This window comes from Chryseobacterium sp. BIGb0232, assembly GCF_024810195.1.
In the GTDB taxonomy this organism is placed as follows: Bacteria; Bacteroidota; Bacteroidia; order Flavobacteriales; family Weeksellaceae; genus Chryseobacterium; species Chryseobacterium pennae.
Genome location: NZ_JANUEH010000002.1, coordinates 288,357 through 346,027, shown reverse-complemented (window position 1 = coordinate 346,027; position 57,671 = coordinate 288,357). Strand labels below are relative to the sequence as shown.

Annotated in this window: 52 protein-coding genes and 1 pseudogene (2 of these 53 cut by a window edge); 28 read left to right on the top strand and 25 right to left on the bottom strand. The window is 35.4% G+C overall.

Features of this window, described 5'->3' with window-relative positions:
- From M2372_RS07715 to M2372_RS07680, 8 genes are all read left to right on the top strand, one after another.
- Positions 1-1,114, top strand: the 3' portion of a protein-coding gene (locus tag M2372_RS07715; RefSeq protein ID WP_123319786.1) for an HmuY family protein. 20 nt of this gene lie to the left of the window's left edge; the window shows 1,114 of its 1,134 coding nt (coding positions 21-1,134); its start codon lies beyond the left edge, outside the window; it ends in the stop codon at positions 1,112-1,114.
- A 21-nt stretch (positions 1,115-1,135) separates the two neighbouring features.
- Positions 1,136-2,014, top strand: coding sequence for a hemin ABC transporter substrate-binding protein (locus M2372_RS07710; protein WP_123319785.1), 879 nt, complete (start codon positions 1,136-1,138; stop codon positions 2,012-2,014).
- Positions 1,998-3,038 (top strand): iron ABC transporter permease, encoded by a 1,041-nt coding sequence (locus M2372_RS07705; protein ID WP_123319784.1) that lies wholly within the window; start codon positions 1,998-2,000, stop codon positions 3,036-3,038. Before M2372_RS07710 ends, M2372_RS07705 begins: the two co-directional genes overlap by 17 nt.
- Complete coding sequence (locus M2372_RS07700; RefSeq protein ID WP_115971023.1) at positions 3,038-3,811, top strand: heme ABC transporter ATP-binding protein; 774 nt, start codon at positions 3,038-3,040, stop codon at positions 3,809-3,811. The genes M2372_RS07705 and M2372_RS07700 overlap by 1 nt, the downstream gene beginning before the upstream one ends.
- A gap of 2 nt (positions 3,812-3,813) precedes the next feature.
- Positions 3,814-4,464 (top strand): class I SAM-dependent methyltransferase, encoded by a 651-nt coding sequence (locus M2372_RS07695; RefSeq protein WP_123319783.1) that lies wholly within the window; start codon positions 3,814-3,816, stop codon positions 4,462-4,464.
- 4 nt (positions 4,465-4,468) lie between these two features.
- Complete coding sequence (locus M2372_RS07690) at positions 4,469-5,497, top strand: hemin-degrading factor (protein ID WP_123319782.1); 1,029 nt, start codon at positions 4,469-4,471, stop codon at positions 5,495-5,497.
- 149 nt (positions 5,498-5,646) lie between these two features.
- Positions 5,647-6,519: a ChaN family lipoprotein gene (locus M2372_RS07685; protein ID WP_115971026.1), complete on the top strand. Its 873-nt coding sequence runs from the start codon at positions 5,647-5,649 to the stop codon at positions 6,517-6,519.
- Between the two features lie 316 nt (positions 6,520-6,835).
- Positions 6,836-7,465, top strand: a complete 630-nt coding sequence (locus M2372_RS07680; RefSeq protein WP_123319781.1) for a peptide deformylase — start codon at positions 6,836-6,838, stop codon at positions 7,463-7,465.
- 51 nt (positions 7,466-7,516) lie between these two features.
- Here M2372_RS07680 and M2372_RS07675 read toward each other — a convergent pair whose 3' ends face one another.
- From M2372_RS07675 to M2372_RS07655, 5 genes are all read right to left on the bottom strand, one after another.
- Positions 7,517-8,407 (bottom strand): chitinase, encoded by an 891-nt coding sequence (locus M2372_RS07675; RefSeq protein WP_123319780.1) that lies wholly within the window; start codon positions 8,405-8,407, stop codon positions 7,517-7,519.
- A gap of 3 nt (positions 8,408-8,410) precedes the next feature.
- Complete coding sequence (locus tag M2372_RS07670; RefSeq protein WP_123319779.1) at positions 8,411-8,863, bottom strand: hypothetical protein; 453 nt, start codon at positions 8,861-8,863, stop codon at positions 8,411-8,413.
- Between the two features lie 154 nt (positions 8,864-9,017).
- A complete protein-coding gene (locus M2372_RS07665) occupies positions 9,018-9,443 on the bottom strand; it encodes an organic hydroperoxide resistance protein (RefSeq protein WP_123319778.1) in 426 nt (141 codons plus the stop codon).
- Positions 9,444-9,878, bottom strand: coding sequence for a MarR family winged helix-turn-helix transcriptional regulator (locus M2372_RS07660; RefSeq protein WP_123319777.1), 435 nt, complete (start codon positions 9,876-9,878; stop codon positions 9,444-9,446). It lies immediately after the preceding gene.
- A gap of 30 nt (positions 9,879-9,908) precedes the next feature.
- Complete coding sequence (locus M2372_RS07655) at positions 9,909-10,541, bottom strand: NAD(P)H-dependent oxidoreductase (RefSeq protein WP_123319776.1); 633 nt, start codon at positions 10,539-10,541, stop codon at positions 9,909-9,911.
- A 243-nt stretch (positions 10,542-10,784) separates the two neighbouring features.
- Between M2372_RS07655 and M2372_RS07650 the strand changes: the two genes are divergently transcribed.
- A complete protein-coding gene (locus M2372_RS07650) occupies positions 10,785-11,540 on the top strand; it encodes an SDR family oxidoreductase (RefSeq protein WP_123319775.1) in 756 nt (251 codons plus the stop codon).
- An 18-nt stretch (positions 11,541-11,558) separates the two neighbouring features.
- On the opposite strand, the gene M2372_RS07645 is transcribed toward M2372_RS07650, so the two are convergent.
- The 14 genes from M2372_RS07645 to M2372_RS07580 all read right to left on the bottom strand — a co-directional run bounded on the left by M2372_RS07645 (position 11,559) and on the right by M2372_RS07580 (position 23,289).
- Positions 11,559-11,870, bottom strand: a complete 312-nt coding sequence (locus tag M2372_RS07645; RefSeq protein WP_123319774.1) for a hypothetical protein — start codon at positions 11,868-11,870, stop codon at positions 11,559-11,561.
- Positions 11,871-11,940: 70 nt separating this feature from the next.
- On the bottom strand, positions 11,941-12,900 hold the full coding sequence (locus M2372_RS07640) for a protein-glutamine glutaminase (RefSeq protein ID WP_148060772.1): 960 nt from the start codon (positions 12,898-12,900) through the stop codon (positions 11,941-11,943).
- Between the two features lie 204 nt (positions 12,901-13,104).
- Positions 13,105-13,833 (bottom strand): lipoyl(octanoyl) transferase LipB, encoded by a 729-nt coding sequence (gene lipB, locus M2372_RS07635; RefSeq protein WP_115971036.1) that lies wholly within the window; start codon positions 13,831-13,833, stop codon positions 13,105-13,107.
- Positions 13,834-13,864: 31 nt separating this feature from the next.
- Entirely contained in the window at positions 13,865-14,599 is a 735-nt protein-coding gene (gene trpA / locus M2372_RS07630; RefSeq protein ID WP_123319772.1) for a tryptophan synthase subunit alpha, read from the bottom strand.
- A gap of 48 nt (positions 14,600-14,647) precedes the next feature.
- A complete protein-coding gene (trpB, locus tag M2372_RS07625; RefSeq protein WP_123319771.1) occupies positions 14,648-15,826 on the bottom strand; it encodes a tryptophan synthase subunit beta in 1,179 nt (392 codons plus the stop codon).
- A 4-nt stretch (positions 15,827-15,830) separates the two neighbouring features.
- On the bottom strand, positions 15,831-16,376 hold the full coding sequence (locus tag M2372_RS07620) for a GNAT family N-acetyltransferase (protein ID WP_123319770.1): 546 nt from the start codon (positions 16,374-16,376) through the stop codon (positions 15,831-15,833).
- 93 nt (positions 16,377-16,469) lie between these two features.
- Positions 16,470-16,922 (bottom strand): IS200/IS605 family transposase, encoded by a 453-nt coding sequence (gene tnpA, locus M2372_RS07615; protein WP_123319769.1) that lies wholly within the window; start codon positions 16,920-16,922, stop codon positions 16,470-16,472.
- 51 nt (positions 16,923-16,973) lie between these two features.
- Positions 16,974-17,684 (bottom strand): phosphoribosylanthranilate isomerase, encoded by a 711-nt coding sequence (locus M2372_RS07610; RefSeq protein ID WP_123319768.1) that lies wholly within the window; start codon positions 17,682-17,684, stop codon positions 16,974-16,976.
- A 53-nt stretch (positions 17,685-17,737) separates the two neighbouring features.
- A complete protein-coding gene (trpC, locus tag M2372_RS07605) occupies positions 17,738-18,511 on the bottom strand; it encodes an indole-3-glycerol phosphate synthase TrpC (RefSeq protein WP_123319767.1) in 774 nt (257 codons plus the stop codon).
- 60 nt (positions 18,512-18,571) lie between these two features.
- The gene (gene trpD / locus M2372_RS07600) at positions 18,572-19,558 is read right to left on the bottom strand and encodes an anthranilate phosphoribosyltransferase (protein WP_123320119.1); all 987 of its coding nucleotides are present in this window, start codon (positions 19,556-19,558) and stop codon (positions 18,572-18,574) included.
- A gap of 68 nt (positions 19,559-19,626) precedes the next feature.
- Positions 19,627-20,229, bottom strand: a complete 603-nt coding sequence (locus M2372_RS07595) for an aminodeoxychorismate/anthranilate synthase component II (RefSeq protein WP_123319766.1) — start codon at positions 20,227-20,229, stop codon at positions 19,627-19,629.
- Positions 20,230-20,265: 36 nt separating this feature from the next.
- Positions 20,266-21,693 (bottom strand): anthranilate synthase component I family protein, encoded by a 1,428-nt coding sequence (locus M2372_RS07590; protein WP_123319765.1) that lies wholly within the window; start codon positions 21,691-21,693, stop codon positions 20,266-20,268.
- 257 nt (positions 21,694-21,950) lie between these two features.
- The gene (locus M2372_RS07585) at positions 21,951-22,583 is read right to left on the bottom strand and encodes a hypothetical protein (protein ID WP_123319764.1); all 633 of its coding nucleotides are present in this window, start codon (positions 22,581-22,583) and stop codon (positions 21,951-21,953) included.
- Between the two features lie 250 nt (positions 22,584-22,833).
- Positions 22,834-23,289, bottom strand: a complete 456-nt coding sequence (locus M2372_RS07580) for a cupin domain-containing protein (RefSeq protein ID WP_123319763.1) — start codon at positions 23,287-23,289, stop codon at positions 22,834-22,836.
- Between the two features lie 205 nt (positions 23,290-23,494).
- Between M2372_RS07580 and M2372_RS07575 the strand changes: the two genes are divergently transcribed.
- The 7 genes from M2372_RS07575 to M2372_RS07545 all read left to right on the top strand — a co-directional run bounded on the left by M2372_RS07575 (position 23,495) and on the right by M2372_RS07545 (position 35,262).
- Positions 23,495-23,707 (top strand): hypothetical protein, encoded by a 213-nt coding sequence (locus M2372_RS07575; RefSeq protein WP_115971047.1) that lies wholly within the window; start codon positions 23,495-23,497, stop codon positions 23,705-23,707.
- Positions 23,707-24,078: a c-type cytochrome gene (locus tag M2372_RS07570; protein WP_115971048.1), complete on the top strand. Its 372-nt coding sequence runs from the start codon at positions 23,707-23,709 to the stop codon at positions 24,076-24,078. Before M2372_RS07575 ends, M2372_RS07570 begins: the two co-directional genes overlap by 1 nt.
- Before the next feature lie 3 nt (positions 24,079-24,081).
- Positions 24,082-25,011, top strand: a complete 930-nt coding sequence (gene rlmF, locus M2372_RS07565; RefSeq protein WP_123319762.1) for a 23S rRNA (adenine(1618)-N(6))-methyltransferase RlmF — start codon at positions 24,082-24,084, stop codon at positions 25,009-25,011.
- A 165-nt stretch (positions 25,012-25,176) separates the two neighbouring features.
- Positions 25,177-26,874, top strand: coding sequence for a lysine--tRNA ligase (gene lysS, locus M2372_RS07560; protein WP_123319761.1), 1,698 nt, complete (start codon positions 25,177-25,179; stop codon positions 26,872-26,874).
- Positions 26,875-27,265: 391 nt separating this feature from the next.
- On the top strand, positions 27,266-28,603 hold the full coding sequence (locus M2372_RS07555) for a T9SS type A sorting domain-containing protein (protein WP_123319760.1): 1,338 nt from the start codon (positions 27,266-27,268) through the stop codon (positions 28,601-28,603).
- Positions 28,604-29,293: 690 nt separating this feature from the next.
- Positions 29,294-33,826, top strand: coding sequence for a glutamate synthase large subunit (gltB, locus tag M2372_RS07550; protein ID WP_123319759.1), 4,533 nt, complete (start codon positions 29,294-29,296; stop codon positions 33,824-33,826).
- Positions 33,826-35,262, top strand: coding sequence for a glutamate synthase subunit beta (locus tag M2372_RS07545; RefSeq protein WP_123319758.1), 1,437 nt, complete (start codon positions 33,826-33,828; stop codon positions 35,260-35,262). Before gltB ends, M2372_RS07545 begins: the two co-directional genes overlap by 1 nt.
- Positions 35,263-35,516: 254 nt before the next feature.
- Here the strand turns inward: M2372_RS07545 and M2372_RS25610 are convergent.
- A pseudogene (locus M2372_RS25610) lies at positions 35,517-35,729 on the bottom strand (integrase core domain-containing protein); the annotation flags it as partial.
- 287 nt (positions 35,730-36,016) lie between these two features.
- Here M2372_RS25610 and M2372_RS07540 point away from each other — a divergent pair.
- The 3 genes from M2372_RS07540 (at position 36,017) to M2372_RS25605 (ending at position 37,957) form a co-directional block, all read left to right on the top strand.
- Positions 36,017-36,181: a transposase gene (locus M2372_RS07540; protein WP_228455724.1), complete on the top strand. Its 165-nt coding sequence runs from the start codon at positions 36,017-36,019 to the stop codon at positions 36,179-36,181.
- Between the two features lie 188 nt (positions 36,182-36,369).
- The gene (locus M2372_RS07535; protein WP_123319757.1) at positions 36,370-37,554 is read left to right on the top strand and encodes an NAD(P)-dependent alcohol dehydrogenase; all 1,185 of its coding nucleotides are present in this window, start codon (positions 36,370-36,372) and stop codon (positions 37,552-37,554) included.
- 199 nt (positions 37,555-37,753) lie between these two features.
- On the top strand, positions 37,754-37,957 hold the full coding sequence (locus M2372_RS25605; RefSeq protein WP_228455723.1) for a transposase: 204 nt from the start codon (positions 37,754-37,756) through the stop codon (positions 37,955-37,957).
- A 167-nt stretch (positions 37,958-38,124) separates the two neighbouring features.
- Here M2372_RS25605 and M2372_RS07525 read toward each other — a convergent pair whose 3' ends face one another.
- Positions 38,125-39,129 (bottom strand): cytochrome d ubiquinol oxidase subunit II, encoded by a 1,005-nt coding sequence (locus tag M2372_RS07525; protein WP_123319756.1) that lies wholly within the window; start codon positions 39,127-39,129, stop codon positions 38,125-38,127.
- Positions 39,126-40,469, bottom strand: a complete 1,344-nt coding sequence (locus M2372_RS07520) for a cytochrome ubiquinol oxidase subunit I (protein ID WP_123319755.1) — start codon at positions 40,467-40,469, stop codon at positions 39,126-39,128. The genes M2372_RS07525 and M2372_RS07520 overlap by 4 nt, the downstream gene beginning before the upstream one ends.
- Before the next feature lie 411 nt (positions 40,470-40,880).
- On the opposite strand from M2372_RS07520, the gene M2372_RS07515 reads away from it, so the two are divergent.
- Genes M2372_RS07515 through M2372_RS07505 form a run of 3 tightly spaced genes read left to right on the top strand, consistent with a single transcriptional unit; the run spans position 40,881 to position 44,738 of the window.
- Complete coding sequence (locus tag M2372_RS07515) at positions 40,881-41,798, top strand: aldo/keto reductase (RefSeq protein WP_123319754.1); 918 nt, start codon at positions 40,881-40,883, stop codon at positions 41,796-41,798.
- 20 nt (positions 41,799-41,818) lie between these two features.
- The gene (locus M2372_RS07510; RefSeq protein ID WP_123319753.1) at positions 41,819-43,396 is read left to right on the top strand and encodes an NAD-dependent epimerase/dehydratase family protein; all 1,578 of its coding nucleotides are present in this window, start codon (positions 41,819-41,821) and stop codon (positions 43,394-43,396) included.
- Positions 43,389-44,738, top strand: coding sequence for a D-arabinono-1,4-lactone oxidase (locus M2372_RS07505; RefSeq protein ID WP_123319752.1), 1,350 nt, complete (start codon positions 43,389-43,391; stop codon positions 44,736-44,738). The genes M2372_RS07510 and M2372_RS07505 overlap by 8 nt, the downstream gene beginning before the upstream one ends.
- Before the next feature lie 212 nt (positions 44,739-44,950).
- On the opposite strand, the gene M2372_RS07500 is transcribed toward M2372_RS07505, so the two are convergent.
- Positions 44,951-45,253: a hypothetical protein gene (locus M2372_RS07500; RefSeq protein WP_123319751.1), complete on the bottom strand. Its 303-nt coding sequence runs from the start codon at positions 45,251-45,253 to the stop codon at positions 44,951-44,953.
- A gap of 780 nt (positions 45,254-46,033) precedes the next feature.
- Here M2372_RS07500 and gyrB point away from each other — a divergent pair.
- From gyrB to M2372_RS07470, 6 genes are all read left to right on the top strand, one after another.
- The gene (gene gyrB / locus M2372_RS07495; RefSeq protein WP_115971058.1) at positions 46,034-47,968 is read left to right on the top strand and encodes a DNA topoisomerase (ATP-hydrolyzing) subunit B; all 1,935 of its coding nucleotides are present in this window, start codon (positions 46,034-46,036) and stop codon (positions 47,966-47,968) included.
- 81 nt (positions 47,969-48,049) lie between these two features.
- Entirely contained in the window at positions 48,050-48,472 is a 423-nt protein-coding gene (locus M2372_RS07490; protein WP_115971059.1) for a DUF5684 domain-containing protein, read from the top strand.
- Positions 48,473-48,959: 487 nt separating this feature from the next.
- Positions 48,960-50,852: a DUF3857 domain-containing protein gene (locus tag M2372_RS07485; protein ID WP_123319750.1), complete on the top strand. Its 1,893-nt coding sequence runs from the start codon at positions 48,960-48,962 to the stop codon at positions 50,850-50,852.
- Positions 50,853-50,854: 2 nt separating this feature from the next.
- Positions 50,855-52,786, top strand: coding sequence for a transglutaminase-like domain-containing protein (locus M2372_RS07480; RefSeq protein ID WP_123319749.1), 1,932 nt, complete (start codon positions 50,855-50,857; stop codon positions 52,784-52,786).
- Between the two features lie 103 nt (positions 52,787-52,889).
- Positions 52,890-53,717 (top strand): DUF3298 and DUF4163 domain-containing protein, encoded by an 828-nt coding sequence (locus M2372_RS07475; protein WP_123319748.1) that lies wholly within the window; start codon positions 52,890-52,892, stop codon positions 53,715-53,717.
- A gap of 44 nt (positions 53,718-53,761) precedes the next feature.
- Positions 53,762-54,613 carry a diacylglycerol kinase family protein gene (locus M2372_RS07470; RefSeq protein ID WP_115971063.1) on the top strand — a complete coding sequence of 284 codons (852 nt, stop codon included), beginning with the start codon at positions 53,762-53,764 and terminating at the stop codon, positions 54,611-54,613.
- Positions 54,614-54,732: 119 nt separating this feature from the next.
- On the opposite strand, the gene M2372_RS07465 is transcribed toward M2372_RS07470, so the two are convergent.
- On the bottom strand, positions 54,733-56,013 hold the full coding sequence (locus M2372_RS07465) for a dicarboxylate/amino acid:cation symporter (protein ID WP_115971064.1): 1,281 nt from the start codon (positions 56,011-56,013) through the stop codon (positions 54,733-54,735).
- A gap of 186 nt (positions 56,014-56,199) precedes the next feature.
- Positions 56,200-57,671: the 3' portion of a gamma-glutamyltransferase gene (gene ggt / locus M2372_RS07460; RefSeq protein WP_123319747.1), read on the bottom strand. Its footprint extends 217 nt past the window's final position; only the last 1,472 of its 1,689 coding nucleotides appear in the window; its start codon lies beyond the right edge, outside the window; it ends in the stop codon at positions 56,200-56,202.

The following is a 57,671-nucleotide window of genomic DNA, read 5'->3' as shown; positions in this document are numbered from 1 at the left end:
TTCGATTCTTTCTGTAATGCTAGCGGCACAGTCTTGTATTTCTGCTGATGAGGACAAAGTTCCTGCGCCACCTATTACTGGATCTTCGGTGAATGTACCTGTGGGTGGAGCTACTGAACCTAATCAGGTATGGATTGACCTGAGTGATATGGTTAAAGAAGAAAAAGAGCCTAGAAAAACAATTAATAAACGAACTGATTGGGACCTAGGGTTTTATACAGGAGATGATTTTAGGGTAATTATCAATGGGTCTCTTGCCATGACGGTGATTAAAATACCTAATGCTAAAGATATCGGTAAGGTAAAAGAGTCAGATGTAACAAACTTAAAAGATATTGTGCAGGTTGGAACATTTGATGCTGAAAATATGAAGTATGTAGATAATCCAAATGGTCAATTCCTAACTCAAACTTCAGGTATTGATCCTGTCAAAGAAAATGATGGTGATAACCCTATTTATTTAATCAATTTAGGAAGAGAAATTCCTCCTGATACGAATATTGGAGCAGGTTCTGTAGCTTTATCCGGAGATTCTAGAGGATGGAAAAAAGTTCAGATTCTAAGAGCGACCAATGGGTATAAAATTCGTTATGCAGATCTTAATGCCGGAAGCCAAGAGATTAAAGAATATATAATAACGAAAGATCCGGAGTATAATTTTGCTTTTTTCAATCTTAAAACAGGAAGTCCTGCAAAGATTCAACCTAAGAAAAAAAACTGGGATATAGCTTTTACGACATTTACCAATGAAGTATTTATGAGCCCGGGGAACAGTGCTGGTAGTTATTTTTATGCAGACTTCGCAACGATTAACACCCTAGATGGAGTGAAAGCGTATCAGGTAAATGTTAAAGGAAATCTTGAACAAGCCTATGCTGCATTTAAATTAAAGGATGTGGATGCTGATAAGTTTATTTCCAACGATCATAGAGCTATTGGAGATAAATGGAGAACTACTACTGGGACAGCAGATAATCCTGTTCCGTTTGTATATTCAGATCGTTTCTTTATTCTGAAAGATCCAAACGGCTTTTATTTTAAGCTGAAATTCACATCTATGAAGAATTTAAAAGGAGAGCGTGGCTTTACATCCTTCGCATTCGATCCATTATAATAAATCAAATAATAGTATATCATGAAGAAATTTATCCTTGCAGCTTCTGTTCTTGTCGCAGTGTACTCTTGCAAAAAAGAAGAAGGTGCAAAAAAAGAAAATACAACAGAAGCTTCTTCTGAAGCTCCAAAAAGCAATAATAAAATTGTAACACTAAACGGTGGAATTACAGAAATCGTAAGTGCTTTAGGTCACGAAAAAGAAATTGTAGGAACAGATGTTACCAGTACTTATCCTGCAAGCTTAAAAACGACAGCTGAAAACCTTGGACATGTAAGATCTATAACGATTGAGCCGATTATGGCAGTAAATCCTACTTTAATTCTGGCTTCAGATAAGGATATCAATCCAGAACTAATGGGGAAAATCAAATCATCCGGGATCAAAGTAGATATCTTTAAGCAGGAATATACTGCCGATGGTACTAAAAAACTGATTGAAGAGGTAGCAAAAGCAATTGGAAATACAGATTATAAGAAATTAACTGATAAAATAGATGAAGACCTGAAGCAGGTTCAGCCACTGGCTAAAAAACCTAAAGTATTATTCATCTATGCAAGAGGAAATATGCTGATGGTAGCAGGTAAAAATACCCCAATGGCATCATTGATTAATCTGGCAGGTGGAGAAAATGCAGTGAATGAATTTGAAGATTTCAAACCGTTGACGCCGGAAGCCGTGGTAAAAGCTAATCCTGATGTACTGTTCTTCTTTGAAACAGGATTACAGGGAGCAGGAGGAAACGAAGGTGCTCTTAAGATGCCAGGAGTTTCCCAGACAAACGCCGGAAAAAATAAGAAGATCATCGCAATGGATGGAGGATTAGTTTCAGGTTTTGGACCGAGACTAGGAGAAGCAGTAGTTGGATTAAATAAACTTTTGATTGAGAACACAAAGTAAATTATACTTTTACATGACAATAAGTACCATATTGCTTGCTATCATAGCAGTATGGTCTATTAATACAGGGGTTTACGATTTTGGTGGTAAATCTGCATTTAATGTTTTAGGAAAAGTAATACAGGGAGATTCTGATTTATCATTGAGTGATAAATATGTAGTTTTGGATGTAAGAGCAGCCAGAATTGTTATGGCTATTTTAATTGGAGGAATGCTTTCAGTTTCTGGAACAAGCTTGCAGGGGCTTTTCAAAAATCCTCTGGCAACAGGAGATTTAATAGGTCTTACATCGGGAGCTACGCTATTAGCTGCTATTGCTATTGTTTTAGGTGGACATTTTAAAGAGTACCTTCCTGAAGCCGTACAGTTTTCGCTGGTAGGAATAGCCGCTTTCATAGGATCTTTTTTATCCATGATGCTGGTATACAGGATTTCAACAAGCGGAGGAAAGACCAATGTAGTTATGATGTTGTTGACAGGTGTTGCCATTACAGCAATAGGTTTTTCAATTACAGGTTTTTTAATATACATTTCAAAAGATGAACAGCTTAGAGACCTTACATTCTGGAATTTGGGAAGTTTAGCTGCAGCAACATGGACGAAGAATATTATTCTTGGGATTGTTATGATTGGAGCGTATATTATTTTACTGCCTAAAGGAAAAGCTTTGAATGCAATGATGTTAGGAGAGAAAGATGCTCAGCATTTAGGAATCAATGTAGAAAGGCTGAAGAAGCAGATTATTATCATTGTAGCATTAATGGTAGGAAGCTGCGTTGCATTTTCAGGAACAATAGGCTTTGTAGGACTTATCGTCCCTTATATTTTAAGATTGTTGTTCAAGTCCAATTATACATTCATCCTGCCTTTGTCTGCAGTATGTGGAAGTATATTACTTCTGACGGCAGATACATTCAGCAGAAGTATTGTAGAGCCCTCAGAATTACCAATAGGGATCTTGACGGCTTTAATGGGTGGACCTATTTTTATCGCTATTTTGGTTAAATTTAAAAAGGCACTGTAATGATTAAGGCACATCAGATTAATTATAAGCATAAAGAATTCCGTATTCTGGATGGGGTAGATGTCTCATTGGAATATGGCGAGTTTTTAGCAATTGTAGGGCCCAACGGAGCAGGAAAATCAAGTCTTCTAAGTGTTTTGGCTCATGAAGTGAAAACTGAAAAGCAAAAAGTCTTATTTAAAGATAAACCCATTGAAGACTGGAATGTAAAAGAACTTTCTATGCATAAAGCAAAATTTTCACAGCATAACAGTAACGATATTCCTCTTGAGGTAAAAGATGTAGTGATGATGGGAAGGTATCCTTATTTTGATGCACAACCCGGAAAAGAAGACCTTGAAGCGATGAATAATAAGATGTATGAAACAGATATTTTTCATCTAAAAGAAAGAGAATATAACTCTCTTTCAGGAGGAGAAAAACAGCGTGTACACCTTTCACGGGTAATGGGACAACTGGAAAATGATATTGCTCACAAACTGGTTTTTCTGGATGAACCTTTGAATAATCTGGATATAAAACATCAATATAAAGCACTGGAAATTATTAAAAATTTTACAAAGAAAGCAAACAGTGCGATTGTTGTTCTCCATGATCTGAATCTCGCTGCTCAGTTTGCAGATAAAATTTTATTAATGAAATCAGGGCAGGTTTCCGCTTATGGAACTCCACAGGAAGTTTTTACAGCAGAAAATATCAGCAATGCTTATAACTTTCCATGTACCATTTGTGACCACCCTATTACGAATAACCCAATGATCATTTTTGGATAACCATGGAAAAAGAAGAACTAAAAATCCTCGCACAGCATCTTGCCAATCCTCAGGGAGAAAAAGGCATAGAAGTCGGTGAAATGATGAATGCAACTAACATCAGTATGACATTAGAAAGTATCAGAACTCTTTTGATAGAAGATGATGAAAGTATCCTTGAAATAGGACACGGAAATGCTGATCATGTGAAGAGTATTTTAAACCTGGCTAAAGGATTGAAGTACACGGGGATTGATATTTCTGAAACCATGCATCTGGAAGCCAAAAGACTGAATCAGGGATTTGAAAAACAGGCTGATTTTGTTTTATATGAAGGATCAGAACTTCCTTTTGAGGACCAGACCTTTGATAAAATATTTACAGTTAATACCGTTTATTTCTGGGAAAAGCCGGTTGATTTTTTAAATGAAATCTTCAGAGTTTTAAAGGATAACGGAACGCTTGTTTTAACGTTCGTACAAAGACAGTCCATGGAAAAACTACCATTTACAGCCTATAATTTCACTCTTTACAGCAATGATGAAATGGAAGAATTGATTTCCAAAAGCTATTTCAAAAGAATGAGGACTTCTGAAAAAGAAGAAGAAACAAAAAGCAAAACAGAAAACGAAACAATAAAAAGAATCTATACAATTTTAACTATAAAAAAATAAAATAATGAGCATATTAGTTAATGATTTAAAGGAAAAATGGGAAGCTCTGAAAGCAGAAAATCCACATGTAAGAATAAGAAACGCTGCTGCACAGTTTGGAGTAAGCGAGGCTGAATTACTGGTAACCAGTGTAGGAGAAGGAGTAACTGTTTTGAATCCTGATTTTCCGGGAATTCTTACAGCTGCAGAGCAACTGGGAAAAGTAATGGCTCTTACCCGTAATGATGAATGTGTTCATGAAAGAAAAGGAATCTATCTGAACGGAGATTTCAGCAGCCCGCATGCACAGCTTTTCGTAGGAGAAGATATTGATCTTAGAATTTTCCTTAATCACTGGAAGTTTGCCTTTTCTGTAGTAGAGGGAGATAAAAAAAGCCTTCAGTTCTTTGGAAAAGACGGATTGGCATTGCATAAAATATACCTGACTAAAAAGAGTGAGGAAGCTGCTTTTGATGCTATTATTGAAAAATTTAAAGCCGAAGATCAGAATCAGACTTTCACTTTTGAAGCGGTAGCTCCTAAACAGGCTGAAAAACCAGATGCTGAAATAGATATTGAAGGATTCAAAAAAGCATGGACAGAATTAAAAGATACTCACGATTTCTTTATGATGACCAGAAAATTTGGTGTAAGCAGAACTCAGGCTTTAAGATTGGCACCGGAAGGATTTACTCAGAAAATCGATAACTCAAAAGTAGTTAACATTCTTGAAGAAGCTTCAGAAAAGAGTACACCAATCATGGTTTTCGTTGGAAACAGAGGAATTATCCAGATTCACACCGGAAACGTAAAGAAAACCCTTTGGCACCAGCAGTGGTTCAATGTAATGGATCCTGATTTTAACCTGCATCTTGATGTAACGAAAATTGCAGAAGCATGGATCGTGAAAAAACCTACTGAAGACGGAGAAGTAACTGCTATCGAAGTATTCAATAAAGAAGGTGACTTCATCGTTCAGTTCTTTGGAAAAAGAAAACCTGGAATTCCTGAACTTCAGGAGTGGAAAGACCTTGTAGCAACTCTTGAACAATAATAATTAGATGATTTTTAAGAGGGCCGTTTTGTTTGTAATATTCAAAGCGGTCTTTTTCTTTTAGATTTTGGAAACAATCATAAAGGATTGTAAAACAGTACCAAAATATTATGTAATTTGTGGTTAAATTAAAATATTAAAGATAGGAAATGAAGAATATTTTCATAGCGATTTTGCTGGCAGGTTTCTGTTCACTTAATGCACAGAACTTTAAGGCATATCAGTTTTATGACCAAAAAGGAAAAGAAATAAAAACGGATAAATTGGTGAAAGAATTGGCTGATTATGATGTTGTTTTCTTTGGTGAAAATCATAACAGCTCCATCAATCACTGGCTTCAGCTTAAAATAACAGAAGCTTTATTTGAAAAGAAAAGCGGACAGCTTATCCTGGGAGCAGAAATGTTTGAAAGAGATAATCAGGCTCAGCTAAACCAATATCTGACCGGTAAGTTTGATGCAAAAACACTGAAAGACTCTGCCCGTCTGTGGAATAATTACGCAACAGATTATAAACCATTGGTAGATTTTGCTAAAAATAAAAAACTGAATTTCATAGCAACCAATATTCCGAGAAGATATGCTTCACAAACTGCAAAAGAAGGATTAGAATCTCTGAATAAGCTAAGTGATAAAGAAAAATCATACATTGCCCAGCTCCCAATTAAAGTAACATTAGATACTCCGGGATATCCGGAAATGAAGGCAATGATGGGTGATCATGCGGAAGGAACAAAAGTAATGAACTTTATTTCAGCACAGGCTACAAAGGATGCTACAATGGCAGAATCTATCCTTAAAAATATCCAGGCTGGAAAAACTTTCATCCACTATAACGGGAACTACCACAGTAAGGAATTTGGCGGGACGTATTGGTATATCAAACAGAAGAACCCAAATCTAAAAATGGCTGTAATTTCTGTTTTTGAATCTGAAGATCCTGAATTGAAAGTTCCTGCAAAAGATTATATACCAACAGAGTTCAACCTGATTATTCCTGGGGATATGACGAAGACTTTTTAATTTATTTCTCGCAGATCACACAGATATCGCAGATTTTTAATTGTGAAATGTAATTACATACAATTTTACACTAATCTTATTATTATAGGATTTAATCAACAGAATCATATCAAATTCAATAGGAACGGGCTTTAGCCCGTTCTTTTTTATATAAAGATTCCAATGGCTTTAGCCAAAAATTAATAATTGACTTATAGATATTTAACGACTAATAGTAACTTCCAGCATCCCTCTCCCAGCTTCCAGCCTTAAAACTTCAACATAATCGCCCATTTTCACCTGACAATCTCTACCTTTGTATAACATTCCAGTCAATATGAAAAAACTATCCATTTTATTTATACTTTTTATAGGATTCTGTAATGCTCAAAAATTCACTCCGGATGAATTGTCTCTTATCAATAATGGAGATATCAATGCTGCATTGCCAATCTATCAGACTACTGATGATCATCAGCATAAAACTTTGCTGAGCCTTTCCTCAGAAATCAATCCCACTGATCCTAGCACAGCTGTACTTGTAAAAAGAATGAAAGAATCTCTTCTTTCAACTGATGGTGGAGTAGGAATTGCTGCGCCACAAGTGGGAGTCAACAGAAAAGTGGTTTGGGTACAGCGTTTTGATAAAGAAGGAACACCACTGGAATATTTTATCAATCCGGTGATTGTGTGGAGATCAGATCTGCAAAATCTTGGACCTGAAGGAGATTTATCAATTCCTGATTTCAGAGACGAATTTTACAGAAGTAAAGTCATTCAGCTGGAATATGTGGATTTGAAAGGACAGAAATATTCAGAAATCGTAGAGGGTTTCACGGCTGTCATCTTTCAACACGAAATAGATCACCTCTTCGGAATTCTGATTTCTGATAAAAAAGAAAAAGAGAAAAACGATTCCTATAAAAAGGTAGATGCTTATCAGAGAAGCGATTTGAATAAAAGATAGATTCCAGATAATATAATAAGGCTACAGCACACAATGCTATAGCCTTTTTTATTAATTACCAAATGGTTTTTGAGTGCTGCAGCTGATGTTTTTCCCAGGATCTACTCCAAAATATTGGCAAAAATAACGGTAGTATTCATAGCGGTATTGTGTTTTGGGCTGTGTGGTAGATTGCCCGCATTCAATACCTCCATTGATAATATTGACAGTAGTTCCAAAACCGGGAATTCTTCCGCTTTCTTTGTCCTTTTCTGTAGGCTGCCATTTTCCGGTCATCACATCATGACAGGAGGGTTTGGGAAATTGAGGGGTCATCCAGAACCAGATGGCAGAGGCAAAAGATAAAACATTGTTTTCAGCCAGAAGTCCGGGATTTTTTAAAAGTATATTTTTATCGCCAAACCAGGCTTCGCTAAATTGTCCGTAGTTATAATTCCAGCTGAGCTGCTTAGGACCACGACCATAATAAGCTTGTCCTGCTACCGGCGGATAGTTAACCTTAGAAATATCAGTATAATTATTTCCATTTCCCTTATTGTTTTCTTCAATAAAATAAAGTCCCCATTTATAGTAACCTCCCGGAGCATTATCCCAGCCGCCACTTGTTTCCTGAGCGATATTGGCCAGAAATGCAGTAAACTCTCTTTTCTGATCTTCCTGAGTTCCTTCATTCAGAAAATTGGGGAAGTGGGCTGCTGCTTTTATAAATGCCTGATAAGAATAAAAATCCTGATGATTCCTGTTTTTATCCCGGATATTATTTCTGTTGGGGAACAATAGATTCCACGTTTTAGCATCCAAAAGCCGGTTAATACGTGTTGCTGTTTTAGTATCATTAATCTGTTCCAAAGGGTTTTCCTTCTTTGGCGATTGTGCACAAGACCAGCTATAAGAAGTCAAAAAAAGACTTAAGGAAAGTATTATGACTGGTAGTGTTTTCATTATTTAATGATATTGGGTACTTTTCTGATATCTTAAAACAAAATCTTCACCATTTTCATAGTCCATCGGATTTACGAATGAAATAACCCCTATATTGGATTGTAAGACTTCTTTAAGTTTATTTAAATATTCTTCTCCCGTTTCCAGACTTGCATCCAGCGTTAAGCTCATAACTAGTTTATCATCATCAGTAATATTGGCTCCAACCATTATTCTATAAGGATTATGAAGGGATTTATTCCAATAAAAAGTTTGATTTAGCCCTTTATTTTCAATAAAATAACTTATCATTTCAATTTCGGTTGTAAATACATAATCTTTATTATTGGGTGGGAAAGTATAATCCGTATTTAATTTTTCATAATCAGGGATGAATGTGTCGAGTACAAGATCAATTATATTTTTTGATTTTTCTCCTGCATAAACCTGACAAACGATATCTCTAACTATTTCCATTTTTATAAATATTAAAGTATAACCTTCACAAATTTAGTATTAAAATATATTCAATCATCTGTATTCATGAGCGAAAATCTGTGGTTAAAAATAAAAATGAGCTGTTTTGAATTTCAAAACAGCTCATTTCAAATATAATTATAAAAAAATTGGATTAATCGTTGTTCGTTACAGAAAGCTTAACCTCAATATTATTTCTTGTTGCATTAGAATAAGGGCAGATCTGATGCGCTTTTTCCGTTAAAGACTGAGCTTCCTCAATAGAAACCCCCGGAACATTAACATCCAGTTCCACAGCCAATCCAAAACCTCCGTTTTCAATCTGTCCGATGCTCACCTGAGCTGTAACAGTTGTTTCACCGGTTTTTACTTTGGCCAGACTGATCACTCTGTTTAATGCACTATCGAAGCATGCAGAATATCCGGCTGCAAAAAGCATTTCAGGATTGGTGAAGTCATCATTCGCCCCTCCCAGTGCTTTTGGCATTTTTACTTCAAGATCCAAGACTCCGTTTTCACTTTTTACATGACCATTTCTTCCGCCTGTAGCAGTAACTTTTGTTGTATATAACGTTTTCATTTATTTTTCAATTTTGTTTAATATTTTTAAAACTGTTTCTTTGAGCTCCAACAGTTCTTCAGGCTGTATCCCGATTTTTTCCTGGATCTTACCCGGAATTTCACAGGCCTTTTTCTGAAGCTGTTTCCCAGCTTCATCTAAAAATACTTCAACAACTCTCTCGTCTTCTTTTTTACGTTTTCTTATAATAAACCCTTTTGTTTCCAGTCTTTTGAGAAGAGGTGTCAGTGTTCCGCTATCCAGAAACAGTTTTTCCCCGATATGGCTTACAGTAAGACCGTCCCCATTCCATAATATCATCATGACAAGGTATTGAGGATAAGTGATATCCAGCTCATCAAGAAAAGGACGGTATAATCCGGTGATTTCCTTGGCGATTACATATAACGGGAAACAGATCTGGTTTTCTAATTTGGGTGTATTTGAATGTTCCATAATATTAAACACGAAAGATTCGTGAAGGTATTACTTTTTAATGATAAATTCATCCATTGGGATACGCACTTTTTTCATAGAAGACAGCCAGTCATTGGCGTTGTCACGGTATCCAAGGTATAAAAGGCTTACACTTTTTAAGCCTAATTCTTTTAATCCCAATACTTCATCTACCACTTCATTGCTGAATCCTTCTGCCGGAGTACTGTCGATTTTAAGTTCGGCAGCCTGTGCAAGGGCAATACCTAAAGCAATATAAGTCTGGCGGGCAGTGTGGGCAAAGTGCTGCTCAGCAGTTTGTGCTCCATACATTTCTTTGATCTTATCTGTGTAGCTTCCAAAACGTCCTCTTGGAAGATCTCTTACATCGGTATGATGATCGTATACTTTATCGATTTTTTCATTGGAGTAACTGTCCCATGCAGCAAAAACTAAAACATGAGAAGAATCTCTCATTACTTCAGGGTTTAAAGCGCCTGCAACCATCTTATCCTTTAATTCCTGATTTTCTACAACAATAATACGGAAAGGTTGCAGTCCTGATGAAGTTGGAGCCAGTCTTGCCGCTTCCAGAATGGTGTTTAAATCTTCGTTTGATACTTTTTTAGTTGGATCATAAGCTTTTACAGCATGTCTCCAGTTTAGGTTTTCTATTAATGACATTTTTTTTATTTTAAATTAAATTACTTGGCAATTATCGAGCTCCAAATTTACTTTGTGATCAATTAACTATGCAAATATATAAACAATTAAATTGTGTGCAATTTAATTTTGAAAGATTTTATTGATGACTGTTATTTATTTTATAAAATGGATAGGAATAGGTTTTATGTTTTTCGCATGTTTCGGATTTTTTTACATTATAAGGATTCCAATCTTTGCTATAGAATTTTAAACTTAAAAACAATGCAGAGATTTAAAAACAAAACAGCAATTATTACGGGCGGAACGAACGGAATGGGGTTGGCTACTGCTCAGAAATTCATAGAAGAGGGGGGAAGTGCCATTATTACCGGGCGAAGTAAAGAAACGGTTAACAATGCTTTGGAAAAATTAGGGGAGAATGCTTTTGGTATTGTTTCCAACGCAGGAAATATGAAAGACTTACTGAATTTACAGCAAGAAGTAAGAAAGTATACTGAACAGATTGATGTTATTTTTGCTAATGCAGGCTATGGGAAATTTGCCCCAGTTGAAAGTGTGGATGAATATCTTTTTGATGAACTCTTTAATGTATTGGTAAAAGGGCCTTTTTTCACTGTTCAGCAGCTGTTGCCTTTGATGAAAACAGGAAGCTCGGTCATTTTTAATACTTCTGTGGCTACGGAGATTGCGATGAATAGCTTTTCAGTGTATTCTGCTGCAAAATCAGCGGTGCAGTCATTTATTAAAACATTTGCCGTAGAGCTTACAGAACGTGGAATTCGTGTGAATGGAGTAAGCCCGGGTCATATCAAAACTAATATTTTTAACAATACAGGCTTAGCTCCTGAGCAAATTGATGCTGCAGTTCAGGATATTATTCCTACAATACCTTTTAAAAGACAGGGCGATCCTGAGGAAATTGCCAATGTAGTTCTGTTTCTTGCTTCATCTGAAGCTTCCTATATTCATGGGACAGAGATTAAGGTAGATGCCGGAATTTCTGTAATAAGACCATAGATGAAAGTTTGAAGAAGATTATTTCACTTCATTGATTTCTTTGACCATATTGGTTTTATTTTCAATACCTATATTGTAGGTTTTACCTTTTTTAAAACTTAGATTAGCCTTTTCCATCAAGGTTTTATAGTCAGAAGACTTTTTTGAAATATAAAAAACCTGAGCACTTATTCCAATGGCTACACGTACAACTTCTTCCGGTTTGTCCGGATCTTCAAGAATATTATTGATGGTAGCATTATTATACCAGGTTAATTTCTGGGATTCTGAGTTAGAGGAGCAGGAAGTAATCATGGTAAACAGTAATAATAAATAAGTCCAGGTTTTCATAATAATAAAGGATTGGGTAAAAAGCTCCTGCAATATATAAATTAATGCAGGAGCTCTATAATAAAGTTAATTAGAATCCGCAATGTGCTGTACTAGGTACTGGCGCTGAACAGCCTGAAAGAGCTGAGAAAGCAGTTAATGTACAATTGGTATTTACCAGATTGTTATCATATAATAAAGATCCTGACGGACTTCTGTAATAAACGTTTCCAGCTGTATTAGCAAAAGAAGATACAGAAGTGGAACCACAGGTTGAATTGGTGCAGGCAGCTCTCCATGCAACATCCGTTATAGGTCCCGTTGAGTTTAGAGAAGGATCAATAATTCTTTTTTCAACCACGCCGGAAGCGTTTTTAAAGCTTACCAGAATAGCAACGTGATATACCCATGATACACAGCAAGTCCCGGTAGAAGCTCTTAGGTTACCATATACAAATTGTTTTTCACATTCATATCCGGCATTGTTTAAGATCTGTCTCATTTTGTGCGCTCTTGCATAGCATCCGTCTACAGGATATCTGAACGTGATACAAGGAGAAGATGCCGTAGAAGTTCCGCAAGACTGATTTTTGATCTGCGTAAAGAGACTGTTGAGAGTCGCCAGGTTAGGGATAACACTGGTTAATTTTCTGGATACTTCATTACCTGATTTTTCTTCTTTTGTTAAAGTAGATTTAAAGAAACGGATGTCTTCCTGTGTTGGGCTTTCTACTTTTGCAATTTCATTAGAATTGGCTTTAAGAAAAACGTGAACAGGAGATTCGTTTTTTACAGCCTGGGTGATCATAGAAACATAAGCTTCGTTCTCCTTAGTGTCTTTAATTTCATAAGGCTGAGCAGAAAGAATAAAGGAAACTTTAAATTTTCCATCTTCTTTGTCAATTCCTACCGGAACAGTTCTGCCGAAGTCTTTCATGGTAACTTCCTTAGATTGTGAATTCATGTTTTCCTGATTCGCATTGGAATCCGAACAGGAATTGATGGATAGTACTGATACAAATACCATCATGGATAGCAAAAATTTTTTCATAGTTCTCATATTTTGGTGGTTAATGATTTTTACTAAATAGTATTTTGTTTATTCACTATTTAGTGATAATAAAATTATGAAAAATTTAAATATGAGCAAGTTTTTTTTAAAAAAAATGATTTGTATTTTATTTTTATGAATGATATTCATAAAAAATCCCCATGTATTGGTTACATAGGGATAATATATTGTAGGATATTAAAACTATTTGTAGATCAATTCAGCCTGAAATACATCTGTAAAATGTTTTCTGATTTTGGCTTTTACATCTTCCATTTCTTCCGGAGTGAGCTCTCTTTCAAGCTCTCTTTTTAAAGAAGTAACCTGTTTATCTTTAATTCCACAAGGAATAATGTATTCAAAGTAACGCATATCTGTATTTACATTGAATGCAAAACCATGTAAAGTTACCCATCGGGAAGCTTTTACTCCCATTGCACAGATTTTTCTGGCATAAGGTTTTCCCACATCCAGCCATACACCGGTTTCTCCAGGAGAACGTTCCCCTTTCAATCCGTATTCACCAATAGTTCTGATGATTACTTCTTCAAGATTTCTCATATATAAATGAATATCTGTAAAGAAATTTTCAAGGTCCAGAACAGGGTAGCCGACAATCTGGCCATAGCCATGATAGGTGATATCTCCGCCACGATTGGTTTTTACATAGGTAGCTTCTATTTCCTTCAGCTTATCAATTCCGGCCAGCATATTTTCTTCGTGTCCGCTTTTCCCTAAGGTATACACATGAGGGTGCTCTACAAAAAGAAGGTGGTTTGGGGTGGTAATATGCTGTTCTTCAGGCAGGTCGCGGTTCTTTATTTTGGTGTCAATAATACTCTTCATCAGTTGTTCCTGATAATCCCAAGCGGGCTGATATTCTTTAATACCTAAATCTTCAAATTCTACTGCTTTATTTTGATTTGTATTCATTTCAATTTTTGATATACAAATTTAGTGAATTTTAAGCTTTTATGGAATGGATAAAATCTATAGCACTTTTCTTCCAATCTTTATCCTGAAGCAAAACATTTACAAAGGCTGTTCCGATAATTCCGCCGTCAGCTTTTTCGGTTACATTTTCAAAATCTTCCTTTGATTTTATCCCGAAACCAATCATCACCGGATTTTTAAGAGGAAGATCAGCCAATCGTGTCAGATAGTTTTCATTCTTTAGAACAGTGTTTTCATTTCCTGTGGTAGAAGATGAGCTTACTGCATATAAGAATCCTGAACTTAAAGAATCCAAATATTGTATTCTTTCATCTGAAGTTTCCGGTGTTACCAGAAAGGTGAAATTAAGGTTATACTTTTTCAGAATACCCTGAAAGTTTTTCTCAAATTCAATAGGAGGGAGGTCAGGAAGAATAAGCCCTGAAACGCCGCTTTCCGAACATTCTTTACAAAACTTTTCAAAGCCAAAACTCAATACAGGATTGATATAACCCATTAAGATTACGGGAACTTTTATGTTATCTTTTATGGTTTTTAACTGAGAAAGAAGTTTCTCAATAGTCATTCCATTTTGTAATGCAAGCTCATGAGCCTTTTGAATAACAGGTCCGTCTGCTACAGGATCAGAATATGGCATTCCAATCTCAATCATGTCCGCTCCTGAGTCCTGGATGAGTTTTATAATGTCTGCAGTATCTTCCAATGCTGGAATTCCTGCGGTGAAGTATATATTTAGTTTTTTCATTTCTTTATTATATTAATTTGGGAGAACTTTAAATAATGAACTGTACACTTATAAGTTTTTAAGGTAGGTTTCCATATCTTTATCTCCACGGCCACTTAAGCAGATGACAACGATATCTTCTTCGTTGAATTTTTTCTTGTCTAAAACCGCCAAAGCGTGAGAACTTTCCAGAGCAGGGATAATTCCTTCCAGTTTAGTCAGTTCAAAAGCACATTTTAAGGCTTCATCATCATTAATGCTGAAAAACTCCGCTCTTTTTTCTTGAAATAAGTTGGCATGAAAAGGCCCGATTCCCGGATAATCAAGTCCCGCAGAGATGGAATGAGGTTCAATAACCTGCCCGTCTGCAGTCTGCATCACAAGGCTTTTGCTTCCATGAAGTACACCAAGCGTTCCTAAGAAAGTAGTAGCAGCAGATTTTCCAGAGTCAACTCCATGACCTCCAGCTTCAGCAGCGATAATTTTCACCTCTTTTTCATCTACAAAATGGTAAAATGTTCCGGCAGCATTGCTTCCACCGCCTACACAGGCAATTACATAATCAGGATTTTCTCTCCCGATTTTCTCTTTAAGCTGTTCTTTGATCTCCTTTGAAATGATACTCTGAAATCTTGCCACAAGATCTGGGAAAGGATGAGGTCCCACCACACTTCCAATCACATAATGGGTCGTAACAGGATTGTTGATCCAGTCTCTTAAAGCTTCATTTACGGCATCTTTCAGTGTTTTAGATCCTGAAGTGGCTGGAATAACTTCCGCACCCAGCATTTTCATTCTGGCTACATTGGGAGCCTGTCTTTGGATATCGATTTCCCCCATATACACGATACATTCAAGGCCAAGCAAAGCACAGGCTGTAGCAGTGGCCACTCCATGCTGTCCGGCTCCGGTTTCTGCAATAATTCTTGTCTTTCCAAGACGCTTTGCAAGGAGAACCTGCCCTAAAGCATTATTGATCTTGTGGGCTCCGGTATGGTTAAGATCTTCCCGTTTTAAGTAGATCTGTGTATTGTATTTGTTACTTAAGTTTTTAGCAAAGTACAACGGGGTTGCTCTGCCCACATAATTTTTAAGAAGATCCTGATATTCATTCTGAAAGTCCTCCGACTCAATGATTTCAAGATAATTCTTTTGAAGTTCTTCTACATTCGGATAAAGCATTTCGGGGATAAAAGCTCCTCCAAATTCTCCATAATATCCATGTTCATCAGGGTTTTTATAATTCATTTCTTTATTCTTTAGTAATTAAATAAGCGTTGTTTTGGGTGCTCAATATACTGAGCTGTTCTTTTTCTTTTTGAGAGATATTAAAAATTAAAATATCATCATCTTCCGAATTGATCCATTCAGAACCTTCATTTTCCTTAATGGCTTTTGCCTTATCATAAAGGATTTCAATATTGGATTTTTCATAAAACGGACGAAGGTCTGCATTGCAAAAACCAATCGTTTCCATATTTCTTTGGGTAACATTTTCTTTAAAATATTGAACCAAAAGAGCTCCATATCCTTTTTTTCTATGACCCGAAACTAATCCTACAGCTTCTGCAAAACCATATTGTTGCCCTGAAATCTCCAGCATAAAATCAAAATTAAGACGGATTACAGCCAGAATCTCTGAATGCGAATCCAACAGTAAATGAAACTCCGAATCTTTAAAAAAGGTACGGAAATAGGACGGTTTCATTGTGTTCCATACAGAAATGTCCCAAAGCTGCAGAATATGTTCAATTTCTTTGTCTGTTAATTCGTTGGCTTGTTTTATTTGATATTTCATAATTATATTAAATAATAATCAAGATTCATAATAAGTCCCGAAGGGACGTTTTGACCTTAGCAAAGGATAAAATCCTTTAGCTATTAAAATATATCAATCCCATAAAAATTTTTCATCATATTCCATTTTATGTTTTTCCAGCATTTCAATAAATTCATTTTTGAAATTTTGTTTTTGGTGATGCTGTCGTTGATTTTTAATATAGTTTGTGACAACATAAACATTTTTTTCACCTACCGAAAATGCACCATAGCCATCCTGCCAAAAGAAATTCTCATATTTTTTACCTTTTGTTTTGATCCATTTTGACGAATGTGCCTTTACTTCCTGAACCAATTTCATTAAGGCAATCTTCATAGACAATCTACAAAGAATATGGATATGATTATCAGTTCCTCCAATCTGTAATGCATAACTTTCAAAATCTTTACATAATGTGGCGATGTAGGCATACAATTCTTTTTCTATTTTTTCATCGATAAAATCATTCCTGTATTTGGTGCTGAATACAATGTGAATGTAATTTTTGACCAATGATTGTGGCATTTGTGTGTTTTTTGGTTGTTATATATTAATTGGAATGTTTCCAATTCTGGGCTAAATCGTCCCGTTGGGACTCTCCTGAATAATCGTTTTAAATTTTTTAATTTTATCTACATTTTTATCACCTGGTGCTATTTCAAATTTTGAGTTGATATCTATGGCAAACGGTTTTTGATCCAATAATTCAATATTTTTGATGTTCCCTTCTGAAATGCCGCCACTTAAAAAATAGGGTAATGGAATTTCAAATTCATTCAAGACATTCCAGTCAAACTGTTGTCCTGTTCCTCCAAATGCCTTACTGTCTGTATCGAACAGGTAATAGGTGATAGGCTGCTGGTTCTGCTCTTCAATATTGTTACTGAACGTTTGATTTATTTTATTTTTGTTTTCAACTGTATCATTTCCAATTCTTATTACTTTGATTATTTTAACATCAGGAGGCAGTTGCTTTTTTAATTCAATAATCAAATGAGCATCTTCATCACCATGTAACTGAATCAGGTTAAGCTTTCCTTTCTTAGTGATTTCTACTATTTTTTCAACTTTTTCATTGACGAAAACTCCAACTTTTCCCTGATGATTGATCTGTGCAATATCTCCAAGACTCAAATGATTCAGAACATATCGTGGTGATTTTTCATAGAAAATAAAGCCTAGAAAATCTACGTTCATAGTAATCAATTCCTGAACCTGATCTGGTTGTGTAAGACCACAGACTTTGAGAGCAGGAGAGAATTGTGTAATTAATGGTTGCTGGTTCATGAGAGTTAATTATTGGTTGTCAAGGGAAAAATTATTTTCAAATTGCTGTATTTTCAAATTAATAAAGAAAACTCTTCGAAAGCTTTTGCCGGATCTGCATTTCTCATAAAATATTCTCCCATCAGGAATCCGTCAAATCCTTTTTCCTTTAAATATTTAAAATCTTCAAGACTATAAATTCCGCTTTCTGCAACAGATAAAGTGTCTTTTGGAAGCTGATCTTTTAACTGAACAGAATGTTGTAAGTCAACTTTAAAATCTTTCAGGTTTCTATTGTTAATTCCAACCAGATCAATATTAGCATTAAAATGTTTCAGCTCTTCTTCAGTATGGATTTCCAGTAACACCTCCAGATCCAGTTCATGAGCCAGTTCTGTAAACTCCTTAACCTGATTAGGTGAAAGACAGGCTGCGATCAGTAGAATAACATCTGCTCCCATGCTTTTAGCCTCATAAAACTGGTATTCATCAACCATGAAATCTTTTCGCAAAATAGGAATGTTGATATGATTCCTTACCTTCAGAATATCATCAAAGCTTCCGCCAAAAAAATCTTTATCTGTTAATATTGAAATTCCACTTGCTCCAAAATTTTCATAAGCAGAAGTAACATCCAAAGGCTGAACTTTATCATTGATGATTCCTTTGGAAGGAGATTGTCTTTTAAACTCGGCGATAATTCCGCTTTTATTTCTAATAGATTCTTTTAATGAGGAACTCTTTCTTCCAAATAATTCTGAATTTTTCAACTGATCGATGGAAATATGACTCCTTGAAGCTGAGATTTCTTCTTTTTTTCTTTCAATAATTTTATCTAGTATGGTCATGGGTGAAATGAGAGATTAAGGGGAGAATGTTATTCGTTATCAATAAGTAATTTTAATTTCCTAATTAATTAAAAGGTCAAAGGTTTTCAACGCTTTTCCACTTTCTAAGCTTTCCTGAGCCAACAGTAGGCAGTCATCATACGTACCGAATTTTTGAGTATGATAAAGGGCTACAGATGCATTGGCCAAAACTACTGAGTTTTGCTGTTCTGTTCCTTTTCCTTCCAGAATATTCATGAAAATTTTTGCTGTTTCCTTGATAGAGTCTCCGGCTTTGATATCTTCTAAAGTTACAGGACTGAAGCCTAAATCTTCTGCAGAATAGATTTCTTCTCCTTTCTTAGTAATGATTTTACTGTCGTGGGTAAGGCTGATCTCATCATAACCATCCAATCCATGAACCAGAATAAACTCCTGATCCTCTTTTTGTAAAAGGTATTGATAGATTCTTGCAATTTCCAGGTTATACACTCCAATCATGGAATATTGAGGTTTTGCAGGATTCACCAGTGGTCCGAGAAGATTAAAAAAAGTTCTTAATCCTAAGGATTTTCTCAATAGTCCAACTGATTGAAGAGCAGGGTGGAAGTAAGGGGCATGTAAAAAACAGATATTTGCTCTTTCAAGATCTTCATTCAGCTGTTCTGAACTGTTCTTGAACTGATACCCGAGTTCTTCCAGTACATTGGATGAGCCTGTAGTGGTTGAAGCGCCGTAATTCCCATGTTTTGTTACCTTCTGCCCGGCTCCAGCCACCACAAAGCTGGCCAATGTTGATATATTGATTGTGTTTTTTCCGTCACCTCCTGTTCCTACGAGATCAATGGCCTCAGCTGCATCAATCTGTACAGGAACTGCCATCTGTAACAGGGCTTCTCTAAAGCCTTCAAGTTCTTTCAATGTGATATTCCGCATCAGGAAAACACTGATGAAAGCAGTTACTTCTGCAGCATTGAACTTATTCTGAGCAATTTCAATCATCATAGCCTTTGCCTCAGACTTCGACAAGGTATTGTGATTGAACAGGTATTGTAATATTTCTTTCATTTGAGGAGTTTTTAGGGTTGATGGATCTTGTGTTGTTGTTTTCATATTTGGCTTACTGCATTAAACTTTTACTGATTTAAAAAGTTTCGGATGATTACTTCTCCGTTAGGAGTTAAAATACTTTCAGGGTGGAACTGTACCCCATGTACATCATATGTTTTATGCTGAAGGGCCATAATCATTCCATCTTTATCCACTGCTGTAACTTCCAATTCATCAGGGAAATTGTCAGGATTCACAGCCCAGCTGTGGTATCTTCCCACTTCGAGACCTGATGCTAAATCTTTGAAAAGCTTGGTGTCTTCTTTTACGAGTTCAGTAGTGGTAGCCACTCCGTGGAAAATTTCAGACAGATTGATAAGGTTTCCACCAAAAGCTTCTGCAATGGCCTGCTGCCCTAAACATACCCCTAAAATACTTTTAGTAGAAGCATATTCTTTAATGAGATCTAATAAAATCCCAGCTTCTTCGGGAATCCCAGGACCTGGAGAAAGGATGATCTTATCGTATTTTCCAATTTCTTCCAGAGTGATCTGATCGTTTCTTACTACATCCACTTTCTGATCTAGAATTCTTTCGATGATCTGGACAAGGTTATAGGTAAAGCTGTCGTAGTTATCAAAAACGAGAACCTTAAGCTGTGATTGTTGAGTATTGATATTGTTATTCATTTCTTTTTTGTTGAAGGTTAATTTTGTTTTTGATTTTTAGCTTTCTACAACTATTTTTTCTGCCTTTTCTACTGCTTTTTTCAGAGCATTTAATTTGTTATTGACTTCCTGTAGCTCATTTTCAGGGACAGATTTAGCAACGAGACCGGCTCCTGCCTGATAATAAAGTGTATTGTTTTTGCTTAAAAAGGTTCTGATCATAATGGCTTGATTGCAGGTTCCGTTTAAACCGACAATTCCTATACAGCCTCCGTAATAGCCACGGGAGTCTTTTTCATATTGATTGATGAGTTGAAGGGCTTTATGTTTAGGGGCTCCGCTTAAGGTTCCCTGAGGGAAAGTGGCGGAGATCATATCAAGAGGATTGATTTGCTCAGGAAGGTCTGCTGTTACTTCACTTACCATGTGGATTACGTGAGAGAAAAGCTGAATTTCTTTAAGCTTGGTAACGGTTACGTTTTTACCCAGTTTTCCAAGATCATTACGGGCTAAGTCTACCAGCATTGTATGTTCAGCATTTTCTTTAGGATCATTCTTTAATACTTCAATAGCCTGAAGGTCCGTTTCCAAATTTCCTGTTCTTTTGGAAGTTCCCGCAATCGGATGAATAATAGCTTTGTTATCTTTAATGATTAACTGGCTTTCAGGGCTTGATCCGAATAATTTATAATTTCCGTAATCAAAATAAAACAGGTAAGGAGAAGGGTTGATATTCCTTAAAGCACGGTATACATTAAATTCATCACCTTTGAATTTCTGCTCAAACCTTCTGCTCAGTACCAATTGGAATACATCACCTCTCATGCAGTGTTTCTGAGCTGTTTTTACCAGTTCAATATAATCTTCATCGGTAATGTTTGAAGTTTCATAACCGTTTTTTTCAAAAGGGTAAACCGGAGTGTTTTGATTTTTAATGAGGTTCTCCAGTAAATGTAGCTCAGATTTTACCCCTTCCATTTGGTTTTCTATGATATGCATTTCATCATTAAAATGGTTGATGGCAATCACATATTGATATAATCTGTATCTGAGGATCGGAATTTTTACTTCCGGGCTTTGGGCTTTTAAACTGACATTTTCAAAGAACTGTACTGCTTCAAAACTTGTATATCCAAAAAGGCTCTGTGCGGTTTGTTCAATAGGATCATTGGTCTTTTCACAGTCAAAAACAGTGCGGAAATCTTCAAATATCTCGGTGATATTACGTTCCATCATGAATTGCTTTACTGGAGAGGAATCAGGAAATTTAATCTCAAATTCATTTAAGTTTTTTACTTCAATTCCAGCAACAGCATTGATAGCAATAAATGAAAAATTATTATCAATGCTTTTCGAATCGGAGCTTTCCAGAAGGATAGTGTCTCTGAACTTGTCTCTGATCTTAAGATAAATATTCATTGGAGTATGAAGATCTCCAAGAGTTTTTTTCGAAACGGTTTTTATTTTGATTTTCTGTGTAAACATCTGCTGTTTTATTTTTTTAGATTTTAGGAATAAAAAAAAGGCTTTAACGGAATCCGTCAAAGCCTTATATTGTATATTGTTTTGCTTATATCTGCTGTTTGTTTAGCAACATGACAATACCTTCAGACCCGACGAAGAGTTTGAAAGCCACCACCAATTATTATTGCTCATTGTAAACATGTGACAAATGTAGAAATTTTTTTAATACAAAAAACAAAAAATTCAAAAAAAATAAAAAACATATGATTTAAATCTTTTTATTTCAGTTGTTTAAGTTCTTCAAGCTTTACTTTATAACTTTCCTCATCATACGATGCAGTATAAGCTTCTAAAGCTATAATATATTCTGCAATAAATTCTTTATTGGTTCTGTCTGCTTCATATTTGATCCTTGCAGAGTTTACCGGAGCCAGTTTAGAGTATTTAAGAACTGCTTTTCCTTCCTCTGATTCATTATAAAGAATGACGATGTTTTTTTCATATCCCGGAATGTATTTTACTGGAAAGGCAATTTCTGTGGGAGGGATTCTGATGGAATTTTCAATAGGATATATCGTTGCGCTTGTTGTAGAGAAAAAAGTTGAAATATACTTTCCGTCCTGTTTTTTAACAACCGCTTCATAATCGTGGATGTACATATCATTCAGGGTAGAATTGGTTTCCACATCAGAGGTAATGATGGCGGTACTTTTCACACCATATTGATTCAGAAACCAGGCATTGAGAAATTGTCCACAAAACCCATTTAAAATAGAGAGAGGAAGCACAAAAATTAAAAACCATGCTTTTTTAGTAAGATAGGATAGTAATCCAAAAACCAGAAGAAGAAGGATCACTGTATAAAGGCCGTGATGGCTGGTGAAAAACAGTATTTTTGAAATTAAAACCATCGCTCTTGCTTGTTAATCTAAAATTTATTTAAAATTATAAAAAAAATTAAAAGGACTGTGTCAATTTACGGTTAAGATAATGGATGTCAGCTTATAATGACTGAATAGTTTGTAATACTAAGTTCGCAGTGCGTTTATATAGCAGCAATAAAAGAGGTACAGCGACTTTTTACTCAAGAAGGGAGTTATCTTACTGAGTGAAATAGTTCTGTGGCCAGAAAAAACAGTGCGAACTTAGCATTTTGATAATTTAATGTACCGGCTCTGAAATTGGTAAATCAGGTGATCCGCTGTAGAAGACAATTAAAGTCGCTCCTTTGTCTCCGGTTTTACCTCTGTGAGCTATGTTAACCATTTCCGGAAGTACTTCGCCTTGTCTTACCCATTTGGTTTTACCATCTTCTTTCTTTTCAATCTGTATTTCACCCTTTTCTATGTAGGCAGCATTAATCACCGGGTGTTTGTGCCAGTCTAAAGCCTTATGGGGTGGAACGGAAATTTTAAGTACAGAAATTTCAGGTTGTCCGCTAGGATAACTGGGATATGTTGTCCCTTCCCAGGATTTTGTTGTTTTTAATAAGGTTACGGATTCTATTTTATCAGAATATTCTGAAGGTTGAACATCTGATGAAGAATTGTCACAAGACAAAGGGAGGGTAGCGAGTGCAGCAAACAGGGCTGTGGTCAATAAATTTTTTTTAGTCATAATTTCAAATTAACTAGGATTATTTTTGGTTTAAATAATTAACAACACAAAAATAATATGCATATTTAAATTTCCCTAGTATTTGAATTATTATTTCTTATTGGCTGAATGAAAACATCCCTCACTTAAAAATATTCTTCAAAGAAACATTTGTCATAAGCTGAAACATTTATTTTTTATATTTTTGCTTTCAAATTAGAAAAAAATGAAAAAAGTATTCGCAATCGCATTTATTGGAGGTTTATTATTAGCAAGCTGCACTAAAAAAGCAGATCACTCATTACAGGACAGCAACACAATGCTTGAAGAGCCGGAAGCAACTACAGTGGTAGATTCTACAGCTAAGCCTGCTGCCCCAGCTGTTGCAACTCCAGCTGCTCCTGAAGCTGCTAAAACAGATTCTACAGCGAAGAAATAATGAAAAACTTATTTTTGGCAGGAACTTTGGGTCTTCTGATCTTTTCCTGTTCTAAAAAAGAAAATACAACAGAAGTAGCGTCTTCAGATGCTGCATCAGTGTCTGCTCCTGCACAGTCTAATCTTTCCGGTGATCAGATCATGGAAACATTAGATTGTTCAGGGTGTCACTCTGTTAATGAGAGAATGATAGGACCTTCTTATCAGGAAATAGCGGCTAAATATTCTGATAAGGATATTGAATTGCTGGCTTCCAAGATTATAGATGGCGGTAGTGGAGTTTGGGGCGGAGTCCCTATGGCTGCTCATCCACAGGTGTCTAAAGAAGATGCCAAAAAAATGGTGGAGTATATTCTAAGCCAGAAGAAATAAAATATGTCCACAGAAAAATCAAGTCTGCACACAAGAAATCTGCATCGTAATCCTTATGATTTTGATCTGCTTATTTCTTGTGTGCCAGAACTGAAACATTACGTCTTTGTGAATGTTCATGGGACAAGAACTATTAATTTCAGTATTCCCGAAGCTGTAAAATTACTCAACAAAGCTTTATTACTACATTTTTACAATATTAAGGATTGGGATATTCCCGATACCAATTTATGTCCACCTATTCCGGGACGGGCAGATTATATACATTATATTGCTGATCTTTTAGCAGAACAGAAAGGTGAAATTCCAACAGAAACTTCTGTGACAGGACTTGATGTTGGAGTAGGAGCTAACCTTGTTTATCCTTTAATTGCTCATAAATCCTATGGCTGGAAGATGCTTGGAACAGATATCAATGAAGATTCACTAAAAAATGCTCAGCATATTCTGGATCAGAATCCAGGTTTATCATCGGCAATTGAATTGGCGCATCAGCCTGACTCCAATTATATATTCAAAAATATAGTAAATCCTAAAGACCGGTTTACCTTTTCTATGTGTAATCCACCTTTTCATGATTCAAAAGAATCTATGATCAAAGGGAATCTTAGAAAAACAAAGAATTTAAATAAAGGAAAGAGACAGAAAGCGATGCTTAATTTTGGCGGACAACAGTCGGAATTATGGTGTGAAGGTGGTGAACTGGCATTCATTACCAATATGATTAATGAAAGTGCTCAATTTTCATCTCAGTTCCTTTGGTTTACCTGCCTGGTTTCCAAAAAAGACAATCTATATAAGTTAACTACTCTTTTAAAGAGAGTAAAGGCTGTAGACGTTAAAACCATTGATATGGCTCAGGGACAGAAAGTAAGCAGAATCTTGGCCTGGACATTTATTCCTCAGCAGGATAGGAAAAGCTGGTTTGTTTAAATTTAAAGTTCAAAGTTAATAACACATTAATTTATATCTAACATCCCGATACCTCATATCCTACATCTCAACTCCATTCCGGCTGACATTTTAAAATTTCTGAAAAAATCAATTGACGGTCAACTCAAAAATGCCTAAATTTGTACGCTTTTAGAAAAATAAGAAATGCAATTATCAGAACAAGAAATCATTAGAAGAGAAAAGCTTAATAAGCTTACTGAAATGGGGATTAATGCGTTCCCTGCGGATGAGTATACCATTACAGATACTACAGAATCTATAAAACAGGACTTTTCTGAAAGTAAACAGGTGAAGATCGCTGGTAGATTAATGTCCCGCAGAATTCAAGGGAAGGCTTCTTTCGCAGAATTGCAGGATTCTAAAGGAAAAATTCAGGTTTACTTCAACAGAGATGAGATATGTCCGGGAGACGATAAAGAATTATATAACGAAGTTTACAAACACCTTTTAGATATTGGTGATATCATCGGTATTGAAGGAGAATTGTTTACCACTCAGGTAGGTGAGATGACGGTTTTAGTAAAGAACTTTACACTTCTTACTAAAGCTTTACGTCCGCTTCCTCAGGCTAAAACAGATGAAAATGGTGTTGTACACGACGGATTTACAGATCCTGAGTTAAGATACAGACAGCGTTATGTAGATTTAACGGTAAATCCACAGGTGAAAGAAATTTTCGTGAAGAGAACAAAATTGTTTAATGCGATGAGAACTTTCTTCAATGATGCAGGATATTTTGAAGTGGAAACTCCAATTCTACAGTCAATTCCTGGAGGAGCAGCGGCTAAACCTTTCATTACACACCACAATGCTTTAGATATTCCATTATATTTAAGAATTGCTAACGAATTATATCTGAAAAGATTGATCGTAGGTGGCTTTGACGGAGTATATGAGTTCTCTAAAAACTTCAGAAACGAAGGAATGGACAGAACCCACAACCCGGAATTTACAGCTATGGAAATCTATGTAGCTTATAAAGATTACAACTGGATGATGGATTTCACTGAGAAATTATTGGAATTCTGCGCGGTTCAGGTAAATGGAATTACAACAGCTACGTTTGGAGAACATGAAGTAGACTTCAAGGCTCCTTATCCAAGAGTTTCTATGACGGAAGCAATCCTGAAATTCACTGGTTTCGATATCACCGGGAAAACGGAGAAGGAATTGTATGATTTCGCGAAGTCTATCGGAATTGAGGTGAATGAAACAATGGGGAAAGGAAAATTAATTGATGAGATCTTCGGTGAGAAGTGTGAAGGAAACTTCATTCAGCCGACTTTCATTACAGATTATCCTGTTGAGATGTCTCCATTAACTAAAAAACATAGAAGCAAAGAAGGCTTAACAGAGCGTTTTGAGCTAATGGTTTGCGGTAAAGAAATTGCTAACGCTTATTCAGAGCTTAACGATCCAATCGATCAGAGAGAGCGTTTTGAAGCACAGATGGCTTTATCTGAAAGAGGGGATGATGAAGCAATGTTCATCGATCAGGACTTCTTAAGAGCGCTGGAATATGGTATGCCTCCTACATCAGGTTTAGGAATTGGTATGGATAGATTAATTATGTTCTTAACGAACAATGCTTCTATCCAGGAAGTATTATTCTTCCCTCAGATGAGACCGGAGAAAGCGGTTCCTCAAATTGAGCTGGGAGAAGATGAAAAAGTAATCCTTGAAATTCTTAATTCTCAGGAAGAAGCAATGTCTTTAGCTGAAGTAAAAGAAAGAAGCCAGTTATCCGGTAAAAAATGGGATAAAGCTTCTAAAACTTTGACAAAAAATAATATTGTGAAAGTGGAGAAGATTGATGAGAATCTTTTGATGAAACTGGCGTAAGATATACAATATTAATAGTATAAGTTTAAAAGAGTGAATGTTATGTTCACTCTTTTTTATTTGTATATCAAATAAGTAAACTTGTTTACAGTAAAAACATAAAATATCATGAAAGAATAGTTATCACAAGATTGGTGATCGGACATAAAATATACAAATATATTCTACAACTGTCGGGAAGTTAGAGGAGGCTTTAGAATTTACTTTTGAAAATCCATTCAAAAATGGATAGACATTACATATAAAAGGAAAAATTAAGAAAAATGAGGTCTATAATGAGAATGGGTATTTGATTTTGGAGCCAAAATATTTGAAAATGAATATATTATCATTGATCAATGGGATCTGATTATTAAGTCGCTTTTTTGTATTTTTACAAAAATTAATAATTATGAAAAAATATGTATTAGGTCTTTTTATTTTATGTGGAGTCATAGGTAAGTCTCAGGTGTATTTAGATCCTGCGTATAACAAAGGCACTTATGGATATACAACGAATAACTCATTCTTGTATTGGATTCAAAATGATGGTACAGTATATTTGAAAAATGAATCAGGTTATGTTAACAAGGTGAAAAATATTGGGGGCCTTGATCCTAACTTTGGAAACTTAAATATTGGAGCAATAACAAGTCTTAGTGTTGCTGATAATAAACTTTTAATTGCTAACGGAACTCATTTAAAAAGGCATTTCTTAGAGGGAACACTTGATACTTCATTCGGAAATAGTGGGATGATAGATTGGTCTGCAGGAACATTAGGACGTCAATATATTTTTATAAACTCAGATAACAGTTTTTATATATTAAAGAACAGCCAGATTGAAAAATATACTGGAAATGGTATCTTTGAACATGATTTCCCTCTAGGTGTTGATCTTGGTGTATTACAGGATATTGTTAAAACCAAAACTAACTATTTTTATATATTCTATAGATTTGATTATTTAAGATTGATTAAAAAGATTGATTCTCAAGGAAATGTGGTCACAAGTTTTGGAAATAATGGAATTCTTACATTACCATCTAATATGTGGGGAATAGTAAATAATAATGATGAGCTTGCTCTTTTTGGAAGACAAGGGAATTCAGATATTATTTATAAGTATACATCCAATGGTGTAATAGATAATAATTTTGGAATGAATGGAGTTTTTCAGCTTCCTCAGTTTCGAGATAATCTTGATAGGTTAGGGGGAAGAACCTTTGATTCTGCTGGAAATCTTGTTGTAGTAGTTAATCATTTTCGTATTAGTACTATACATGGAATGGTTCCAGATGGTAATACATTAGTAAGAATTACCTCTTCTGGGCAATTGGATAATAGCTTTAATAATGGAAGTGCTTCGTTTTATGATGAAATTAACAGAAGTGCTATTGGAGGAATAAAGCTTATTAATGACAATGAATACCTATGTTCAAATTGGTCTAACGGATTAGATACTGCACATGGTTTTATAAAATATAGGAGAACAGGCTCTTCTTTATCAGTAAGTGAGATTAGTCATAAAGCTGATGAGGTTCATTTTAACAATCCATTTAATAACGAACTAAAATTTAACTTAAAAGAAAAGATTAAAAATGTAGAAATTTATGATGAAAGTGGAAAGTTTGTTTTAAAAGGAAATACTTCAGAGCTTAATACATCTTCATTGATAAAAGGAGTCTATTTTATTAAAATAACAACATTATCTAATAAAATAATTTCAAGAAAAGGAATTAAAAATTAAATGATCAAATACAATATCTTAAAATTTGTATTTGTACACAATATGTAAGTAAAATGGGATAAGACTTCCAAAACTTTGACAAAGAATAATATTGTGAAAGTAGAAAAAATTGATTAAGCTCTTTTGAAGAAATTAACTTAAAATAAAAAAATATCAAATATAACCTCCCTGGCTTGAAGCCTTGGGAGGTTTTTTTATGGGGTGATTTTTGCATTATTGATATTATTTTTGATTTATAGGCGTATTTTAGATAATTAATCTGAAAAAAATAGTTATATTAGAGTGTAATTGTAGATTAAGCGTTTAATTTTAGGTAATTATATCTAATAAGTTAAAGTGTTTATAGATAATCAGCAAAAATGATTTTGTTTTTTAACAGTATGACTATCAGTATTGTAGTATTAATAACAGGATCAGTCTGTACTTTATTTTTATATGTATTTGACTTAAGGTAAACTTGAAATGTATCTTTGTTTTATTAAGTTTATTGATTGATAATCAGTTTGTTATGATCATTGAGTTTAATTATGTATTATGTATTTTATTTCATGTTTTAATATGTTTTTCTTGTCTTTTTTATTGATTAATTAACTATTGTTTATTATTATTAGTTTTTCAATGAAGTAAATATAATTTATAATCTTTAAAAGTATTCTTTTTGCTATATTTGGTAAGCAAATGGATAGGAAGATGAGAAAAACACACAAAAAAAATCCTGATAATTTTTCGAAAAGCTATGGACTTTACCAACCGGAATTTGAATTTGATTCCTGTGGGGTAGGCTTTGTTGCCAATATAAAAGGAGTTAAAAGTTATAAAATTGTAAGTGATGCTATTACTATGCTTGAAAACATGGAGCATCGTGGGGCTACCGGGTATGAAAATAATACAGGTGATGGAGCTGGTATTCAGATTCAGATTCCCCATGAGCTTTTATATGATGAGGCATTGAATTATGGAATAGACTTACCGGAACCTGGATACTATGGGGTTGGCATGCTATTTTTTTCTCAAAATAACTTTATTCGTGAAGAATGTAAGGAAGTCATTGCTCAATCCGCTGAAAAGCTGAATCTTAAAATTTTAGGATACCGTCCTGTGCCAGTAAGTAATATTGATTTAGGTGCATTGGCAAAGAGTGTGGAACCTGTTATGGAAATGCTCTTTATAGAACGTCCTTTTGATACTGAAGCTGAAAAGGATTTCGAAAGAAAGCTATTTGTTTTTAACAATTATATTTCGCATCAGGTTACAAGTATTACCAATAATGACCCTATAGGATTTTATGTTGCCTCTTTTTCCTGTAAAAAACTTATTTATAAAGGGCAGTTAAGAAGTATTCAGATTAGAAATTATTTTAAAGATCTTACAAATCCTAAAACCCGTTCCGCATTTGGAATGGTGCATTCCCGTTTTGCAACCAATACATCACCGACATGGAGTTTGGCACAACCTTTTAGATTCTTGTCGCATAACGGGGAAATCAATACAATAGGAGGGAACCTGAATTGGTTGAAATCCTCTGAAAAGATTTTCAAAAGTCAGTATTTTAGCCCTCAGGAAATGGATATGATTCTTCCTTTAACAAAACCAGGGCAATCTGACTCCTCTTATCTGGATAATATGGTAGAGCTCCTTTATCATTCAGGACGTTCCCTTCCTCATACAATGATGATGCTTATTCCTGAAGCATGGGATGGGCACGAACAAATGGAACAATATAAAAAAGACTTCTATGAATTTCATGCCTGTTTGATGGAACCCTGGGATGGGCCTGCTTCCATTTCTTTTACGGATGGAGATATTATCGGTGCAACTTTAGATAGAAATGGCCTTCGTCCTTCGCGATATTGTGTGACATCAGATGATTTGGTTATTATGGCATCCGAATCAGGAGCTTTACCGGTACATCCCAAAAAAGTTATTAAAAGAGGCCATCTTCAACCTGGGAAAATGTTTCTTGTAGATCTGAAAAAAGGAAGAATAATCAGCGATGATGAGCTGAAAAAAGAAATATGCACTTCAAAGCCATACCGTGAATGGTTAGACAATATGAGAATTAATATCAATGAATTACCTCATCCTAAAATACGGTTCAATAAACTTCAGACAGACGATATTTTCAAGTATCAGAAGGCATTTGGGTATTCAAGAGAAGATCTTGATGTGATGGTGAAAGAAATGGCTTCTCATGGAAAAGAGCCTATTGGTTCTATGGGTTTTGATGTTCCATTGGCTGTTTTAAGCGAAAAGCCTCAGCATCTGAGCTCTTATTTTAAACAATTATTTGCTCAGGTAACTAATCCGCCGATAGATCCGATCAGAGAAAAACTGGTCATGTCTCTGACTACCATCATTGGAGGTAATGGAAATCTTTTGGAGGAAGATAAGAATTTTGCACATTCCATTAAATTGGAAAATCCTATCCTTAACAATAATCAGCTTGAAAAATTAAGAAGTGTTGATACGGGTAAATTTCAATCAAAAACTATTTATACTTATTTTAATGCAGCGGGAAAAGAAGGAAGTTTAAAAAAAGCCATTGACAGGATTTGCAGATATGCAGTAGATGCAGTAGATGATGGGTTTGAAGTGATTATCCTCTCCGATCGGTCATTGGACTCTCAGCATGCAGCTATTCCCTCATTGCTGGCTTGTTCAGCAGTTCATCATCATTTGATAAGAAAAGGAATCCGAAGAAAAATCGGGCTGGTAATGGAAGTGGGAGATGTTTGGGACGTTCATCACTTTGCAACACTCCTGGGGTTTGGGGCTACGGCGATTAATCCATATCTGGCTTTGGCAAGTATCCGGCAGATGTTTGATGATGGGGAATTTGGAGAGATTGAAGATTTAGAAAAACTGAGAGAGAATTATAAAAAGGCAGTCGGTGACGGACTTTTAAAGATTTTTTCCAAAATGGGAGTTTCAACGTTACAATCGTATCATGGAGCCCAGATTTTTGAAATTATAGGATTGAATAAATTAGTAGTGAATACTTGTTTTACCGGGGCTATTTCCAGAATTGAAGGAATTGGTTTTGACGAAATTGCCAAAGAAGCATTAATGAAGCATAGAGAAGCTTTTAAAGGTGATTGGGCTGAAAGCCTTTTAGATACAGGTGGTGTTTATCAGTGGAGAAACCGTAGTGAATATCATCAGTTTAATCCACAGTCGATTCATTTATTACAGCAGGCTACCTGGAGTAATAACTATGATATTTTTAAAAAATATTCAAGGTTGGTCAATCAGCAGATGGGTAAGGCTTCTTTATTAAGAGGGCTTTTAGAATTTAAAAACGATAGGGCGGCTATTCCTCTGGAAGAAGTAGAGTCTGTTGAAAATATTATGAGACGATTCGCAACAGGAGCGATGTCTTTTGGATCAATCTCATGGGAAGCGCATACGACGTTGGCGATAGCGATGAATAGAATAGGGGCAAAAAGTAATACAGGAGAAGGAGGGGAAGATGAGGCCAGATATATACTTACTGAAAATGGGGATAATTTGCGTTCATCTGTTAAACAGATTGCTTCAGGAAGGTTTGGAGTTACTGCCAGGTATTTAGCTGAGGCTGATGAGATTCAAATAAAAATGGCTCAGGGAGCAAAACCTGGAGAGGGAGGTCAGTTACCGGGAGATAAAGTAGATTCATGGATTGGTAAAACACGACATTCTACACCGGGAGTTGGATTAATTTCTCCACCGCCTCATCATGATATCTATTCTATTGAAGACCTTGCTCAGCTAATTTTTGATTTAAAAAATGCGAACCGCCATGCCCGGTTATCTGTAAAATTAGTTTCAAAAGCAGGAGTAGGGACCATAGCGTCCGGAGTTGCTAAAGCTAAAGCAGATCATGTTCTGATCTCAGGATACGATGGAGGAACGGGAGCCTCTCCTTTAGGTTCTATCCGTCATACTGGATTACCCTGGGAACTTGGGTTAGCAGAGACACATCAGACTTTAATTAAAAATAAGCTCAGACAAAGAGTTACCCTGCAGGTAGACGGGCAGATAAAAACAGGGCGTGATTTGGCAATTGCTACTTTATTGGGAGCTGAAGAATGGGGGATTGCAACCTCCGCGCTTATTGTTGAAGGATGTATTTTGATGAGGAAATGTCATTTGAATACCTGTCCGGTAGGAATTGCTACTCAAAATGAAGATTTGAGGAAGAATTTCAAGGGTAAGGCTGAGCATTTGGTGAATTACTTCAGGTTTCTTGCAACAGAAGTCAGAGAAATCATGGCTAACCTGGGATTCAGAACCATTGATGAGATGGTAGGACAATCTCAATGTCTGGAAAGAAAATCAGTGATTAATTTCTGGAAACATCAACATATTGATTTAAGCAGGCTTCTTCAAAAAATAGAAACAGATTTACATGTTATTAAATCAGAAGAGCAGGATGATGGCTTAGATTCTTCTATTTCCTGGCAGATGCTTGAGGCTGCTCAGTATGCACTTCAAAATAATACAGCTATGGAGGCCGAATTCAATCTGAAAAATACGGATCGTGCAGTTGGAACCATTCTCTCTCATGAATTAACCAAAATATATCAATCCGAAGGAATGAAAGAAAATTCTTTAAAGTTTAATTTTAAAGGAACTGCGGGGCAGAGTTTTGGTGCATTTTGTAACAAAGGAATTACAATGCGTCTGGAAGGGGATGCTAATGATTATTTAGGAAAGGGGCTTTCCGGAGCTCAATTGATAGTTTTTCCGGACAGAGAAGCAATTATTAAAGCTAATGAAAATAGTATTGTAGGAAATGTTGCTTTATATGGTGCTACTTCCGGAAAGGTATTTGTCAATGGAATGGCTGGAGAACGTTTTGCAGTTCGTAATTCTGGGGCTACGGCAGTGGTAGAAGGAATCGGTGATCATGGATGTGAATATATGACAGGAGGAAAGGTTATTGTTCTGGGAGGTGTTGGGAGGAATTTTGGAGCGGGAATGAGTGGTGGAATTGCTTATGTGTGGGATGTTAATGAAACCTTACGATATAATTTTAATTCTGATATGGCAGATTTGGAATCTGTTACTGAAGAAGATAAAAAAATAATTTCCGCTTTGGTGAAAGAACATTTTGAAAATACAAAAAGCCAATTGGCAGAATTTATATTAAATGATTGGGATAATAGTTGTAAATATTTTACAAAAGTATATCCAAGAGAATATAGGAAAGTGATGGAAAACCTGATAAATGTTGTGAAATAATGGGAAAGATAAATGGATTTTTGATACATGAGCGGGAGCTTCCTCCTAAGTTGGAGGTTGAAAAAAGACTTCAGGATTATAAAGAATTTATCCAAAAACCGTCAGATGAACAATTGAAATGTCAGTCGGCAAGATGTATGGATTGTGGAATCCCATTTTGTCAGAGTGGTTGTCCTCTCGGAAATCTGATTCCTGAATTTAATGAAGCGGTCTACCAGAAGCAATGGGAGAAAGCCTATCGGATTTTAATTTCAACGAACAATTTTCCTGAGTTTACAGGACGGATTTGTCCGGCTCCGTGTGAGAGTGCGTGTGTACTTGGGATTAATGATCAGCCGGTTACCATTGAAGAGATAGAAAAGAATATTATAGAAATAGCTTTTGAACAAGGATTTGCCAGACCAAAATCACCACTGTTAAGAACCAATAAAAGAGTGGCAGTAGTAGGTTCCGGACCTGCGGGATTAGCAGCAGCATACCAGTTAAACCAGATGGGGCATTATGTAACTGTTTTTGAAAGGGATCCTGAAATAGGAGGATTGTTACGATTTGGAATTCCGGATTTTAAGCTGGATAAAAATATTGTAGAACGCAGAGTTCAATGGATGAAAGAAGAAGGTGTTTTATTTTCTACAGGAGTTAATGTAGGGATTGATTATTCTGTGGAGCAATTAAATCGGGATTTTGAGGCTATCGTTCTTGCAACAGGAAGTACGGTTCCAAAAGAGCTCGTTATTCCTAATCATGATGCAAAAGGAATTTATTTTGCAATGGATTTTCTGAAACAAAGTAATAAAAAAGTAAGTGGAATTCCTTTTGAAGAAGAAGAAATTGATGCAAAAGGGAAAAAAGTGGTGGTAATAGGTGGAGGAGATACAGGCTCAGATTGTATCGGGACTTCTAATCGTCAGGGGGCAGAAATTGTATATCAGATTTATTATAAACCTATGCAACCAATGGAAAGGGATGAAACAATGCCATGGCCTGCCTATCCTGCGTTATTACAGATTACTTCCTCCCATGAAGAAGGATGCGAAAGGATGTGGTCTGTGAATTCCAAAGAATTTGTGAAAGATGAAAACGGAAACTTAAAAGGAGTTCGTTTGATAGAAGCAGAATGGACTAAAGATTCCGATGATGGAAAATGGAATCTGTATACTGAAAAACCTGGATCTGAATTTATACTTGAATGTGACCTTGTCTTTATTGCGTTAGGATACACTCATGTTGAGCACAAAGGATTGGTTGAGGGGTTAGATATTCATTTAGACCCTAAAGGAAATTTAATTGGAAATAATAAAGAATACAAAACAAACCAGGATAAAGTGTTTTCCTGTGGTGATGCAAGAAAAGGGCAAAGTCTTGTCGTTTGGGCAATTGCTGAGGGTCGGGAGTGTGCGGAGAAAGTCAATGAGTTTTTAATAAGCGAAATGTAAATTTTAGTTAATAATATGTACTATAACAGTAGATTCGTTACAAATTAAGAGAAGGTTTTCTTAACCATAGAAGATACCGGAAATAAAAAGAGGAGACCTTTTGGGTCTCCCTTTCCGTATATCTAAAAGCCTATTACTGGTAGGTTGCTCCCCAGAAGAGCCTACTTCCTCCTGGGCTTTGAAACTAAATTAATATTTTTTTTGTTTTATATAAATTAAGTAAAACTTCTGGGCAATATTACTTCATTCGAGTCCTAAAATTTTGCAGTAACATCAGGCTGAATAGGGATGAGATGTTCCAACGAATGTGATTTTTCCCAAGGCGTTTTTCGATTCAAAGAAGAGTGTGGTCTTTTCTTATTGTAAAACTCCTGCCATTCAATAGCTAAAGCATTTAAATCAAGATCTGAATCAGATAAATCCACTAGTGGCCAGAATTCGGATTTGTCAGTCTGTTGGGTTCTTTCTACTTTCTCATTTTAGAGCCTTTATTCTTCGTTTCAGAAGCTTTAAAATACGTTTAGGTAATAAAATTCGAATTTCATATACATTTAATTATCAATTTCGTATTACATATATGGAATTATATTGTACACCGGTATATGTTGATAAATTCTAAAAAGGATATGATCTCTTTAGAAAGGGAACTTAGATTTTTGGATGCCTATTTTTTTTGATTAAGCACAGACAGGGAGAAGATCTACATTTTATGATTGATGTGAGTAAAGAAGCAAAATACCAATAACTACCTCCAATGACTTTACAGCTATTGGTAGAAAATGCTCTTAAACATAATAGAACAAACAAAAAAAACATCCGGATATTATGGGATGGTAATTTGTGGACAAGTGGTTACTATGTCAATACAGTTAGTCAGTACGGAAATAAAGATGTTATTCGAAAATATATTGAAAATTAAGGAAAATAAGAATATAAAAAAATCCATGGTGAGCAACTCAAACTATGGGGTTAACCAATATTTCGGGATAATTTATTTAACACATTGATAATTAATCTAATGTATAGTGTTTTTATCCAGTTGAATAATCTTTTTCTTATTTATTTTCTAAAATGCTCAACAAGTTTTAACTAAATTATATCAAAAAAATGAAAGAAAAAAACAGCAACCCATCCCGAAGGAAATTTATTCAGCAAACGGCAATTGCAAGTGCCGGTTTGTTGCTTGTAAATCAAATTTCAATTTTTTCACAAACAAATAAATCAAAAAAAATGAGCGCAAATATTAAATCTAAAGGTTACGCAGGAAATGACGAGGCAGGAAAATTAACAGCCTGGAACTTTGAAAGAAGAGCGATAGGCGACAATGATATTTTAATCGATATTAAATTTTCAGGTATTTGCCATTCCGATATTCATATGGTTAAAGGACATTGGGGTAAACAACAATATCCGCTAGTTCCAGGTCACGAAATTGCCGGAATTGTAACTGCAGTTGGTAAAAATGTAACCAAATTTAAAGTTGGCGACCAAGCTGGAGTTGGCGCTATGGTAAACAGCTGTATGCAATGCAACAGTTGTAAAAGTGGCCAAGAACAGCATTGTGAAACAACAGGATGGGTGGAAACTTATGGCACGCCAGAGAAATCATCGCCTACTGGAATTACACAAGGTGGATATGCCAACAACATTGTAGTAACAGAACATTTTGCCATTAAAATTCCTGCGACTATTAAACTGAAATATGCAGCACCATTACTTTGTGCAGGTATCACGACGTATTCGCCAATAATGAAAGCAAAATTAAAAAAGGGCGATAAAGTTGGTGTGGTTGGCATTGGCGGTTTAGGTCATATTGCTGTGAAATTAGCGGTTTCAAAAGGTGCAAAAGTTTTTGCTTTTACCACGTCTGCTTCAAAAGTGAAAGATATTAAATGTTTTGGTGCAAAGGAAGTAATCGTGGTACAATCGGCAGAAGATTTAAAACCCTACAAAGGCAAATTGGATTATATGATTTCTACCGTTCCTTATGCTTACGAAATGTCACCGTACATCGACTGTGTAAAACCTTACGGCTTTTTTACGCAAGTTGGGGAACCGATAAATGGTGTTTTGGAAATCAATAATTTCAATATGACTCAAAATCGAGTAAATTTTAACGGTTCGCTGATTGGTGGCATTCAAGAAACCCAAGAAATGATAGATTATTGTGCAAAAAATAAAATTTATCCTCAAATAGAAGTGATAAAAGCATCAGAAATAAATGAAGCTTGGGACAAAGTAGTAAACAAAAAAGCCCATTATCGTTTTGTAATTGATGCCACAACATTTTAATCTAAAGAATTGAGGCCGTTTCACAACTCGTGGAAACGGCCTTTTTTATGAAATTTTCCTGTATCCCTATACGAGAAGGTTTTTCGTTTAAACGATTCTCGACCCACATCATTTAGTTGTGATACATCTTCTTAAAAGAGGAAAAGTTTGAAAAACAGATGGTTTTTCAAAATAAGTTGTAAAACTGTAGATTTGATTCATGGAAGATGAACATATTTTCAAGAGTCGTAATAAAACTTTGCTTCTGTATCATTTTGTTTTCCCTATGAAATATAGAAGAAAAGTTCTACTAGATGAAGTTTCTGGAGAAATTTTACAGCTCATGTGCAAAGAAATTTCAGAGCGTTATGAGATTGAATTTATGGAAAAGATATTCATAGTAATTATAAGTCTTTCCTTTTAAGAAAAGATTTGTATTCCTGAAAATACTAAAGCAGTATACATTATAGTGTATAAGCAATAGAGGAGAATATGAGGTATGACTTATCAATGACCTAAAATTTATGGTCAAAGACAAATTTAAAATCTGTTCTGGTCAAATCGTTTTTCTGGATACCGTATTATAGCATTTTATTTTCTTAGTCTGCTAAATGAAAACATCAGATAAAATAAAAACGGCAAAATAAACAGGGATCCAAGCATTAGAGCCCATCCCAAAGCGGCAATCGTTTTTTCAGGAGCAATGTGAACCAGCAGTGAAAGACGCTGTCCATTCCCTAATAAAATAATATCCGGATTATGCTGATAGGTAGCTGCCACAAGGATCATCACCATCTGGAAACCCGCCAATGCTCTTACAGGAAGTAATTTTTGGGTATTCAGAGCTCTTAAAATAAGTAATAAGGCAACGGTAGCAAAAGCAATCGCCATGATTCCTAATGGCTTTGAAAATACCCACATCAAAAGCGGAATATCCGAGAGATGAGCAGTAGCGAATACAAGAATTCCTGTAACGACAACGAAGATCATTGTTTGTTTTGACTTTCTGATCATTAATAATAATTCTTCCTTACCACGGGTTTCTCTCAATGAGAAGATAGAAGCAAGATAAGCACACAATGCTACTGTAAATAATCCTACAGACACTCCGAACCAGTTTAGCCAGCTGTAAATATACAGATCCTGAAAGGTGGTTGCATCAGGGTTAATAGAGTGTGACACCGTTGCGGCTGCTATTAATCCCAGGAAAAAAGGAGTTAAGAGACTGGCGTAATAAAATATCTGGGTGTACAAAACCTGCCAGTTATCCTTTACTGCATCATAATGCCTGAACGTAAATGCGGTTCCTCTTGCAATAATACCTACAAGCATTAAGACTAAAGGAATGTGAAGGTAGGTAGACATCGTGGTATAAATTTCAGGAAAGCCCACAAAGAGAATAACAATGGCAATAATCAGCCACATATGGTTTGCTTCCCAGACAGGAGCAATAGACTCGTACATAATCTCATGAGTTTTATGGCGGGCTTTTTTATTCGTAAAAAGCTCTACAATACCCGCTCCAAAGTCAGCACCACCAAGAATAATATAAAGACAGATGGAAAGCCAGAGAAAGCCTATAACAATGTAGATCATGATTTTTTATTTTTATCGTTAAACTGTGGGTCTGTAGGGTCGTAAAGCTTAGGTACCATTTGTACCTGTCTTCTTAAAAGGAATACCAGAATCAATGATAATGATATAAAAATTGCAGTGAAGAAGTAAAATGAGTACTGTATTCCAGGCATTGGGGTTACGGCATCAATGGTTCTCATGACTCCATAAATAATCCATGGCTGTCTTCCTACTTCAGTAACAGTCCATCCTGCTTCAAGAGCAATATATCCAAAAGGTGTTGCAATTAAAAATGTTTTTAATAACCAGTTTTTAGTCAGCCATTCCTTTTTAAAGAAGAAAGCATAAAGATATACAGTTCCAATACAGATCATTACCACTCCAAAGAAGATCATAATCTGAAAAGCATAATGGGTAACCGCTATCGGAGGCCATTCATCCTTTGGAAAGTCTTTAAGCCCCTTTACTTCTGCATTGAAATCATTGCTTACCAAAAAGCTTAATACTTTGGGAATTTTAATCGCATATTTTATTTCCTCTTTTTCCTCATCAGGAATTCCACCGATAACAAATGCAGCTCCTTTTTCCGTTTCAAAATGAGCTTCCATAGCAGCTAACTTGATAGGTTGTCTTTCAGCAACAGATTTTGCCGCCACATCACCACTCAAAGGCGCACCAAATGCTCCAATTAAGGCAAAGCCTACTGCGATTCTGAATGCTTTAGTATGAAACTCCACATTCTTTTTCCGCATAATTAAAAAAGCGTGAACTCCAGCTACTGCAAATCCTGTGGCACAAAAAGCAGCAACCGTCATGTGAAGAGCCTGTGGAAACCATGCATCATTGAACATGGCTTTAATTGGATCTATATTAAGGTATTGTCCGTTTATATAATCGAAGCCGGTAGGAGAGTTCATCCAGGCATTGGCTGCTACCACCAGAATGCCTGATGCCAACCCACTTACTCCTACAAGAAAACCACAAAACCAGTGGAACCATTTATTGAACTTATCCCATCCATATAAAAAGAAGCCTATAGCGATTGCTTCAATAAAGAAAGCAGTACCTTCTAGTGAGAAAGGCATCCCAAAAATTGGGCCTGCATGTTTCATGAATCCGGGCCATAAAAGCCCCAGTTCAAAGGAAAGCATCGTTCCTGAAACAGCTCCTGTTGCAAATAAGATCGCAACCCCTTTGCTCCAGGCTTTGGTAAGTCCTTTATATACTTCATTGTTGGTTTTTAAGTACTTCCAATGGGCAAATGCCATTAAGAAAGGCATTACCATTCCCACACAGGAGAATATGATATGGAAGCCCAGAGAAAGCGCCATCTGGGCACGGGCAGCTATAAAATCATCCATAATATCAACTTTTCAGTAAATAAATTTACGCATAAATTATTGATGTTAAATATGATTTAAAACAGTAAGGTTTTTTCGGATCTATTTGAAAAAATAAAAAAGCTAAAGATTTTCGCAGGTAATATATTTGAAAAATATCAATTAAATTCAGAGATGATATGATGAACTTGCCCGAATTTTTCTGATTAGAATACATTTCCAATGTGAAGATCTGGTTTTAAAAACGAATTAATAAGGATTTGAATTCATCTGACCACGCATTTATGGGTTCAATAATAATTCTTCATTTGTTCATTTTTTCATCAAAAAAAACATCTCTGGCAAATTTCTATAATTAAAATATATTTTTAAAAAAATTCAACATAAAATGTTTATTTTTGAATTATAAACAAATCACAATTAAGGGATAAAATGCAATTAAATACCAACGGAACTTCTATTTTCCCCATTTCTCTCGGTGGAGCAGGTATTGGATCATGCAAAGAAAATATTTTTTTTAAAAGGCCTGTATCTGATAAAAAGGCGGTTGAAACTGTATTATTTGCATTGGAGAACAATATTAACCTTATTGATACCTCTCCTTTTTATGGAGATAGTGAGAGGAAAATTGGTATCGCATTACAGGAATATGGAAATCGTTCATCAATTATTCTTTCAACAAAAGCAGGGACTCATCCAATATACAAAGGTTATTCAGGAGAAAACTTCCGTAGAAGTGTCGAAAATAGTTTAAAAGTATTAAAAACAGATTATCTGGATATTTTACATATACATGATCCTTCTGATGTTGAGTTTAAAAATATGATGGAAAATGGAGGAATGGAAACCTTGCTGCGCTTAAAAGAAGAGAGGGTAATTCACAATATCGGTTTGGGAGTAAGAGACCATAATCTTCATAAACAATTCATTTTATCCGGTTATGCTGATGCAATTTTACCTTATCTTGATTATAACCTGTTATCAACGAAGGCAGACGATTTGTTGGAGGTAGCTAAAAAAAATAATATCACAGTATTACTAGGTTCTGCTTTGTGCATGGGATTGCTTTCAGGTATAAACCCAACTGAAATCACTGTCCGGCATTATGCTATAGAAAAAGATGTTTCAATAGAAAAGGCTATGGAAATGTATTTATGGTGCTGTAAAAATGATGTCAATTTAATGGCTCTTAACTATCAATTTATTCTCAATAATCCTGCTGTGAGTACTATAGTGATTGGTGCTTCCTCTAAAGAAGAAGTAGAAAAAAGCATAAATGCCTATAAGGAAAACATAAGCTCATCTATCATTAAATCTTTTCTAAAGAAATTTAAACTTTCACAAAGTTAATATATCATTTAAATAAAAATATGAAAAACACCTCACTAAATTACAAAGATGAAAATATCTTTAAATCAGCTGGCGGGCTGATTCCTACAGAAGTCTATCGTAGTATTCTTGACAATGTTCCTTTAATCTGTGTAGATCTTGTGATTGTAAAAGACAATAAAGCATTCCTTACTAAGCGTAAAAACAAGCCATGTAAAGATGTTTATTGGATGCAGGGGGGAAGGATGTTGAAAAATGAAGGAATAGAACAATGCGGAATAAGAAAAACTGCTTCAGAACTTAATATTCCGGAAGACAGAATAAAAATAACACAGTACCTAGGTACTTTTTCTACTGAATTCAGTGATTCAGAGCAGGGAGCTTCTTCACATACTGTAAATGTTACTTTTCAGGCAGAAGTTGATCCTGCTGTTTCTTTAGGATTTGATAATGATCATTCGGATGGAAAATGGTTTGATATCAATGGCTCTATTCCTGCTGAATTAGATGGAAAATATAAGCACCATCCGTATATTGCTGAGGTTTTGCAACTAATTGAACCTGATCGTGTTATTAAAACGGATAAAATAAAAGTATTAGTAACTGGAGCAAGTGGATTTATAGGCTCTCATTTAGGGAAAAGATTGATGCAGGAAGGATACTATGTGGTTGGTGCGGACTGGAAAAGTCCTGAATTTATGCATCCAAACGAATTCTGCCATGAGTTCCTTAGAGTAGATTTACGAACAATGAAAAACTGTATGGATGCTTGTGAAGGGATCGATTGGGTGTTTAACCTTGCTGCTGACATGGGAGGAATGGGCTTTATTCAAAGTAATCATAGCCGTATTGGATATAATAATACAATGATCAGTCTGAATATGCTGGAAGCGGCAAGGCATCACAATGTGCAGCGTTATTTCTATTCTTCAAGTGCCTGTGTTTATCCTCTGCATGTACAAGATGATTCTGAAAATACAGTCGGACTAAAAGAAAAAGATGCATGGCCTGCTTACCCACAAGATATCTATGGTTTAGAAAAGTTATATGGCGAAGAAATGGCCTTAAAATATTCGGAAGAGTTTCCTCAGTTACAAATCAGAATTGCAAGATTTCACGGAATCTATGGAGAACAAGGGACATGGAAAGGTGGAAGGGAAAAAGTACCTGCTGCATTTTGTCGTAAAGCTGCTGCAGCAGAATCAGTTTTCGAAATATGGGGAGATGGGGAACAGAAGCGCTCCTTCTGTTACATTGATGATTGCGTAGAAGGAGTTATACGAATCATGAAATCTGATTATAACAAACCGCTTAATCTCGGTTCTGAGGAAATGATATCGATGAATGATTTTGCGAAGCTTGTTATGGAAAAAGCAAACAAGCACCTGCCCTTAAAGCATATCGAAGGTCCTGAAGGGGTTCGTGGAAGAAATTCTGACAATACTCTTATTGAAGAAGTACTTGGCTGGAAGCCTTCTATTCCTTTAGCGACAGGGATAGAAAAAACATACAGGTGGGTAAAAGAACAGGTTGAGGCTGAAAGACAAATTGGTGTTAATACTTCAGTATACAGTGAATCAAAGGTAGTCATTACCGAAGCATCTGATATTAATGATTAAAAAAAACAATTACACCTGGAATAACTGGGCAGGAAATCAATCCTGCCTTTCTGAGAATTATTTTGAACCTGAGACAGAAGAGCAAATTATTGAAATAGTCCGGTTTTCAGGAAAGAATAAAAAAAAGATCAAAGTTGTTGGTTCAGGACATTCTTTTTCTCCCATTGCTGTCAGTAATGAAATTTTAATTTCATTAAAAAATTATCGAAAATTGATATCAGTGGATAAAGATACTGTTACCTGTCAGGGAGGGATGTATTTATATGATTTATATGATGTGCTAATATCAAATAAGTTATCGTTTCCTGATTTTGGAGTTATTAATAAGCAAACAGTAGCTGGAGCTCTTGCAGCCGGTACTCATGGCAGCAGTTTAATGCATAAAAGTCTTTCTGCGCAGATTGAGAAACTACGAATGATAACAGCGTCAGGAGATCCGGTAGAAATAACCAGAGAAACCAAATGGAAAATTGATGACGAAGAATTCAGTCTTTGGGAAGCGGCTTCTCTTTCGCTAGGATCTTTTGGTATTGTCACAGAGGTTACTTTAAAATGTGATCCTATTTTTTATCTGAAATCTGAAGAATCTGTTGTTGATTTTGATGAGTATCTGAAATGTATGGATGATTATGCCAGACGTTATGAATACTTTAAGGCGTGGTGGTTTCCGCATACGGATAAAGTATATTTATTTAAAGCGGAAAGAATTGAAGAAGAGCAGTGTCATAAAAAAGAACAATGGATAAAATACACGGAAGAACAAAGGAAACGTGATCTTCAAATTGATAAATTAACTTCTCCTTTATTTGTAAAAAGTAATGATGATTCTTCTTTAATTCCAGAAATCAATTCTTTTTGTCTGGATTATTTTTTCACTCCACGTACAAGAATAGGGAACTGTTTCGAAATATTGGTGCATGATGAAACTGTACCTATGGTTGTTTCAGAATATGGATTGTCCATGTTAGATGATAATCATAAAAAGGCATTAAAGAAATTCAGGGATATTTTAGAACAGTCTCAGCATAAACTGCATTTTCCTGTAGATCTCAGGTATACCGGTGCAGAAAATTCATATCTCAGCCCTGCTTACAAACAGGATACCTTTTATATTGGAATGTGTATAAGGGAATACGGTGAAGAAAAAATTCATCCATCAATGCAGTTGTTTTTTGATGTGATGAAAAAATATACAGCCTGTCCTAGCTGGGGAAAACTTTCAGATCTTTCAAAATCAACATGTGAGAAGGATTTTCCGGGCTTTGAAAATTTTAAAAAATTGCGGAATATTATAGATCCTGGCAGAATCTTCCTCAATGTATTTTTTGAAAGTATTTTTTGAAGCTGATGATGTCCTCAGGGGTATTTAAACAGGTGGATTAGTTCAGAAATAGAATTGTTTTAATGTAGGTGTACAGTAGAATTTCATAAAAAAGACCGTTTTCACGAGTTGTGAGACGGTCTTTTTCATTGGTGATTTTAAATTCTATTAAAATCTTTGTTGTTATTTTAAGTTAGATAGATAGTGATAAAAGCAAAAGGGATAGGTTGGCGTTACCCGTGCCTATACCTAATAACAACTGTTGAATAAGTACTCACGGATGGGAAAAACAAGTTTTGTTCAATCCTTCCAAATACTCCTAATGGCATTTGTAATGTTGCGTAGTTGTTTTCGTTATTTCCTATCATGTCGTCTGCGTTGATTATAGTACAATCATCACAAAGCCCATAAACTTGAAAATTCTGGTTATTTACATAAACCTGCTGTGCATACATTGTTGTGCTCGTAATGAGTATCAATAATAAGATCGAAATTGCCTTTCTGAGGGCGTTAATTGTTAATAAATAAGTTTTCATAAATTAAAATTTTGGGTTAGTTTTTTTTCTGAATCAAGGTTTTGAATATAAATTCTGAGTAAGATTTTAATAAAATTAAAAGAGATAATTAATATTAAAAACTCTACTGTTGGTGTTACAGTATGATCCTTAGTACAGCTTTTTAATGGGAAGCTGACCTGTGTAGAGCCGTTTGCATGGAGTGCTTTTCGATGGCTTACGGTTATAATGTTTTTCGTGAGTGGATTTTGCTAACTTTACAATATTAAATATAATAATGAATTAATAAATGTCAATTTTTTTGTATTTTTTAAATAAATTATAAAATAATACAATTATGAGTGGCAGTATTTAATATTTATAACGCAAAAGATGATCTCTCAATAATAAAGAAGGCGGGCTTGAATTTGGAATCATACAAAAGGATCTTGAAAAAACATTTCTTATTTTTGGTTTTATTATAATTAAAAACGTTACAAATCAGTTAATTACGTTGGGTTTGTTTCAGTATTAACTGCAGTTAAAGAACGGAGAGCTGAAATACTGAAATAGAAGAAACTAAAATCTTTAACAAAGAATCAAAAGTCAAATGGAATTGAGAAACAGTTCCTTACGGCAAATAGTAAAACATTGATGTTTATTTTGAAAAAAGAATGCCAAGCTCACTTTTTCAATTATAAAATATAAGCAGATTTCGGTCTGTTTTCTTTATACTTTTTTGACACTTTTTAACTTTCATACCTCGAAAAAAATCACGATATTTGTAAGTCTTTGCATATAGCAGGATTTTTAATATTTAATATGAGTCAAAAACAATATACAGCTAGTAGTATTCAGGCATTGGAAGGAATGGAGCACGTACGTATGCGTCCTTCAATGTACATTGGTGATGTGGGATTAAGAGGTCTTCATCATTTGGTTTATGAAGTAGTAGATAACTCTATTGACGAAGCGTTGGCAGGATACTGCGACACGATCTTCGTTGCGATTAAAGAAGGAAACGGAATTGAAGTTAGCGATAACGGTAGAGGTATTCCGGTTGACTTTCACGAAAAAGAACAAAAATCTGCTCTTGAAGTTGTAATGACAAAAATTGGAGCCGGAGGTAAGTTTGATAAAGATTCTTACAAGGTTTCAGGAGGTCTTCACGGAGTTGGGGTATCGTGTGTAAATGCACTTTCCAATGAAATGATCACTACGGTTTACAGAGACGGAAATGTTTATCAGCAGATCTATTCCAAAGGAAAAGCACAAACAGGTGTTGAAGAAATTGGAAATAGTGACAAAAGAGGGACAAAGCAGTTTTTCCAGCCGGATGATACTATTTTTACAGAATTAGTTTACAATTATGATACTTTAGCAACTCGTTTAAGAGAGCTTTCTTACCTTAATAAAGGGATTACAATTACCCTTACAGATGAAAGAGAAAAATTAGAAGACGGTTCTTTCAAGTCGGAAATTTTCCATTCTGAAGGAGGATTAAAGGAATTTGTTGCCTATATCGATGGAAACCGTGAATCTATTATGGAGCATGTGATTTTCATGGAAGGAGAAAGAGATAATATTCCGGTAGAAGTAGCGATGCGTTACAATACTTCCTTCAATGAGAACTTACACTCGTATGTAAATAACATCAATACTCATGAAGGAGGTACTCACCTGGCTGGTTTCAGAAGAGCTTTAACGAGAACTTTAAAGAAATATGCAGACGAATTGGGGCTTCCGGCAAAAGAAAAAGTAGAAATTACAGGAGATGACTTCCGTGAAGGATTAACCGCTGTAATCTCTGTAAAAGTAATGGAACCTCAGTTTGAAGGACAGACCAAAACGAAATTAGGGAATTCTGAAGTTTCTGGCGCTGTTGATAAAATTGTAGGGGAGATGCTTACTAACTTTTTGGAAGAGAACCCTAATGAAGCTAAAACTATTGTTCAAAAAGTAGTTCTTGCTGCAAAAGCAAGACAGGCAGCTAAAAAAGCCCGTGAAATGGTTCAGAGAAAATCTCCGATGGGAGGTTCTGGACTTCCAGGGAAATTATCTGACTGTTCATCAAAAGACCCGGCAGAATCTGAAATCTTCCTTGTGGAGGGAGATTCCGCAGGTGGAACAGCAAAACAGGGACGTGACAGACATTTCCAGGCTATTCTTCCATTAAGAGGTAAAATTTTGAACGTAGAAAAATCTATGCTTCATAAAGTATACGATAATGAAGAAATCAGAAATATCTATACTGCTCTTGGAGTTTCTGTAGGTACAGAAGAAGACAGCAAAGCATTGAACATGGTAAAGCTAAGATACCATAAGGTTGTTATTATGACCGATGCCGATATTGATGGATCTCACATTTCTACCCTGATTCTTACTTTCTTCTTCAGATATATGAAAGAACTTATTGAGAACGGATATATTTATATCGCTCAGCCACCTTTATATCTATTGAAGAGAGGAAACAAAAAAGTGTATGCTTATAACGAGAAAGAACGTGAAGAGTTTACATTAGAAATGTCTCCGGATGGTAAAGGTGTTGAAGTACAGCGTTACAAAGGTCTTGGAGAAATGAACCCTGAGCAGCTTTGGGAAACAACTCTTAATCCTGAACACAGAATTTTGAAACAGGTAACGATTGATAATGCTGTAGAAGCAGACAGTGTTTTCTCAATGCTGATGGGAGATGAAGTTCCGCCAAGAAGAGAATTTATCGAGAAAAATGCGAAATATGCAAAAATTGATGCATAAACGTTTTTAAAATATCATAAAAAAGCTTCTAATTATTTAGAAGCTTTTTCTATATTTGGGGTAACCCAAAAAAATAATAATATGTTAACTCTTTTACAAACGGACCCCTACAACGGGGCAGATGCGGTTTCAGGTGCAGCCGCTGCAGGATTAGGGATTGGATCAATGTTCATGAGTTTAATCGTATATCTGTTCTACGGATATTGTATGTTCAAGATCTTTAAAAAAGCAGGCAGAGAAGATGCCTGGGCTGCTTTTGTTCCAATTTACAATGCTGTTGTCATGTTGGATATTGTGAAAAAGCCAATATGGTGGATCATCTTATTCTTAATTCCATTCGTAAATCTTTATGCTGCTTGGGTTGTCAATGACAGACTGGCTAAAGGTTTTGGAAAAGAAACACCCATCTACACAATCTTGCTGTTTTTCTTTGGATTTATTTTTATTCCTGTACTGGGACTTGGAAGTGATACTTACGACAGTAAAAGAATCCCGAATGATTAAAGAAACAAAAACAAGACTTCAGAAATGGAGTCTTTTTTATTGGAAAGCTTTTGCCTGTAGAATTAATTGTACTCTTTTGTATAAATAATTCTACAGGTTTTGAATTATATGGAGTGTAATTTATTTTAAATTTGAAATCGCAGACAATATGAAATTTACCATTTCATATGAAAACATTTAATCTTAAATGATTGAAAAAGGAACATACACTCAATCCGTCATTTTTGTTTGTATATAGAAAACCTTTGATTATTTACAACCTTATTTAAGGTAGATTTAGGATAATACTTTTTAAGTATTAGTAGGGGCTCCATTGTATGGAGCTTTTTTTATTTCATTAATTTGGGAATTTATATTTTCTGTAAGTTGTTTTAAATCAGATTATTGGAATTTAATTTAATTAAAATCTGTTTTTCTTGAGTTATTTTTTTAAGTTTTCTTTAACAGTTATTAAGAATTTGTTATTTTTGCCCCAATATTAATAAACATGATGAAAATAGTATTTCTTGGGGCGTTATCAGCTGCTTCAATGTATTTTGCTCAAACCTATCCAGCTTCTTCAATTCCTGAAAATTTAAAGAAAAATGCCAATGTTGTCATCAGAAAAGATGTTACAACAGTTCAGATCAATAAAATTGATGAAATAAAGTACCAGTATAATACAGTAACTACGGTTTTAAATAAAGACGGTAATGAAAAAGCAGTGGCTTATATTCCTTATGACAAATCAAGAAGCATTTCTGACATAAAAGTTACCATATATGATGAATCCGGGAAAAAAATAAAAAGCTATTCCAAATCGGATTTTAGTGACTTTGCCAATAATACACAAGGCGTATTTTATTCTGATAACAGGGTTATGGTATTTACATATACTCCTGTTCAGTATCCCTATACAATTGATTTTTCTTACCAGTCTGAAAATAAGAATACTGTTTTTATTCCTGATTTTGTACCATTTTATTCTACCAATACTTCTTTGGAAGACGCGCAGATGAAGATTATCAATACCTCAGGAATTGATCTTCGAACCAAAATGTATCCGTCAAAGTATAATTATGCTTCAGTAATTGAAAACAGTAATGGGAATGAAAAAACATATTCCTACAAAAATGTTCCGGCAATAGATGATGCTTTGCTTATTCCGGAACCTGTTAAAATTTTACCTCATATAAGTTTTGCACTTGCGAAATTCAATCTGGCAGGAAAACAGGGAACTTTGAACAACTGGGCAGATTTTGGAACCTGGTATTATAACAATCTTGTTGAGCCGGTAGCGGTATCTACTCCGGCGATTAAGTCTGAAGTGGCAGCTTTACAGCTTCAGGGGTCTATAGAGGAAAAAGTAAAGAAGATCTACCAGTATATGCAAACTAAAACCAGATATATATATGTAGGACTGGGAATTGGAGGTTGGCTGCCAATGATGCCTGATGAAGTGCATAAAAAAGGATATGGAGACTGTAAAGGTCTTACCAATTATATGAAAACACTGTTGAATGAAGCCGGAATTCCCTCTTATTACTGCGTCATCAATTCAGGTCCTTCACAAGTGTCTTTTGATCCGGACTTTCCTAAGATGGGTGGAAATCATGTCATTTTAATGGTTCCCACAGAAAATGGAAATATATGGCTTGAAAATACCTCACAGCAAACGGCATTTAATCATTTGGGTTACAGTACCACAGACCGGAATGTACTTTCCGTAAAGAAAAATGGGATAGAATTGATTAATACTCCGGTATATTCTGCAGATCAGAATAAGGAAAAGCAAAATCTGAAAATAAAAATAGGCGAGGATAACAGTATTACAGGGGAAGGAAGCTTTTTCTATACAGGAAATCAGTATGATAATAATCTTGGATTTGTAAATCTTACTCCCAAAGATAAAAATGATGCACTGAAAAAAAGATTTGATGTTTTAAACTTTGAAAAAGTTGAAATGAAAAACTTTACGAATGACAAAGATAAAGCCGTTATCACCTATGATATAGATTTCAAAACCAATAATTATTGTAAAAATGCCGGGAACAGTCTTATTTTCAGAGCGGTCCCGATATTCTCAGATAACATTTACAAAACAGATGAGAATCGTGAGCTGCCTTTTGAAATCAGACAGTCTTTTGCAGATGAGTATGAAATCAGTTTTGTGATTCCCAAAGGTTATAAAACAGATGAAACCCCAAATGATACCAGTATTAATTCAGAATTTGGCCAGTATAAGCTGAGTTTTGTTAAAAACGGGGAAGAAATAAAAGTGGTAAGGAAGATCCAGATCAATAAAGGAGCATATCCAAAAGAGAAATACAATGACTATGTAGGATTCAGGAAAAAAATAATCAATATGGATAACTCAAAAATTTTAATCACAAAAATATAAATATGAAAAAAATAATAGTGCTGATCGTATGTTCAGCGAATGTAATGCTGATCAAAGCTCAGAAACATGAGTTTTTGAACCCGCCAAAGTTTTCCGATACAGATCTTTCTAAGCTCAAATCAGTATTGGATGAAAATGCGCCGGCGGAAATTTTATACAAATCAGCTCATTTTATACTGGATAATTCCACTGGAAATCTGCATAAAAAATATTTTTACAGGGTTAAAGTTTATGACAAGGACAAAGCAGAAGATTGGCTGAATCTGGAAGTCCCCCTTTATCAGTCAGGTACAGATAAGGAAACATTGGGGAAGTTCAAAGCTTTTACCTATAATCTTGAAAACGGAGCTACAGTTCCTGTAAAAGTTGAGAAAAGTTCACAATATAAAAGCAAAGAAAGTAAACATATCAATATCACTAAATTTGCATTTCCCAATGTGAAAAATGGTTCCGTATTAGAATACCAGTATGAGATCATATCACCGTTTGCATATATCATTCCTGAATTTCTGATTGAAACGGATACGCCGTCTCTTTATACGGAATATGTACTTGATGCTCCTATCAATGTTGCTTATAGTATCAATTATACAGGAGCCTTGGCACCTAAACATAGAACTATTGAGGATCAGACTATTTTTGGTGCTCAGTATAAAACCTATAGATTTGGATATGAAAATTTAAAAGGTTTCAAAACCGAAAAATTTGTAAGAAACGACAGGAATTACAGAACCAAAATAAGTGCGGAGCTTCATTCTACCAATTTTAAAGAGCTTAAGCAATACTCCTCCTCCTGGGACCAGATCAGTAAAAGACTGTATGAAAATGAAGATTTTGGTGATGAACTGAAGATGACAAAGTTGGCAAAAGACAATATGCCTGCAGGAGTGCTGGAGATGAAAACCAGTCTTGAAAAAGCCAATGCCATATTTTCTTATGTACAAAAAACATTCACCTGGAATAAAGAAAGAGGAATTTATACAGATAATGGTATCAAAAAGCTGCTGGAAACAAAAGTAGGAAACGCGGCGGAAATTAACCTGTATTTGGTTATGCTTCTTCGTGAGGCAGGGCTGAAGGCAGAGCCAATGGTGATTTCTACAGTAGATAACGGATTGATTAATCTGGTTTCACCTAATATCTCTAACATGAATTTTGTCCTTGCATCAGTGGGTATGGCTGAAGGGTATCATCTTTATGACGCTACTTCCAAACAGTCTTTAATAGATGAACTTCCTTTGCGAGACTGGAATCAGTATGGAGTTGTAATGACTAAGACTAAAGCGATACAGCTACAGATGGAAAACAGAAAGAAAAGCGACACTTTCCTGACTGTTGATGCAAAGCTTAATGACGACGGTAGTATTTCCGGTTCTTATTCAGATAAAGATACAGGCGCTATTGCGATGTATGTAAAAGATAATTATGATGAAAATCCTGAAAAATATAAAAAACAGTATAAAGAGAACTTCTCAGTAGATTTTACAGGGATTGATTCAAAAGTACTGGATAACGGAGATTTTGAAAGCACAATGAAGTTTTCATCCTCCAATCTGATAGACAGGATAGGGAAGAAGCTGATCATCAATTCCATGTTGTTTTTAAATAAAGCTTCCAATGAATTTGATCAGACTGAGGAAAGAAAATATTCAATTGACTTTGGAGCGCCTACCATGAAAGTCAAAAAAGTAATCCTTGAAATTCCTGAAGGGTATACGATTGAAGAAATGCCAAAAAACAAAAAGATCGTGACAGATGATAAAGAGATAGAATACAGTTATGCTATCGAACAAAAAGGGAATAAGCTAGAAATAACTTCCACTACGAAAATTGCCAGTGCAGATTATCCTAAAGAATATTATCCCGCATTCAAACAAATCTGGGGGGTAGCTTCCAAGCAGGAAAATCAGGTTATCAGCCTGGTAAAGAAGTGATTATGATTGCTGTTTGGCAGGTATTTCATTAATCTGAATAAATTTTTTTAAAAACCATTCATCTTTTGAATGGTTTTTGTATTAAATACCAAAAATTAAAATTATGAAAAATACGATTGCCGTTCTTGTACTTTCTTCATTCTTTGTTTTTACTGCCTGTAAGAAAAATGAAACGACAGAGACATCCACGGAGAAAAATGAAAATAAAAAAGCAGAAGAATTTATAATAGATTCAGTAATAGTAAAAGACTCCACTAAAGTTACAGATTCACTAAAACTTACTTATACTTCCAAGTTGCTGGTATTTCCCGGTATAAAAGATAAAAGCCTCTTAGACAGTATCTATTTCCAGAATAATAAAATAAAAGACTTTTCCAAGGCCGGACTTCAGGCTTACCTGGAGAATGAAAAAAATAATTATTTCAGTTCTGTAAAAAATGATAATAAAGATTGGGCTTCAGATGTTGCATATGCTCAGGACTGGTATTCCAGCTCTCACATGAATCTTATATCCAATACCAATGGGTATTTACATATTCAGTATACAGGAAGCGGATATGAAGGAGGCGCACATGATAATTATGGGTTTTCAGAAAGAATCTTTGATCTTAAAAACAATAAAAAATTAGAATTAAAAGATATTACTTCCACTCCAAAAGCTAAACTTGAAGCCATGCTGATGAAAAATATCGATAACATCAACAGCGGAACAATGGATGGAGACGGAAGTGTAAAAAATTCTGAAATGTTGTTAGTAGAAAAAATTCCAGCTTCAAACAACTTCTATTTTGATGACAAAAATCTGTATTTTCACTACAGTCCGTACGAAATTGCGGCATTTGCAGCAGGAGATATCACAATTCCTATTTCATGGGAAGAGTTGAAAGGCACCTTAAATGCAGAATTTAAAGAAAGAATGAAAATTAAATAACTTAATGCTTCCGGGTTCAGGAAGCATTTTCTATTTTTGCGGTAATGGAAAAAGTAGCTTTTATCATCAATCCTTTTTCGGCCAAAAAGAATTATCAGCCGTTTTTGAATGAACTTAAAAATAAGGTTGGTAATCCTTTGTATTACGTCTCCGAATCTATTCCGGGAACAGACGAATTTATCAAAACACATTTTGATAACGTTGATATTTTTGTAGCTATCGGAGGTGATGGAACTATTTCCACCGTAGCCAAGAATCTGATATCTACAGATAAAATACTGGCAATCTTCCCGGCAGGCTCAGGAAATGGATTTTCTAATGAAACCCGTTTCAGTAAGAATCTGGATGAGCTTTTAGAGAAAATAAAGGCCAAGCAATCCAGAAAGATTGATACATTTACCGTTAATGACAGGCTTTCCATTAATGTTTCGGGAACAGGTTTTGACGGGAAAGTGGTAAAAGAGTTTGAAAAGACCAGCCGCGGTTTCAAAAACTATATCAAAGTCTCATTGAAGACCTTCTTCAACTATCGACCTATCAAGGTTACTTTTTTTGATGAAGAATATAAGCAGTACAACGGGAGGTACCTGATGCTGAATGTCGCTAACACCCGTCAGTTTGGGAATAATGCCTATATCGCACCCAACGCAAGCAAAAGCGATGGACTGGTAGATATGGTTTTGGTTAAAAAATTTCCACTAACCTATTCTGCATTATTTGCTTTCAGAATGTTTACAAAGAGATTAAAGGATGATGAATATGTTACCTATCTTCCGGTTTCAGAAATTTCATTTAAAGTAAATACTAAAAACTGGCATCTTGATGGTGAATTTAATAAGATAGAATCACCGGTTCACGTGAAAGTACAACCGGCAAGCCTGAATATTCTGGTTTAAGTTCAAACAAAGTCTAAAATTGTAGGTGGATTATTTACCTTAGATGTTGGTTAAGTTTGTTGTTTCATTTATTATTTGTTTGTAAAGCAACGCCGATTATTAGTATTTACAGGTAAAAATTACTCTTCCAGCTGTTTTTCAATTTTAGAAGGATGATCCAAACAATAGTGTAACTGATCTTTATCTAATTGTTTTTCCCAATTAGCCACAACAACAGTTGCTACAGAGTTACCGATAACATTCGTTAAGGCACGGCATTCACTCATAAATTTATCAATCCCTAGAATCAAAGTCATTCCGGCGATTGGAATTTCCGGAACTACGGCTAAAGTTGCTGCCAATGTTACAAACCCCGCTCCGGTAACACCTGCCGCACCTTTTGAACTTAACATGGCGACTAAAAGAAGCATCAGTTGTTTTTCTATTGGAAGATGAATATTGAGAGCCTGCGCAATAAATAAAGATGCAAGAGTCATATAAATATTCGTTCCATCGAGATTGAAAGAATAACCTGTAGGAACTACAAGACCTACTATCGTTCGTGAGCAGCCTGCCTTTTCCATTTTCTCCATGATTCCCGGAAGGGCAGACTCTGAAGAACTCGTTCCCAAAACCAAAAGTAGTTCTTCTTTGAGATAAAATAGCAGTTTAAAGATATTAAACCCGTTGTACCAGGCTACTGCTCCTAACACCAAAATAACAAAAAGGAAAGAGGTAATATAGAAGGTAGCTACCAGAAATATAAGATTTAACACAGAATGAAGTCCGTATTTTCCTATGGTAAATGCCATTGCTCCAAAAGCGCCTATTGGGGCAAGTTTCATCAGAATATGAACGATTTTGAATATCGGGGCAGACAGATTCTGAAGAAAATCAGTTACTTTCTGGCTTTTTTCCTTTGTTAAAACCAATGCAACCCCCATTAAAATAGCTACAAGAAGGACCTGAAGAATATTATCACCTACCAAAGGGCTGAAAAGAGTTTCAGGAATAATATTCATAATAAATCCGGTAAGCGTAGATTCGTGAGCTTTCTCCTGATATTCTGAAACATTTCCGGTAAGCGTTGCTGGGTCAATATTTAAACCATGGCCAGGTTGTAAAAGATTTCCAACCACCAGCCCGATAATAAGAGCCAGGGTAGAGAAAGTGAAGAAATAAATCATTGCTTTTACAGCAATTCTCCCTACCTTTTTGAGATCAGTCATATGGGCAATTCCCAGCGTAAGAGTAATGAAGATTACCGGAGCGATGATCATTTTTACCAATTTGATAAAGCCATCTCCTAAAGGCTTCATTTTTTCTCCTGATTCCGGATAAAAGTGTCCCAGGAGAATACCAATACTAATGGCTATAATAACCTGAAAATAAAGCTGATTGTATATCTTTTTTGCTTTCAATGAACAGTCGTTTTATTTTTAAGGGTGAAAATTAATAAATTTCATCATGAAAACTGATAAAAGTCATAAAAATTAATCTGTAGCTTTAGATGTTGGCTGATATAAAAAAAGCTTCGGCTTCATTCCATATCGATAATCTTATCTTTAGAATGAAGCCGAAGCTATATTGAAGCATGAAAAGAATAATTATTCCACTGCTACAGAATCATCTCCGCGGCCGTCTGCAACAGCATGAATATTGCCGTTTTCATCCATAACAATCATTTCAGTTTTCCCAATCTGTTTGATCTTTTCAATGGTGTAATTTTTCTTTTGCAGCTCAGCAATAGTACTTTCCGGGAAGTTGTTTTCTACTTTTATGGTTTCCGGAAGCCACTGATGATGAAACTTAGGCGCGTTTACCGAAATATTCGCGTTTAGTTTAAAATCAACAACATTTACAATAGACTGATATACTGAAGTAGGAATAGTAGTTCCTCCCGGGGTTCCCACTACCATATAGGGTTTTCCGTTCTTAAGCAGAATTGTAGGGGTCATAGAAGAAAGCATTCTTTTATTTGGCTGAATGGCGTTGGCTTCTCCGCCTACTGCTCCAAACATATTCGGGACTCCCGGTTTAATCGAGAAATCGTCCATTTCATTATTTAAAAAGAAACCGGCTCCAGAGACTAAAACTTTACTTCCATAATATCCATTCAGGGTAGTTGTTACAGAAGCGGCATTTCCATCCTTATCAAGAACCGAAATATGAGTCGTTTGGGTGGATTCTTTAGGCTGTTCTATGATTTTTCCTACTTCTGCACTTGGAGTAGCCTTATTAAAGCTGAAGCTTTTCCATCTGCCTTTTAAATAGTCATCGGAGATCAGATAAGAGGTTTTATCCTGAATGAAATCCGGATCACCCATGTATTCAGCCCTGTCAGCAAAAGCTCTTCTTTCCGCTTCTGTCATGATTTGAACAGCCTGCGTAGAGTTTTGCTGGTATTTTTCAAGGTTTTCAAAACTTGCCATTCTCAACATCTGGGCAAGAAGCAGGCCTCCGCTGGAAGGTAAGGGCATTGAAACCACATTATTTCCTTTATATTCAAATTCCAGAGCTTTTCTTTCTGCAACTTTATAGTTTTTAAGGTCTTCTAAAGTAATGATTCCATTTCCTCTCTTCATTTCTGCAATAAGGAGGTCTGCTGTTTTACCTTCATAGAATCCCCTGGCTCCCAGTTTCTGGATCAGTTTTAATGTTTCAGCAAGATCTTTCTGTATTAAAAGATCTCCTGCTTTCCATGGAGCATCCTTTACAAAAACGATAGCCGATTTATTATGTTTCTTAAAATGTTCTCTATTATTGTTAAGCATATCAGCTTCCTGTTCTGTAATGGCAAATCCCTGTTCTGCCAGATCAATAGCGGGCTGAATGATCTTTTCCATCGGAAGTTTGCAGTATTTCATTGTAGCAAAGAATCCTGCGACACTTCCCGGAATACCTACCGCCAGGCGTCCGTTTTGAGACAGGTCAGTGTTGGCTTTTCCGTTTTTATCCAGATACATGTCCCTGGATGCTTTTTTAGGAGCGGTTTCTCTGTAATCCAGAGTGAATTTTTCACCATTATTTTTTACTCCCACTAGAAATCCGCCACCACCAATGTTTCCGGCCTGCGGAT

Excerpts from the sequence above, each read along its gene's own strand:
- M2372_RS07710 (WP_123319785.1), top strand. The coding sequence starts at position 1,136 with ATGAAGAAATTTATCCTTGCAGCTTCTGTTCTTGTCGCAGTGTACTCT.
- M2372_RS07700 (WP_115971023.1), top strand. The coding sequence starts at position 3,038 with ATGATTAAGGCACATCAGATTAATTATAAGCATAAAGAATTCCGTATT.
- M2372_RS07695 (WP_123319783.1), top strand. The coding sequence starts at position 3,814 with ATGGAAAAAGAAGAACTAAAAATCCTCGCACAGCATCTTGCCAATCCT.
- M2372_RS07690 (WP_123319782.1), top strand. The coding sequence starts at position 4,469 with ATGAGCATATTAGTTAATGATTTAAAGGAAAAATGGGAAGCTCTGAAA.
- M2372_RS07685 (WP_115971026.1), top strand. The coding sequence starts at position 5,647 with ATGAAGAATATTTTCATAGCGATTTTGCTGGCAGGTTTCTGTTCACTT.
- M2372_RS07680 (WP_123319781.1), top strand. The coding sequence starts at position 6,836 with ATGAAAAAACTATCCATTTTATTTATACTTTTTATAGGATTCTGTAAT.
- M2372_RS07675 (WP_123319780.1), bottom strand. The coding sequence starts at position 8,407 with ATGAAAACACTACCAGTCATAATACTTTCCTTAAGTCTTTTTTTGACT.
- M2372_RS07670 (WP_123319779.1), bottom strand. The coding sequence starts at position 8,863 with ATGGAAATAGTTAGAGATATCGTTTGTCAGGTTTATGCAGGAGAAAAA.
- M2372_RS07665 (WP_123319778.1), bottom strand. The coding sequence starts at position 9,443 with ATGAAAACGTTATATACAACAAAAGTTACTGCTACAGGCGGAAGAAAT.
- M2372_RS07660 (WP_123319777.1), bottom strand. The coding sequence starts at position 9,878 with ATGGAACATTCAAATACACCCAAATTAGAAAACCAGATCTGTTTCCCG.
- M2372_RS07655 (WP_123319776.1), bottom strand. The coding sequence starts at position 10,541 with ATGTCATTAATAGAAAACCTAAACTGGAGACATGCTGTAAAAGCTTAT.
- M2372_RS07650 (WP_123319775.1), top strand. The coding sequence starts at position 10,785 with ATGCAGAGATTTAAAAACAAAACAGCAATTATTACGGGCGGAACGAAC.
- M2372_RS07645 (WP_123319774.1), bottom strand. The coding sequence starts at position 11,870 with ATGAAAACCTGGACTTATTTATTATTACTGTTTACCATGATTACTTCC.
- M2372_RS07640 (WP_148060772.1), bottom strand. The coding sequence starts at position 12,900 with ATGAAAAAATTTTTGCTATCCATGATGGTATTTGTATCAGTACTATCC.
- lipB (WP_115971036.1), bottom strand. The coding sequence starts at position 13,833 with ATGAATACAAATCAAAATAAAGCAGTAGAATTTGAAGATTTAGGTATT.
- trpA (WP_123319772.1), bottom strand. The coding sequence starts at position 14,599 with ATGAAAAAACTAAATATATACTTCACCGCAGGAATTCCAGCATTGGAA.
- trpB (WP_123319771.1), bottom strand. The coding sequence starts at position 15,826 with ATGAATTATAAAAACCCTGATGAACATGGATATTATGGAGAATTTGGA.
- M2372_RS07620 (WP_123319770.1), bottom strand. The coding sequence starts at position 16,376 with ATGAAATATCAAATAAAACAAGCCAACGAATTAACAGACAAAGAAATT.
- tnpA (WP_123319769.1), bottom strand. The coding sequence starts at position 16,922 with ATGCCACAATCATTGGTCAAAAATTACATTCACATTGTATTCAGCACC.
- M2372_RS07610 (WP_123319768.1), bottom strand. The coding sequence starts at position 17,684 with ATGAACCAGCAACCATTAATTACACAATTCTCTCCTGCTCTCAAAGTC.
- trpC (WP_123319767.1), bottom strand. The coding sequence starts at position 18,511 with ATGACCATACTAGATAAAATTATTGAAAGAAAAAAAGAAGAAATCTCA.
- trpD (WP_123320119.1), bottom strand. The coding sequence starts at position 19,558 with ATGAAAGAAATATTACAATACCTGTTCAATCACAATACCTTGTCGAAG.
- M2372_RS07595 (WP_123319766.1), bottom strand. The coding sequence starts at position 20,229 with ATGAATAACAATATCAATACTCAACAATCACAGCTTAAGGTTCTCGTT.
- M2372_RS07590 (WP_123319765.1), bottom strand. The coding sequence starts at position 21,693 with ATGTTTACACAGAAAATCAAAATAAAAACCGTTTCGAAAAAAACTCTT.
- M2372_RS07585 (WP_123319764.1), bottom strand. The coding sequence starts at position 22,583 with ATGGTTTTAATTTCAAAAATACTGTTTTTCACCAGCCATCACGGCCTT.
- M2372_RS07580 (WP_123319763.1), bottom strand. The coding sequence starts at position 23,289 with ATGACTAAAAAAAATTTATTGACCACAGCCCTGTTTGCTGCACTCGCT.
- M2372_RS07575 (WP_115971047.1), top strand. The coding sequence starts at position 23,495 with ATGAAAAAAGTATTCGCAATCGCATTTATTGGAGGTTTATTATTAGCA.
- M2372_RS07570 (WP_115971048.1), top strand. The coding sequence starts at position 23,707 with ATGAAAAACTTATTTTTGGCAGGAACTTTGGGTCTTCTGATCTTTTCC.
- rlmF (WP_123319762.1), top strand. The coding sequence starts at position 24,082 with ATGTCCACAGAAAAATCAAGTCTGCACACAAGAAATCTGCATCGTAAT.
- lysS (WP_123319761.1), top strand. The coding sequence starts at position 25,177 with ATGCAATTATCAGAACAAGAAATCATTAGAAGAGAAAAGCTTAATAAG.
- M2372_RS07555 (WP_123319760.1), top strand. The coding sequence starts at position 27,266 with ATGAAAAAATATGTATTAGGTCTTTTTATTTTATGTGGAGTCATAGGT.
- gltB (WP_123319759.1), top strand. The coding sequence starts at position 29,294 with ATGAGAAAAACACACAAAAAAAATCCTGATAATTTTTCGAAAAGCTAT.
- M2372_RS07545 (WP_123319758.1), top strand. The coding sequence starts at position 33,826 with ATGGGAAAGATAAATGGATTTTTGATACATGAGCGGGAGCTTCCTCCT.
- M2372_RS07540 (WP_228455724.1), top strand. The coding sequence starts at position 36,017 with ATGACTTTACAGCTATTGGTAGAAAATGCTCTTAAACATAATAGAACA.
- M2372_RS07535 (WP_123319757.1), top strand. The coding sequence starts at position 36,370 with ATGAAAGAAAAAAACAGCAACCCATCCCGAAGGAAATTTATTCAGCAA.
- M2372_RS25605 (WP_228455723.1), top strand. The coding sequence starts at position 37,754 with ATGGAAGATGAACATATTTTCAAGAGTCGTAATAAAACTTTGCTTCTG.
- M2372_RS07525 (WP_123319756.1), bottom strand. The coding sequence starts at position 39,129 with ATGATCTACATTGTTATAGGCTTTCTCTGGCTTTCCATCTGTCTTTAT.
- M2372_RS07520 (WP_123319755.1), bottom strand. The coding sequence starts at position 40,469 with ATGGATGATTTTATAGCTGCCCGTGCCCAGATGGCGCTTTCTCTGGGC.
- M2372_RS07515 (WP_123319754.1), top strand. The coding sequence starts at position 40,881 with ATGCAATTAAATACCAACGGAACTTCTATTTTCCCCATTTCTCTCGGT.
- M2372_RS07510 (WP_123319753.1), top strand. The coding sequence starts at position 41,819 with ATGAAAAACACCTCACTAAATTACAAAGATGAAAATATCTTTAAATCA.
- M2372_RS07505 (WP_123319752.1), top strand. The coding sequence starts at position 43,389 with ATGATTAAAAAAAACAATTACACCTGGAATAACTGGGCAGGAAATCAA.
- M2372_RS07500 (WP_123319751.1), bottom strand. The coding sequence starts at position 45,253 with ATGAAAACTTATTTATTAACAATTAACGCCCTCAGAAAGGCAATTTCG.
- gyrB (WP_115971058.1), top strand. The coding sequence starts at position 46,034 with ATGAGTCAAAAACAATATACAGCTAGTAGTATTCAGGCATTGGAAGGA.
- M2372_RS07490 (WP_115971059.1), top strand. The coding sequence starts at position 48,050 with ATGTTAACTCTTTTACAAACGGACCCCTACAACGGGGCAGATGCGGTT.
- M2372_RS07485 (WP_123319750.1), top strand. The coding sequence starts at position 48,960 with ATGATGAAAATAGTATTTCTTGGGGCGTTATCAGCTGCTTCAATGTAT.
- M2372_RS07480 (WP_123319749.1), top strand. The coding sequence starts at position 50,855 with ATGAAAAAAATAATAGTGCTGATCGTATGTTCAGCGAATGTAATGCTG.
- M2372_RS07475 (WP_123319748.1), top strand. The coding sequence starts at position 52,890 with ATGAAAAATACGATTGCCGTTCTTGTACTTTCTTCATTCTTTGTTTTT.
- M2372_RS07470 (WP_115971063.1), top strand. The coding sequence starts at position 53,762 with ATGGAAAAAGTAGCTTTTATCATCAATCCTTTTTCGGCCAAAAAGAAT.